The sequence below is a fragment of the Chryseobacterium luquanense genome, from assembly GCF_026460945.1.
Classification (GTDB): domain Bacteria; phylum Bacteroidota; class Bacteroidia; order Flavobacteriales; family Weeksellaceae; genus Chryseobacterium; species Chryseobacterium luquanense.
Window position 1 is genome coordinate 57672 of sequence record NZ_JAOVZV010000019.1, and the last position, 45952, is coordinate 103623.

The 45952-nt window shown below is 34.3% G+C and carries 43 protein-coding genes (1 of these 43 running past the window's edge); 25 read left to right on the plus strand and 18 right to left on the minus strand.

Annotated features, from left to right (window positions below; genetic code table 11):
- Positions 1 to 645 carry the end of a serine hydrolase domain-containing protein gene (locus tag OEA66_RS16465; RefSeq protein WP_267282405.1) on the plus strand. 705 nt of this gene lie to the left of the window's left edge, so only the last 645 of its 1350 coding nucleotides appear in the window; its start codon lies off the left edge, out of view; the stop codon is at positions 643 to 645.
- A gap of 112 nt (positions 646 to 757) precedes the next feature.
- Here OEA66_RS16465 and OEA66_RS16470 read toward each other — a convergent pair whose 3' ends face one another.
- Positions 758 to 1342, minus strand: coding sequence for a hypothetical protein (locus OEA66_RS16470; protein ID WP_267282406.1), 585 nt, complete (start codon positions 1340 to 1342; stop codon positions 758 to 760).
- 441 nt (positions 1343 to 1783) lie between these two features.
- Here OEA66_RS16470 and OEA66_RS16475 point away from each other — a divergent pair, with 441 nt between their 5' ends.
- Positions 1784 to 3598 carry an Ig-like domain-containing protein gene (locus tag OEA66_RS16475; RefSeq protein WP_267282407.1) on the plus strand — a complete coding sequence of 605 codons (1815 nt, stop codon included), beginning with the start codon at positions 1784 to 1786 and terminating at the stop codon, positions 3596 to 3598.
- A gap of 11 nt (positions 3599 to 3609) precedes the next feature.
- Positions 3610 to 4167 (plus strand): hypothetical protein, encoded by a 558-nt coding sequence (locus OEA66_RS16480; protein ID WP_267282408.1) that lies wholly within the window; start codon positions 3610 to 3612, stop codon positions 4165 to 4167.
- A gap of 67 nt (positions 4168 to 4234) precedes the next feature.
- On the opposite strand, the gene OEA66_RS16485 is transcribed toward OEA66_RS16480, so the two are convergent.
- Positions 4235 to 4606 (minus strand): SpoIIAA family protein, encoded by a 372-nt coding sequence (locus OEA66_RS16485; protein ID WP_267282409.1) that lies wholly within the window; start codon positions 4604 to 4606, stop codon positions 4235 to 4237.
- A gap of 235 nt (positions 4607 to 4841) precedes the next feature.
- Between OEA66_RS16485 and OEA66_RS16490 the strand changes: the two genes are divergently transcribed.
- Positions 4842 to 5726, plus strand: a complete 885-nt coding sequence (locus OEA66_RS16490) for a CPBP family intramembrane glutamic endopeptidase (protein WP_267282410.1) — start codon at positions 4842 to 4844, stop codon at positions 5724 to 5726.
- A 332-nt stretch (positions 5727 to 6058) separates the two neighbouring features.
- On the opposite strand, the gene OEA66_RS16495 is transcribed toward OEA66_RS16490, so the two are convergent.
- A complete protein-coding gene (locus OEA66_RS16495) occupies positions 6059 to 6364 on the minus strand; it encodes a hypothetical protein (protein WP_267282411.1) in 306 nt (101 codons plus the stop codon).
- Between the two features lie 300 nt (positions 6365 to 6664).
- The gene (locus tag OEA66_RS16500; RefSeq protein WP_267282412.1) at positions 6665 to 7021 is read right to left on the minus strand and encodes a hypothetical protein; all 357 of its coding nucleotides are present in this window, start codon (positions 7019 to 7021) and stop codon (positions 6665 to 6667) included.
- A 101-nt stretch (positions 7022 to 7122) separates the two neighbouring features.
- On the opposite strand from OEA66_RS16500, the gene OEA66_RS16505 reads away from it, so the two are divergent.
- From OEA66_RS16505 to OEA66_RS16515, 3 genes are all read left to right on the plus strand, one after another.
- The gene (locus tag OEA66_RS16505) at positions 7123 to 7395 is read left to right on the plus strand and encodes a DUF1294 domain-containing protein (RefSeq protein ID WP_267282413.1); all 273 of its coding nucleotides are present in this window, start codon (positions 7123 to 7125) and stop codon (positions 7393 to 7395) included.
- Positions 7396 to 7507: 112 nt separating this feature from the next.
- Complete coding sequence (locus OEA66_RS16510; protein WP_267282414.1) at positions 7508 to 8056, plus strand: type 1 glutamine amidotransferase domain-containing protein; 549 nt, start codon at positions 7508 to 7510, stop codon at positions 8054 to 8056.
- 249 nt (positions 8057 to 8305) lie between these two features.
- Positions 8306 to 8689, plus strand: coding sequence for a hypothetical protein (locus OEA66_RS16515; protein ID WP_267282415.1), 384 nt, complete (start codon positions 8306 to 8308; stop codon positions 8687 to 8689).
- A gap of 80 nt (positions 8690 to 8769) precedes the next feature.
- Here OEA66_RS16515 and OEA66_RS16520 read toward each other — a convergent pair whose 3' ends face one another.
- The 5 genes from OEA66_RS16520 to OEA66_RS16540 all read right to left on the minus strand — a co-directional run bounded on the left by OEA66_RS16520 (position 8770) and on the right by OEA66_RS16540 (position 14959).
- Positions 8770 to 11031: a glycoside hydrolase family 3 C-terminal domain-containing protein gene (locus tag OEA66_RS16520; RefSeq protein WP_267282416.1), complete on the minus strand. Its 2262-nt coding sequence runs from the start codon at positions 11029 to 11031 to the stop codon at positions 8770 to 8772.
- Positions 11032 to 11411: 380 nt separating this feature from the next.
- Positions 11412 to 12221 (minus strand): methionine ABC transporter substrate-binding lipoprotein MetQ, encoded by an 810-nt coding sequence (gene metQ, locus OEA66_RS16525; protein ID WP_267282417.1) that lies wholly within the window; start codon positions 12219 to 12221, stop codon positions 11412 to 11414.
- Between the two features lie 47 nt (positions 12222 to 12268).
- Positions 12269 to 12925 (minus strand): methionine ABC transporter permease MetI, encoded by a 657-nt coding sequence (gene metI, locus OEA66_RS16530; protein WP_129534458.1) that lies wholly within the window; start codon positions 12923 to 12925, stop codon positions 12269 to 12271.
- Positions 12918 to 13946 (minus strand): methionine ABC transporter ATP-binding protein, encoded by a 1029-nt coding sequence (locus OEA66_RS16535; RefSeq protein ID WP_267282418.1) that lies wholly within the window; start codon positions 13944 to 13946, stop codon positions 12918 to 12920. The genes metI and OEA66_RS16535 overlap by 8 nt, the downstream gene beginning before the upstream one ends.
- Positions 13947 to 13960: 14 nt before the next feature.
- Positions 13961 to 14959 carry an EamA family transporter gene (locus OEA66_RS16540; protein WP_267282419.1) on the minus strand — a complete coding sequence of 333 codons (999 nt, stop codon included), beginning with the start codon at positions 14957 to 14959 and terminating at the stop codon, positions 13961 to 13963.
- A gap of 356 nt (positions 14960 to 15315) precedes the next feature.
- On the opposite strand from OEA66_RS16540, the gene OEA66_RS16545 reads away from it, so the two are divergent.
- The 3 genes from OEA66_RS16545 to OEA66_RS16555 all read left to right on the plus strand — a co-directional run bounded on the left by OEA66_RS16545 (position 15316) and on the right by OEA66_RS16555 (position 19092).
- Complete coding sequence (locus tag OEA66_RS16545; protein WP_267282420.1) at positions 15316 to 16062, plus strand: metallophosphoesterase; 747 nt, start codon at positions 15316 to 15318, stop codon at positions 16060 to 16062.
- A 121-nt stretch (positions 16063 to 16183) separates the two neighbouring features.
- Positions 16184 to 16738 (plus strand): DUF2652 domain-containing protein, encoded by a 555-nt coding sequence (locus OEA66_RS16550; RefSeq protein ID WP_267282421.1) that lies wholly within the window; start codon positions 16184 to 16186, stop codon positions 16736 to 16738.
- A gap of 227 nt (positions 16739 to 16965) precedes the next feature.
- Positions 16966 to 19092, plus strand: coding sequence for a type IA DNA topoisomerase (locus tag OEA66_RS16555; protein WP_267282422.1), 2127 nt, complete (start codon positions 16966 to 16968; stop codon positions 19090 to 19092).
- A 121-nt stretch (positions 19093 to 19213) separates the two neighbouring features.
- Here OEA66_RS16555 and OEA66_RS16560 read toward each other — a convergent pair whose 3' ends face one another.
- The 3 genes from OEA66_RS16560 to OEA66_RS16570 all read right to left on the minus strand — a co-directional run bounded on the left by OEA66_RS16560 (position 19214) and on the right by OEA66_RS16570 (position 21297).
- Positions 19214 to 20521, minus strand: a complete 1308-nt coding sequence (locus OEA66_RS16560) for a ComEA family DNA-binding protein (protein ID WP_267282423.1) — start codon at positions 20519 to 20521, stop codon at positions 19214 to 19216.
- A gap of 247 nt (positions 20522 to 20768) precedes the next feature.
- Entirely contained in the window at positions 20769 to 20921 is a 153-nt protein-coding gene (locus OEA66_RS16565) for a hypothetical protein (protein WP_267282424.1), read from the minus strand.
- A gap of 31 nt (positions 20922 to 20952) precedes the next feature.
- Positions 20953 to 21297, minus strand: a complete 345-nt coding sequence (locus OEA66_RS16570) for a MerR family transcriptional regulator (protein ID WP_047445952.1) — start codon at positions 21295 to 21297, stop codon at positions 20953 to 20955.
- An 81-nt stretch (positions 21298 to 21378) separates the two neighbouring features.
- Here OEA66_RS16570 and OEA66_RS16575 point away from each other — a divergent pair, with 81 nt between their 5' ends.
- Positions 21379 to 22272, plus strand: coding sequence for an SMP-30/gluconolactonase/LRE family protein (locus OEA66_RS16575; protein WP_267282425.1), 894 nt, complete (start codon positions 21379 to 21381; stop codon positions 22270 to 22272).
- A 59-nt stretch (positions 22273 to 22331) separates the two neighbouring features.
- Here OEA66_RS16575 and OEA66_RS16580 read toward each other — a convergent pair whose 3' ends face one another.
- Positions 22332 to 23636 carry a DEAD/DEAH box helicase gene (locus OEA66_RS16580; RefSeq protein ID WP_267282426.1) on the minus strand — a complete coding sequence of 435 codons (1305 nt, stop codon included), beginning with the start codon at positions 23634 to 23636 and terminating at the stop codon, positions 22332 to 22334.
- A 148-nt stretch (positions 23637 to 23784) separates the two neighbouring features.
- On the opposite strand from OEA66_RS16580, the gene OEA66_RS16585 reads away from it, so the two are divergent.
- The 4 genes from OEA66_RS16585 to hutU all read left to right on the plus strand — a co-directional run bounded on the left by OEA66_RS16585 (position 23785) and on the right by hutU (position 31455).
- A complete protein-coding gene (locus OEA66_RS16585) occupies positions 23785 to 24207 on the plus strand; it encodes a PaaI family thioesterase (RefSeq protein WP_267282427.1) in 423 nt (140 codons plus the stop codon).
- Between the two features lie 56 nt (positions 24208 to 24263).
- Complete coding sequence (locus OEA66_RS16590) at positions 24264 to 24608, plus strand: phage holin family protein (RefSeq protein ID WP_267282428.1); 345 nt, start codon at positions 24264 to 24266, stop codon at positions 24606 to 24608.
- Positions 24609 to 24912: 304 nt separating this feature from the next.
- Positions 24913 to 29118, plus strand: coding sequence for an FIDD domain-containing protein (locus OEA66_RS16595; protein WP_267282429.1), 4206 nt, complete (start codon positions 24913 to 24915; stop codon positions 29116 to 29118).
- A gap of 351 nt (positions 29119 to 29469) precedes the next feature.
- Positions 29470 to 31455 (plus strand): urocanate hydratase, encoded by a 1986-nt coding sequence (hutU, locus tag OEA66_RS16600; protein WP_267282430.1) that lies wholly within the window; start codon positions 29470 to 29472, stop codon positions 31453 to 31455.
- Positions 31456 to 31526: 71 nt separating this feature from the next.
- Here hutU and OEA66_RS16605 read toward each other — a convergent pair whose 3' ends face one another.
- On the minus strand, positions 31527 to 33338 hold the full coding sequence (locus OEA66_RS16605; RefSeq protein WP_267282431.1) for a hypothetical protein: 1812 nt from the start codon (positions 33336 to 33338) through the stop codon (positions 31527 to 31529).
- A gap of 356 nt (positions 33339 to 33694) precedes the next feature.
- Here OEA66_RS16605 and OEA66_RS16610 point away from each other — a divergent pair, with 356 nt between their 5' ends.
- Positions 33695 to 34393 carry a DUF6261 family protein gene (locus tag OEA66_RS16610; protein WP_267282432.1) on the plus strand — a complete coding sequence of 233 codons (699 nt, stop codon included), beginning with the start codon at positions 33695 to 33697 and terminating at the stop codon, positions 34391 to 34393.
- 426 nt (positions 34394 to 34819) lie between these two features.
- Complete coding sequence (locus OEA66_RS16615; RefSeq protein ID WP_267282433.1) at positions 34820 to 35113, plus strand: GIY-YIG nuclease family protein; 294 nt, start codon at positions 34820 to 34822, stop codon at positions 35111 to 35113.
- A 271-nt stretch (positions 35114 to 35384) separates the two neighbouring features.
- Here OEA66_RS16615 and OEA66_RS16620 read toward each other — a convergent pair whose 3' ends face one another.
- Positions 35385 to 36020, minus strand: coding sequence for a hypothetical protein (locus OEA66_RS16620; protein ID WP_267282434.1), 636 nt, complete (start codon positions 36018 to 36020; stop codon positions 35385 to 35387).
- A 485-nt stretch (positions 36021 to 36505) separates the two neighbouring features.
- Here OEA66_RS16620 and OEA66_RS16625 point away from each other — a divergent pair, with 485 nt between their 5' ends.
- The 3 genes from OEA66_RS16625 to OEA66_RS16635 are packed head-to-tail and all read left to right on the plus strand — an operon-like array spanning position 36506 to position 38764.
- Positions 36506 to 36964, plus strand: a complete 459-nt coding sequence (locus OEA66_RS16625; protein WP_267282435.1) for a hypothetical protein — start codon at positions 36506 to 36508, stop codon at positions 36962 to 36964.
- A gap of 18 nt (positions 36965 to 36982) precedes the next feature.
- Positions 36983 to 37741 carry an NAD(P)-binding domain-containing protein gene (locus OEA66_RS16630; RefSeq protein ID WP_267282436.1) on the plus strand — a complete coding sequence of 253 codons (759 nt, stop codon included), beginning with the start codon at positions 36983 to 36985 and terminating at the stop codon, positions 37739 to 37741.
- Positions 37742 to 37750: 9 nt separating this feature from the next.
- On the plus strand, positions 37751 to 38764 hold the full coding sequence (locus OEA66_RS16635) for a cytochrome-c peroxidase (protein WP_267282437.1): 1014 nt from the start codon (positions 37751 to 37753) through the stop codon (positions 38762 to 38764).
- Positions 38765 to 38881: 117 nt separating this feature from the next.
- On the opposite strand, the gene OEA66_RS16640 is transcribed toward OEA66_RS16635, so the two are convergent.
- Together OEA66_RS16640 and OEA66_RS16645 are read right to left on the minus strand one after the other, a co-directional pair.
- Positions 38882 to 39382 carry a hypothetical protein gene (locus tag OEA66_RS16640; RefSeq protein ID WP_267282438.1) on the minus strand — a complete coding sequence of 167 codons (501 nt, stop codon included), beginning with the start codon at positions 39380 to 39382 and terminating at the stop codon, positions 38882 to 38884.
- 187 nt (positions 39383 to 39569) lie between these two features.
- On the minus strand, positions 39570 to 40244 hold the full coding sequence (locus OEA66_RS16645) for an RDD family protein (RefSeq protein ID WP_267282439.1): 675 nt from the start codon (positions 40242 to 40244) through the stop codon (positions 39570 to 39572).
- A gap of 323 nt (positions 40245 to 40567) precedes the next feature.
- On the opposite strand from OEA66_RS16645, the gene OEA66_RS16650 reads away from it, so the two are divergent.
- From OEA66_RS16650 to OEA66_RS16660, 3 genes are all read left to right on the plus strand, one after another.
- The gene (locus tag OEA66_RS16650; RefSeq protein WP_267282440.1) at positions 40568 to 40954 is read left to right on the plus strand and encodes a DoxX family protein; all 387 of its coding nucleotides are present in this window, start codon (positions 40568 to 40570) and stop codon (positions 40952 to 40954) included.
- 91 nt (positions 40955 to 41045) lie between these two features.
- A complete protein-coding gene (locus OEA66_RS16655; RefSeq protein ID WP_267282441.1) occupies positions 41046 to 41651 on the plus strand; it encodes a TonB-dependent receptor plug domain-containing protein in 606 nt (201 codons plus the stop codon).
- Between the two features lie 153 nt (positions 41652 to 41804).
- On the plus strand, positions 41805 to 43433 hold the full coding sequence (locus OEA66_RS16660) for an NADP-dependent glyceraldehyde-3-phosphate dehydrogenase (protein ID WP_267282442.1): 1629 nt from the start codon (positions 41805 to 41807) through the stop codon (positions 43431 to 43433).
- 88 nt (positions 43434 to 43521) lie between these two features.
- Here the strand turns inward: OEA66_RS16660 and OEA66_RS16665 are convergent, their stop codons facing one another.
- Positions 43522 to 44352 carry an alpha/beta fold hydrolase gene (locus tag OEA66_RS16665; protein WP_267282443.1) on the minus strand — a complete coding sequence of 277 codons (831 nt, stop codon included), beginning with the start codon at positions 44350 to 44352 and terminating at the stop codon, positions 43522 to 43524.
- Between the two features lie 387 nt (positions 44353 to 44739).
- On the opposite strand from OEA66_RS16665, the gene OEA66_RS16670 reads away from it, so the two are divergent.
- Together OEA66_RS16670 and OEA66_RS16675 are read left to right on the plus strand one after the other, a co-directional pair.
- On the plus strand, positions 44740 to 45234 hold the full coding sequence (locus tag OEA66_RS16670; RefSeq protein WP_267282444.1) for an RNA polymerase sigma factor: 495 nt from the start codon (positions 44740 to 44742) through the stop codon (positions 45232 to 45234).
- 79 nt (positions 45235 to 45313) lie between these two features.
- Complete coding sequence (locus OEA66_RS16675; protein WP_267282445.1) at positions 45314 to 45913, plus strand: hypothetical protein; 600 nt, start codon at positions 45314 to 45316, stop codon at positions 45911 to 45913.
- Positions 45914 to 45952 lie beyond the last annotated feature (39 nt).

A 45952-nucleotide genomic window follows, 5' to 3' on the forward strand; every position in this document is an offset into this window, starting at 1 on the left:
CGTTACGTGAGAAATGCAGTAACCAATTTTTCCAATCATCCTGCAAGTGGAGGGATTGCTTCTACACCTACAGATTTAAATAAATTTCTTTATGCCTTATTTAATAATAAACTGATGAGTGCCGAAAGTCTTAAAATAATGCTTCCTATGGAGGAAGGTGAGTACGGGATGGGAATTTTCAGATTTCCTATGGGGAAAAATTTAGTTTATGAACATGGAGGAAGAGTAGAGAATTATTTTTCGGATTATTGGTATTTTCCTAAAGAAGAACTTGGCGTGGTACAGTTTACCAACGCTGTTAATATTGATATGGATAAAATCATGTTTGTATTGACAAAGTATGCTTACCAAATTCAACCTGAACTTCCGGACTTCAATAAAACACCGGAGCTTTCCGTGAAAGAATTTGCTGATATTAAGGGAACTTATTTTACTGAAGATAAAAAAGAGTCGGCTACTGTTTCTTCTGATGGTAATAATCTTGTTTTTCAAGGCGCAGAATCGAGACAGACCTATATTCCCTTAACATTTAAAAATAAAACAACTTTTGAATATGATAAGATAAAAATAATCTTTGATCCTAAAAAACATCAATTAACGATTTATCAGGATAATATAGTAAAAGTATTTAGACAAAAAGTTTAGTTCCAAAATCCTCTATATAAAAAATCTTAATCTTTTAATTGGAAACCCTCAAAGTTTTTATATTTTAAACTTTGAGGGTTTTTTATTTTGGGTAAATATTACAAACGATGGATCAATTAAATTCATCATGATAAGACTTTATATTGTCAAGAGTCGGTAAAGTATTAACGGTAATTTTCTTCAGGTTTTTCTTTGCTTTTTTAGAGCCTAAAATCTGGGTAATCTCGGTGAAAGTTCCGGCAAGAAGATCAATTTTTGTGTCAACCGTAGTCTCTTTACCATCCCAATATATTTTTGAAACAGCAATCAGTTCAAATTTCCCTTTATTAAAACGGAAAGTTTGCTCATTTTTTACATCACCAATTTCTTTATAAATGATCAGATTATTGTTTTCAATGCGTATATCGGGAACCTGATTTCCACCATATTTTCCTTCGGGATATTGCGGGTCGAAAACTTCTGTAGAACTGAATGCAGATTTAAATTTTCTATCCGGTCCTAAAAAGAAGATCTGTAGTTTTAAAGGTTGTGTAGCGTCTTTGGTATTCATAGAAAGAAGAACTTTATCCTGCAGCCCGTCTTTATTAAGATCACCAACTGCATCTCTTATCATTTTAAAATGATTTGTATTTTCATTGGCTTGAGAGAATAAAGGCAGAGTTGCGAAAATAGCTGATAAGAATAATATTTTCTTCATGGTTTTTACAAATTGTAATTTAGTTTGAATATCTAAACTACGAAAAAAACTTTGATTATAACATGAAGAGGAAAGAAATCAAAAGTTATAAATCCATAGAATTTTTTTACAAATAGATTTAAAAATCTTTTAGAATCATTTATCTGGATACATAGTAAAGCAAGATTATTTTTCTTCTTGAATATTTATGAGTATAATAAATAATTCACAATAACAACTAATTATTTTATCTAAAATAATTTTATTTAAAAGATGTGGTATAAGGCTTTGAGGGCTTTTTATAAAGTTGATGATTTTAATATTTTTATCATAATTTAATGAATTATATATTAAAATTGACGAAGTATGACAATAGTCATGTATTTATAAATTTAACATAATTTAATTTCAAAAAAAAATCTGGATCCCTATTTTAGCAATCCTTAGAAAACTGAAAATTTGATGATAAAGTACTTCTTAATTCTGACAGGATTGAGCATTTCCTGTGGTGTTTTTGCTCAGCATCATGTCTCGAGAATTTATTCCGATTTCTCCGGCTTTTGGGATAGCAGCACAACAGTTCAACCCAACAACAATCATAATCTTTTGGCTTTCACATGGGATGCTGATGGTGCAGGAAATATTTATCAGCCCAAAACATACAGTACGGGGGTAAATAATGCTGTGTTAACATCGCATGGAGTATCCTATACTGCAGGAACATTTATATCATTACCGATTTATAACGTTCCCGCTCCAAATGGTAGTACATACGTAGGAGTTGGGCAAATGTATGGTGGTAATGGGAATGTGTCTCCGGTTCCTGTACACAACAACTTTGTGGAGTATTTGTCTGATGGTATTCAGGGATTGGGGTTAGGAACGGCAATGTTTAATATTCCTCCAGGCTCAAGTATAAGCCTTAATACCATGGGAATTGTACCTTCTTCAATTGGTGACGGTATTCCGGATCTTATCTTTACTCAGATGGGTGAGCCTTCGGGTAACCCTGATGTTTTTTACTTCGTTAATGAACTGGGGAATACGATAGGAACTACTTATTCAGTTACTTTTAACAGCGTACCGGTAATCGGGAATGCCTGTTGGAAATTTTATAATGCTAATACTAATCCGCCTACCTATAATGCAGGAGTTTCAGGTACTTCCGGAACTGGAAGCTGCGTGCGTGCTGTACGAGTTTTGGCGGCTGACTGGTCTGAATTTGGAATCACCAGTAGCAACTATATGCAGGCTGTGAAATTAATTCAGACATTCTCAGGTTCTTCAGATCTTGCATTTATCGGTGCTTATAATGAGGAATCAATCACTTTTGCGGCAAGTGTATCAGGAAGTGTTTATAATGACAATGATGCAGGAGTTCCAAATGGTAATTTTTATTCAGGCGCTACGGTAAGACTGCTTAATAATGGAGTATCCTTCCGAACTGCAACGACAAATTCCAGTGGGTTTTATTTCTTTGATAATATTAATACCAATACATATCCGGGACCTTTCACGGTTGAATTGGTGGTACCTCAGGGGTTTTCTGTAGTTGGAAACAGTTTGGGAAATACAAGCAACAGTATTCCTGCTGTGCTCACCAATGGCTCTTCACAAGGAAATAACTTTGGAATCAACCGACCACCTGTAGTAGGAAACGATACCTTTTCGGTTCCTAAAAATGTATCTAAAATAGTTAATCTCATAGCAAACGATAGCGACTCCGATGGCGGAGTTCTTATTCCTTCAAGCATAAATTTGATTATACCCGCAGGAGCATCTAATATTTCGACTTCAGGAAGCAACACCAAAGGATTTACCGTAAATAATCAGGGAACCTGGAATGTCGATAATGCCGGAATCTTAACGTTTACTCCTGCACAGAATTTCTTCGGTACAGCATCTGTGGCGCAATATACCATTAAGGATAATGCAGGATTATCAAGCAATATTGCATCGATCAATATATCGGTAGATTATTGTTATAAACCGGGAGCAACAGGCACAACCACTTCTTACACCAATCTGGGAATTTCTACGTTGTCGGAAAGATTTAAAAACTGGCCTGTAGGACCTACTACACCAGAAGGTGGAATTCCCAACGGTTTTTTAGCACTCAACTCTTCAGATAAGGGAATGGTGATCACAAGGGTTTCCAGCTCTTCAGCAGTTCCTCAGCCGAAAAAAGGAATGATAATCTATGATATAGCATCTCAGTGTGTTAAACTATACAATGGTTCTGTCTGGAACTGTATCAAAAGAAGCTGTAACGATTAAATTTATACAATATGAAGAAGAGTTTAATACTGATGGCTGCAATGTTCATCATAAGTTTGAATGCTCAGATAGGAATTGGCAAAACAGTGATTTCAGGAACGGGTTCCATCATGGAATTTGATGGTAATACTTCAAATCAGTTAAGTGATAATACAACAGCTAATACAAAAGGTCTGATTTTGCCTGCAGTTCTTGAAATCCCTAATTTCGGAACTTCAGGTTCTGCTACGAGTATTCCTCAGAATGGAACATTTCTATTTGACAGGCAGACCAAAAAAAACAGATTCTATGAAAATGGAGTATGGAAAGATTTGTCTGATGAAGGTAATAATGCCAATTTAATTCCCTTTGCAGGAACTGAAAAAGGAAACGGAGTGATCGTAGGGGCATCATCAAGTGCTGCAAAAGGAGTTTTGGTTTTCGAATCAGCTGATAAAGCATTGGTTCTTCCCCATATCTTTAATCCGCATCTCACGGTGATTAATCCTTATCCGGGAATGATGTGCTACGACACGCAAAGCAATTCAATAGCTGTTTATGATGGCACCAATTGGAATTATTGGAAATAAATTTCAATGAATCGCAGAAAACCATTAGCAAAAAAGAACGCCTTAAGCGTTCTTTTTGATATTCTGTTTATTTTTCAGGCTCATTGCCGTTGTTGCACCAATAGAGAGCATGATAAACATTGTCTTTCGAGAAAAATTTAAAATTACTAAAACCTTCTACATCGCTGAACGTTTTTGCATTTTCATTATTACTTACAATCGCAGCCCGATTGTAATGAGTGATTGTATTTAATTCTGAAAGAGAATTTTTGAGCCAGGTTTTGACATCTGCATTCTCCAAGTCGGTATCCAGATACAGCATATAATTCAGTTCATCGAATTTTGCCACTTTGTTTTTAACATGTGGAATGACAAGATTTTCAAAATCTTCTCTGTTGATTTCTCCTGTAGCATTAAATGCCGCTACGTTGTCTGGTGCATCATTAAGTATGGTAATCATATTGTATATTTTTGGTGGTGAGAAGAGTTTGGCAATAATTAAGCCATTAAACAATGGTGTGGTATTAAAAATTATAAAACTTAGATTGTGCTTTTTATCAGAATTTTATAAATCAATTATGATATCATTATTTTAACATTCCCAAAAGTTGTTTAATATTTAGAAATTTAGGCAGGGATGCTGTAACAAAACGATACATTAATACACTCATCATAAGTAATAAAAACGAATAACAATGCCCACTTTAAGCACAAAATATGTCTTTCTTGACTTCTTTAATTTTCTGAAAAAACCGAACGATCAACAGATTGAATCCTCAACAAAAGAAAAGATACTTATTCTTTTTAAATTTCTTTTTTTTGAATTGTTAATTACGTGTATCATTGTTTTTCCGCTGGATTATATCATCGATAAGTTTATTACACTGAAAAGCGAAAGTTTAGATTATCAACAAAATACAATCTACATGGTTTTTATTCTTGTTGTTATTTTGGTTCCTTTTTTTGAAGAAGTTATATTCAGATCAGTTTTACGATATAACTCAATATATAAGGGAAGGATCAGCTGTGAAAAGTGGAACAGAGTTTTCCCTTATCTTGTTTATACACTCTGCATCGCTTTTGGTTTGGTTCATGCGGGAAATTATTTCAACGAAAGTATTACGTTTTTTCTTTTATCACCCCTTATCGTTTTAAGCCAGCTTTCAGGAGCATTTGTTATCAGCTATATCAGAGTACGGTTAAATTTTTATTACGGATTTTTCTATCATGCGCTTTGGAATTTTGTCGCTGCGATTTTGATTCCTTCCGTCATGATTTTATTTGCCAGTCCGTACGTGGATAAAATCACAAATTATACTTTGAGCATTGAGGAAAAAGTATTTTTCCATTTGAATGAAACCCAGACGACCAGTTTGGATATAAGAGATCATAAAATATATAAAATCGAAGCAACGCAATTGTATCTTCAGGATATTCTTGATCTAATTTATGGGAAAGGCAAATTTTATGTTGATGAATATATTGTTAATATGAAATTTTCCTCAAAAAGAGGACTTACAAAGGAGGAGTTTAAAAAGGTATTGGAGAAGGAATATGAGATTCAAAATTCTTCTGAATAATTATAAAAATCATTTATAATATTTCTTTTTTGATTCCTAATTTTGTCGGGCTTCAAACAGAAAATTTTTCTCTGTATCACATTATTTCAATTTGCTTGACGCTAAAAGTTTAATAATTGTTTAAGTATTTAAGGTTATAATCGTTATTACTTCTATTTTTCGAAGAAAAATAGTTTCGACAAGTCTGTAGCGAATTTCATTGTTAAAATATAGACTTAAATCAGCGTAATTCGTGGAATCTTATAAAAATCTATCACACAGTTCTAAGGTGATGGATGGATCTCGATGATATTTTAATATCTGTTTTAAGGAGTCATCTGAGTTTTATATGTTTAGATAAAGGTTTCCGTTACAATACCATTTCCGATAACTCCTGATTGATCTTTAATCTCAAAATCCATTCCGCTGTACAATTGATTGATAAACAACTCGGCATCAATCAAAGTAACATTAATGGACACTGAATCCCCGGGAAATACGAGCTCTTCTTCCTCAAAGTTGAGTGCCCCAAGATAGGATTGCAGTCCATAGGGAAATTGAAATAAAACCCGAAATCCTGTGGATACAGGACTCACCAATCCATTATTATCTGTAGGGTAAAAATTAATCAGTGCTGTAAAATGCGAAGTTTTTTTCATATTGATATGCATTATTAGATGCTTTTTGCGGGTTTATTGAGAAAGTTCAGATTCTATGAAATTATTTATATTTTTAAAATCTGAGCAGTTCTAAATCTTAGAACGATTTTTTTATAAATATAATAAAACTTCATAAATTCACTTCGTTACGAAAATCACTCGAAGGGGCGAATATTTTATTTTAATCACTTAAATAAAATGGCATTAAACTTTTAGCGTTAAGCAAATTGAAAAATGTTAGACAAAAAGAAACCATGTATGATTCGGAGAAATCAGTAAAATTTAATTAAAAAGATTAAATCAGTTCAAAAATTCAGAAACCTGAATTCTGGTACAATATTCACTCCCAAGATATAATGGATCACCATGCTTCTCAGACCAGAAACCTTCCAATACATTCTCATTGATACAGCGATACACAGCAACACCTTTGTAAAGATGTTGATCTTCACCTTCATAATGAAAGTTAATGACTAAAATCTGATCTTTATAAAAACCTGTACCGTTTTGTTCATGGTCACCAATCATCCATTGTGCAATAATGCGGTTGTTTTCATCAAGAGAAAGAGTAAGGATTCCATGATAGGAAATGTGATCTGATTCTTCCTGATTACTTCCCTGAATAGAGTAACTTCCCGCCAAATCCTGTACTGTCATTGATTTATTTTTATGAAAAACAAATGTAGAAACTTTTTATATTGTTGAAATGAGAATGTTGATTGTTTTCTGATATTTATTTTTGTTTTAGATTTGCCATAATGTTGTACCTACTTTTAATAATCAATCTTCTCACTTTTATAATCTTTACCTTAGATAAATGGAAAGCGACCCAACATAAAAGAAGAATTTCAGAGTTTTCTTTGTTAACCTTAACATTTATTGGAGGGACCGTGGGAGCCGTTTTGGCAATGCTGATTTTCAGACATAAGGTTTCTAAGAAAAGTTTTTTGCTTAAACTTTGCGGGATTATTATAATACAGATTATCATTTTTGTTGGATATTGGAATTGGAGTATTGGAAGTTTTGAGTAGATTGAAAACCGGAAAGCTAGCAAATACTTTAACACTTTTTAAGTACCACACAGGGCTACCACGGCATTATATTTTCTTTGTTGTTAGCATATAACACCAAAAATAAAATATAATGTCAAAGAAAATTGCAATTTTAGCAACACACGGATTTGAAGAAAGTGAATTAAAATCTCCAAAGGAACATTTAGAACAACAAGGTTGGACGGCTCATATCGTCAGTCCAAAATCAGGAACCATCAAAGCATGGGCTGAAAAAGACTGGGGACAGGAATATAATGTAGATAAAACCTTAGATGAGGTTTCTGCATCAGAATATGATGCCTTGGTACTACCGGGAGGCGTTATCAATCCCGATCAGTTAAGAACGAATGATAAAGCTTTGTCTTTTGTTCAGGATTTTTTCAAACAGCATAAACCAGTCGCTGCCATCTGTCACGGTCCACAAATTCTGATCAATGCAGGTGCTGTTGAAGGTAGAAATCTGACTTCTGTAAACTCGATCAGCATCGACCTGAAAAATGCAGGCGCAAAATGGGAAGACAGCGAAGTAGTAGTGGATAACGGTTTGGTTACGAGCCGTACTCCCGAAGATCTTCCTGCCTTTAACGCGAAAATGGTGGAGGAAATTAATGAAGGGCAGCATGAAGATCAGAATTTGTAATATTTTCTAGGTTCTTTTGCCTTGATGCAAAAAGAATAAGACGTAAAATAATCTCAGCAAAATATAATCAAGACGGAAAGCTTCTGATAAAATTTAAAGTTTTTATTAGGAGCTTTTCCCGCTTTCCACTATATCTTTTGTTCCGCTTTGCTGCACAAAAGGATGCCGTTTCAATCGGGGCTAGGATGTTCGTTGTTCCTTAAAATATTTTAGAATATATTTACAACTGTTTAAGTTTTAAATAGAACCATGAAAAAAGTAACAGTTAATTTAATCGTTGGAGCCGGATTAGTTTTAGGAACGGCTGCCTTATTTGGACAAAAATCTTTAAACACAATTACTCCAATTCATTTAATTGAAAAAAATGTAGGAACTGGTCTGGAAGGCACATGGAAAATCTATAAAATAGATGGAAAAGTTGTTAAGAATGAACTAACAAAAACATTTGCAGCCAACGGAGTATTAACTACTAAAATGTACAACGGTACTAAAAAGACAAAATGGAAGCTCGAAGATGGAAAACTTTGTGTAAATGAAGTTGGTGATGAGTTCCAATGTTGCGAATATAAAGTAACAAAAACTACCCTTACTTACACCATTGAAGGGATGGAGTTAAGTTTTATTCGTAAATAATATATTCTGCTAAACAAATTTTAAAATAAAAATCCCCGACACTTACTAAGTAACGGGGATTTGCTGTTAATATGATTAAATTATTGTAGGGTAAATTTAACTTTAGTTTTAATAGCATCAGAAGAATTTCCGATTTGCGCTTCAAAATCTCCAGGTTCTGCAACCCAGTCGTGCTTTTGAGCGTCAAAATAACTTAACGCCGATTTGTCGATAGTAAAGGTTACTTCTTTTTGTTCACCCGGATTTAAAAATACTTTTTCAAAACCTTTCAACTCCTTTGCAGGGCGTTCAACAGATGATTTTACATCGGTAATATACAACTGTGCTACTTCAGCACCTGCTTTTTTACCGGTGTTTTTTACGGTTACTGTGAAAGTAATTTTATCATCCTGGTTCATCGTTGATTTATCTGCTTTTGCTTTTCCGAACTCAAAAGTGGTGTAGCTTAAACCATGACCAAAGCTGAATAATGGTTTGATCTTTTTGGTATCATGCCAACGGTAACCCACGAAGATACCTTCGTTGTATTTTATGTTGATCGGATTTTTCTGATCTTTTCCTTTTCCGGCAGCTAGCTCTTCTTTATTTCCGGGATATTCACCCATCGTATGAGCTGAATTATCTTCCAGTTTTACAGGAAATGTAAACGGAAGCTTTCCTGAAGGATTGGCATCACCAGACAAAACAGAAGCGATAGAATTCCCTGCTTCAGAACCCAAATACCAACCTTGAACAACAGACGGAACATCTTTAATCCACGGCATTGCTACTGCATTTCCGCTTATTAAAACTACGGTGAAATTCTTATTTGCTTTTGCTAAAGCTGAAATTACGTTGTCTTGATTATACGGAAGTCCGTAGCTTTTTCTGTCATTTCCTTCGCTATCCTGAAAGTCGGACTTATTTAAACCACCTACAAAAATTACGTAGTCTGATTTCTTTGCCAATTCAACAGCTTCGTCCAATAATTCTTCAGGCGAACGGCTGTCTTTCAAATCCTGTCCGGATTTTACACCGTTGTATTCTCCACCGACATCCCCTACATAACCTCTTGCAAACTGCACATCAGAACTTTTCCCAAACTTCGCTTTAATTCCGTCTAAAGGTAAAGTTTCGTATTTTACTTTTAATGAGGATGAACCTCCACCTACAGTCATTACTTTGATGGCATTCTCACCAATAACGGCAATTTTTTTAGCTTTATTGATGTCGATAGGAAGCACGTTGCCTTGGTTTTTCAACAAAACAATTCCTTCTTCACCGATTTCTTTTGCGACTGCTTTATGTTCTTCAGACGCGATGTTTCCAAATGGTTTTTTGGTGTTCATCGTCGTTTTATAGGCTAAACGTAAAAGTCTAGTCACTTTGTCGTCAAGCTCTGCAGTTCCTACTTTTCCTGATTTAATTAAATCTAAATAGGGTTTTGCTAAATAATAGTTGTCATACGCATTTCTTGTTCCGGCAGAAAGTCCGTTGGTCCAGCTTCCGAATTCTACATCTAATCCGTTGTGAATCGCTTGCTCAGTATTGTTTACTGCACCCCAGTCTGAAACCACCACGCCTTTGTATTTCCATTCTCCTTTCAGAATGTCATTTAAAAGATATTTGTTCTGGCTTGCGTACTGATTTTTGTACATATCATAAGCGCCCATAATCGTCCAAGAATCTCCCTCAGTTACAGCCGCTTTGAAAGGCGGAAGGTAAATTTCATACAACGTTCTGTCATCCACAATCACATTGCTCGTGTGACGGAACATTTCCTGATTGTTTAAGGCAAAATGTTTCACAGAAGTGGCCACTCCGTTGGATTGCACTCCCTGAATGTACGGGACGACCATTTTAGAAGTCAGGTACGGATCTTCACCCATGTATTCGAAGTTTCTTCCGTTCAAAGGTGTTCTGTAGATGTTGACTCCGGGTCCTAAAAGGATATCTTTCTTTCTGTATCTTGCTTCTTCACCTAATGCCTTACCGTAGTTCCAGGACATTTTCTTATTCCATGTTGCGGATAGAGCAGTCAGGGCAGGGTAGGCGATAATAGAGTCATTCGTCCATCCGGCCTGATCCCATTCATCCCACATTACTTCAGGGCGAACTCCATGCGGGCCGTCGGTTGTCCAGAATTCAGGGATTCCTAATCTTGGAACACCGGGCGAACTGAACTTTGACTGTGCGTGAAGCATGGCAACTTTTTCTTCCAGTGTCATTCTGGAAATCGCATCCTGAATTCGCTGTTCGACAGGTTTAGATTCGTCTAAATAAACAGGAGTGGTATTGGTTTGAGCCATTGCAGAGGCAGATATTAGCGTAAACAAACTTAAGAGTACAGTTTTCTTCAACATAAAAAACCTTTTATTGATTGCTTACAAAAATAGGTAAAATAATTATTATCTCAAATTGAGAAAATGAGTTTTCAGGGAAATGTTATTTTTAACCATGATGATGGTCAAGATTTTATGTTAGAAATCTGAGGTTTATAGATTTTTGCTTGAAAAGTTTATTTTAAATTAAAATAATTCCTCGTCCAAAGGATTGTGTGATAATTAAAATTTGAAACCGACTTTAAATCAAAAAACACCGTTTTGAGACAGATATTTTCTCGAAACGGTTTTATATACTCATAAATTCTTTTACCTGCCTGTCTTTTTATGCGCAAAATCTACCTCTTCAGCGGAGAAGATTTTAAGTTCACTATCAGCTATCAACTATCAACCAAAAACTATCAATTCCAGCCTTTTACAGCACCACCTTTGAAAATTTCTTTGGCTTTGTCTTCTACTTCTTTAGACTGATACGCTTTTAAAAAGTTCTTCACTTTTTCATCATTCTTATTGTCTTCTCGTGAAACTACAACATTCATGTAGGGAGAATCTTTATCTTCTTTAAAAATTCCGTTTTTGTTGGCGTCTAATCCGGCTTGTGCTGCGAAATTATTGTTGATAATGGCAATTACTACTTCTTTATCATCTAAAACTCTCGGAAGTTGAGGAGCTTCAATTTCAAGAATTTTCAGCTGTTTTGGGTTTTCAGCGATGTCGGTTACTTTAGGCAATAATCCGATGCCGTCTTTTAATTTTAACAGCCTGTTTTTCTGTAAAAGAAGAAGAGAACGACCGCCGTTGGTTGGATCATTGGGAATTACAATCGTGCTTCCATTTTGAAGTTCACCAATGTTTTTTATCTTTTTTGAATAAGCGACAATCGGATAGACGAAAGTGTTTCCGATTACAGCTAATTTATACCCACGCTGTTTCGATTGTTCATTAAGATACGGTACGTGCTGAAATGCGTTGGCATCAATATCACCATTGTTCAAAGCCTCATTCGGAACTACATAATCGTTAAATGAAACGAGTTCAACTTCAAGATTATATTTCTCTTTGGCTACTTTTTTTGCAGTTTCGGCAATCTCCTGTTCAGGCCCGGAAGTTATCCCGACTTTAATGAAATTAGGATCATTTTTTTTAGGTGAACTACACGCTCCGAATAACAAAAATCCAGCTGCAAGACCTAAAATTTTTATTTTTTTCATTGTAAATTATTTTTTTATTAACTGTATAACTATAAAACTGTTTAAACTCAACGATGATCAAACCTCTTCGCCAATCGGTCACCCGAAAACTGGATGATAAACACCAAAGCTACCAACAAGCCAAGCACAAGATTCATAATCAAAGCATCATAACCGATATATCCGTATTGATACCCGATTTGTCCCAATCCACCTGCTCCGACCGCTCCACCCATGGCAGAATATCCGACCAAAGTGATTAAAGTAATCGTCGCATTATTGATCAATGAAGGCAAAGCTTCAGGCAGTAGAACTTTTTTAATAATCTGAAACGGTGTTGCTCCTAAAGCTCTTGCTGTTTCGATCAAACCATTTGGAATTTCCAAAAGACTGTTTTCAACTAATCTTGCGATAAATGGTGCTGCACCAATACTTAAAGGAACCAATGCTGCATTCATTCCGATGGAAGTTCCTACCAGAGATCTTGTAAAGGGAATCATCCAGACAATCAGAATAATAAAAGGAATCGATCTGAAAATATTAACCAAAACCGACAGAATTCTATTGTAAATAGTATTCTCTAAAAGCTGTCCTTTTCTTGTAATAAAAAGTAGAATTCCAATAGGAAGACCAAGCACGAAACCGAAAAATCCTGATACAAAAGTCATGTAAACGGTTTCCCAGACTCCTTTTGAAAGAAGTGAAAGTACAGTATCACTAAGCATATCCTTTTAAAGTATTTTGAATGTTATTCTGATTAAAGTAATAGATGGCTTTCTGATTTTCTTCACGTTCACCTTTCAAGTGTAGAAGAAGTTTTCCAAAATTGGAATCTCCCAAATATTCCACATCAGCTTTCAGAAGTTTGTATGGAATTTTATATTGATCGTAAATGATTGAAAGCAGTTCTTCAACGCTTATTTTTTCGTTTAATTCGATTTCAACCAGCGGAAAAAGTCCGGCTTGCGGCTCTTTCTGTAGTTTTTTGTTGAGTTCTTGCGGTATAGTCATAACACCTGAATTTAAAAATTGTTTGATGATAGGATTGTCTTTGTTCGAAATAATTTCGCTCAAAGTTCCTTTTGTTACTAATTGTCCTTTGTCGATGACGGCAACGTGGTTGCAGATCGCTTTGATGACTTCCATTTCGTGGGTGATCAGTAAAATCGTGATTCCCAAACGATGGTTGATGTCTCTCAGCAACTGCAAAATAGACTGCGTGGTTGCCGGATCCAACGCACTTGTCGCTTCGTCGCAGAGCAAGAGATAAGGATCGTTGGCTAAAGCTCTGGCAATGGCAACCCTTTGTTTTTGTCCGCCTGATAAGCTTTTCGGATAATCGCTTGCTTTATCTTCCAGTCCTACGATTTTCAAAAGTTCATTTACTTTATCACGGATTTTTTCTTTACTTAAATTATCCAGTTCCAGTGGAAGTGCAATGTTTTCAAAAACCGTTCTCGACGATAGCAAATTGAAATGCTGGAAAATCATCCCGATTTTTTTACGCTCTTTCGCCAATTGTTTTGATTTTAATTTTGTGAAATCGGTTCCGTTGATAATGATTTGTCCGTTATCCGGTCTTTCCAGAAGATTAACGGTTCTTATCAAAGTACTTTTTCCGGCTCCCGAAAATCCGATGATTCCTACGATATTACCTTTTTCAATACTGAGATTTATATTATCTAAAGCTTTAAAAGACTGTTTTTTCTGATGAAAAGTCTTTGATATATTTTTAATTTCTATCATTATATTTTTTAAAATTACATGGGTTGATAAGGTCTGCTGATTCTTCCGAAATGTCTTGCAACTCTTCTTATTTTTGCTTTTGAACGTTTTGAAAGTTTAAAATATTTGGTTACATTGGTTAATAAAACTCCGATTAAGATGATGGCTAATCCGTACAGTTGATTTCCGTTAATTGTTTGATTGGCAATGATAAATCCTGCAATAACGGTTACGATTGGGTTGATATAAGTATGCGTACTTACGATGGCTGCAGGTTTTACCGATAAAAGCCAGATGTAAGAAATATAGGCGATAATTGATCCGAAGAAAATCAGAAATAATAAACCCAACCACGCCGAAATTGGAATTGTCGCCACTGAAAATCCTGTCCATTCACTTCTGAAGAAGGCTACAGCAAATGAAGCTAAACCTGCCACAATCAACTGCTGCGAAATATTCATAAAGGTCGAATGATCCGCAGGATTTTTCTTTGAATACAAAGATCCCAAAACCCAGGCAACCGAACTTAATGCTAAAACGATAAATGCAGTAATCCGAAGCGAAGAGCTTACATTTTCGGTGTGCGAGTTGACGCTTCCGTTTAAGAATAAAATCAGTCCGGCAAATCCCAACAATAAGCCAATCGGAATAAATTTATCTGAAAAATAATAGCTCCAGTTTTTTTTATCGATTGCAATGAACCAGAAAGGACCTGTTGCAATCGTGATGGCAGCTTCAGAAGCCGTAACATATTGTTCGCCCCAGGCGACAAGCCCTGTTCCGCCCGTCAGAATCAGAATTCCGGTGACTGCATTTTTCCACCAGTTTTTTAATGAATTGGCTTTTTCGCCTTTTGCTAATAAATAGCCGATCAATAAAATTCCTGCAGCGAAAAATCTTAATCCTGAAAGAATAAAAGGCGGAAATCCGGTCAATCCGAATGATATGGCGAGGAAAGTGATTCCCCAAATGATATAAATATTGGCAAATGCTACAGGAACGAGCCATTTGTTTTTTAAATTAAAAGTACTCATGTTATTTTTTGTTTATCGGTTTTTGCAAATAAAAAAGGCTCTACAACGTGGTAAAGCCTTTAAAAATATGTCATAATAAAAAGTAAGGTCATCCACTAAAATTCACATATAAAGGCATACAGCATTGCATCATCATATCATTGATGTTGATCATTTTCATTGTATTGTATCTGAAATTTGTTTTCATTTTCATTTCCAAACTGATTACGAGTGCAAATATAAAACATATATTTTTATTAGTCTACTTTTTTAGTAGACTTTTTAATGATTCATATTTAAGCTTTTGATTTTTAGAGTTTTATTTTTTAAATTAAATTAATATTCATTTTTTATTTAAATTAAACTATTTTTAAAACATGAAAATTCAAATCATCAGCGATTTGCATCAGGAATTCGGCTCCACTGAATTATCTTTTGATAATGCAGATGTTGTGGTTTTAGCAGGTGACGTTAATTTAGGAACGAAAGGAATTGAGTGGATCAAAACTCAAATTCCAGGCAAGCCCATCATTTACGTTCTTGGAAATCATGAATATTACAAAGGTTCTTATCCGAAAACTTTAAATAAAATAAAAGAAGCTGCAAAAAATTCCAATGTATTTGTTCTGGAAGATTCTTTTGTAGATATTGAAGATGTAAGATTTCACGGAGCAACTTTGTGGACAGATTTTTCGATTTTTGGAAGTCCGATGGCTTATGGAAGTCTTTGCCAGACTCAGATGAATGACTATAAATTAATCAGAAGAGATCCTTCTTATTCTAAAATGAGATCTATTGATACCTTTAAAATTAATCAATTTTCAAGACATTGGCTGAAAGAAAGTCTGGAAAAGTCAAAAGGAATGAAAAATATTGTGGTTACACATCATGCACCAAGTCTGCAATCTGTTCCTGAAGATTTTAAAAATGATCCGGTCACTTCGGCATATGCTTCCAATCTTGAAGATTTTATTGAAGAACATCAACCATTGTATTGGGTTCACGGACACATTCACACGCCAGCAAGATATAAAATTGGTGAAACAGAAATTATCTGCAATCCGCATGGCTATATTACAGAAAAGTATAATGGCTATGAGAAAGAGTTGATGATTGAAATTTAATGCTACAACAATTTCATATGATGTTCCGGTTTAAAAAAATGTATATGATTTTTCAAAGTCCCGTAAAGTAAAAGCCTCCCATCTTCGTCTCTTTCAGCAAAGGTTTTAAGCCATGGAAATTATGAAGAATACAAGCATTCAAAACGGGATTATTCTGATTCCCGATTTCAGTGGATTCACTGAATTTGTGTTCAATACAAAACTTTATACCGGAGAATATATTGTAAGACAACTACTTTCTATTTTGATTGACGTAAACAATCAGTATTTTGATATTTCTGAAATTGAGGGCGATGCGATTTTGTTCTATAAATACGACCAAAAGCCTTCCTACCAAAAAGTTTCTAAGATGCTTCGAAATATGAGAAATGCTTTCAATATGAAAATTCTGGAACTGAGCGAAATGTTGAATACCACCATCGAATTATCATTAAAATTTATCGTCCACTACGGAAAATTTACGCAATACAACATCGGAAGTTTCAAAAAACTATACGGGAAACCCATTGTAGAAGCTCATCAAATGCTGAAAAATGATTTGGCTGAGCAACCTTCTTATGCTTTGTACAGTCATTCTTTTTTGGAGAATTCTCAGAAGGATGAAGCTGATTCAAATAAAGAACCGATGCAGGTATCAGAAGTAGGGGCGATTCAATATTTTGGAAATATAGAGTAGTAAATTTATTTATTGTTATTTGCTTTAATACATTAGGCAAATTACAAAAACCGTTTTTATTACCAAGTGTCTTAATCTATAGTTTGATGATAATATGATGAAATGAAATAATCAGTCATTAGTATTATTTTTAAAACTAAATAGCAGAGGTTTTAATATGAACTAAATTTGGATGATTCCAAAAAAAATCCCGACTTTTGCACCCCTCTCAATAATTCCGAATATTCATGAAACTTTGTATTGCCGAAAAACCCAGCGTTGCCAGAGATATTGCCAAAGTATTGGGCGCAACCATGCCTAAACAGGGCTATATGGAAGGAAACGGCTACTGCGTGACATGGACTTTCGGACATCTTTGCACCCTTAAAGAACCTCATGATTACGGTCCTCAATACAAATCTTGGAATTTGTTTTTGCTGCCGATTATTCCCACTAATTTCGGAATAAAATTAATTCCGAATCAAGGGGTTGAAAATCAGTTTAAAGTTATAGAAAGATTGGTCGCCGAATGTGATGAGGTCATCAATTGCGGGGATGCCGGGCAGGAGGGAGAACTCATTCAGCGATGGGTTTTGCAGAAAGCAAAATGCGACAAACCCGTACAGCGTTTGTGGATTTCATCATTGACGGAAGAAGCCATTAAAGAAGGTTTTCAGAAATTGAAACCTGCTGAAGATTACAAAAATCTTTACCTCGCAGGAAATGCAAGAGCGATAGGAGATTGGTTGTTGGGAATCAATGCCACAAGGCTTTTTACAAAAAGATTTGGCGGAAACAAAGCCGTTTTGTCCATTGGAAGAGTGCAGACTCCTACTTTGGCGATGCTGGTTCAGCGTCAGAAAGAAATTGATGCATTCTCCACCGAAGAATATTGGGAACTGAAAACTAAATACCGTGACGTTATTTTCAATGCTGCAATCGACCGTTTAAAAACTTTAGACCGAGCCGAAAAAGGTTTGGAATATCTGAAAGTGAATCCTTTTGAGATTATTTCATTTGAAATTAAAGAAGGAAAAGAAAAAAATCCGAGACTGTTTGATTTGACCGGACTTCAGGTTGAAGCCAACAAAAAATTCGGGTATTCTGCAGACAGCACTTTAAAATATATTCAGAGTCTTTACGAGAAAAAGCACGTGACCTATCCGCGTGTCGATACGACGTATCTATCCGAAAGTTTATATCCTAAAATCGGCGGAATTCTTCAAAGCATGGTCATTTATAAAGATTTAATTTCGCCTTTGCTGGAACAGCCAATTCCAAAATCGAAAGCAGTTTTTGATGATGCAAAAGTGACGGATCACCACGCAATTATTCCGACCGAAATTCCGCCGACACAAAATTTAAGCAGAGAAGAAAAACTGATTTATGATTTAATTGCGAAGCGTTTTATCGCTGTTTTTTATCCTGAATGTAAAATTTCTAACACTTTGGTGGAAGCTCAGGTGGGAACAATTCCGTTTAAAACAAGTGGAAGACAGATTCTCGAGCCGGGCTGGAGAGCTGTTTATGCAAAAGATGCCAAAGAAGAACCGACCGATAAAGAAAAAGATAAGGAAGAAGAACAGACTATTCCTGAATTTAAAGTTGGAGAAACCGGACCGCACGAACCAATGATTCATCAGGGAAAAACTTCTCCACCAAAAGCTTATACCGAAGCAACTTTACTTCGAGCTATGGAAACTGCCGGAAAGCAGGTCGACGATGAAGAACTTCGTGAAATGTTGAAGAACAACGGAATTGGTAGACCTTCAACCCGTGCTAATATTATTGAAACGCTTTTCAAAAGAAAATATATTGAAAGGAAAAAGAAAAACTTAGTTGCGACTTCAACAGGAATTCAGCTAATCGATACGATTGAAGATGAATTATTGAAAAGCCCTGAATTGACAGGGGAGTGGGAATTGAAGCTTCGTAAAATAGAGAGTGGTGAATATGAAGCCAATCAGTTCAAAGATGAATTGATTCAAATGATCAGAGAACTCACCAAAAAAGTCGTCGACGGAAAAGCGAAAGTCTTCACCTTGCATGAAGAAAAAGAAGAGGTTAAAGAAAAGAAAAAACGTGAACCTGCCGTAAAAAAAGAGCTGCAGTCCTGGGAAGAAACAAAATGTCCGAAATGCAAAGCATACCATCTGATGAAAGGAAAAACCGCAGTCGGATGTTCCGATTTTAAAAACTGCGGATTTAAAGTTTCATTTGATATTTTTGGCAAAAAGCTTTCCGATAAACAATTAATGGATTTAGTTTTAAAAGGAAAAACTTCAAAGTTAAAAGGCTTCACCACACATCCGGAAAGTTTAAGCGAAGGAATAATCTCATTATCTCCTGAATTTATAATTCATTTGAATTCATAATCAATTGATTAATATACCATTTGTCATTTCGAAGGAATTTAGTTTATTTATTGGATTTTTACAGTTGGGATTCCGTCGGAATGACAAAAAATATGATAATTTAATCATTAAATTTTAATCATTACTTCAAATAAAGTCTCATTCTCGCTTCATACTCGGGCTTGGTTTTCAAAAATTTCCAAATTTTCTTATCATCGGGATTACTGATTCTGTAATAAATAATTTTATCAGCAGAATATTTAAAATAAGGATGATTTTTCAGCCATTCTTCGGGAGCGTCTACCAAAGTGTGTCGTTCAACGTTCGAATTGTCGAGTGGAGCAATACTTAATAATTTCTGAACCAATTCTTTGTCAATATTGTAGGTTTCGAGAATCTGATTTTTCGTCATAAATCCGCCCAGTTTTTTTCTGAAACCAATCATTGAACCTGCACTTTTTTCGTCCAAGCCAAATTCTAATAGCTGTTTGAATGTAACAGAATTCATATCTGTTTTTGAGAAATCTGTTTTTTCCTGTTTAAACTCGGGCTTCTTATCATTAGAATTTTTTGCCATTGTGGAAGCATTGAGTTTGATGTAAGGTTTTAATTCTTCAAACTTTTCTGCTGAAATGACAAAGCAATTTTTAATATCATCTAAAGTTTTAAAGCTTCCTTTCAAATTTCTATCACGGTAATTTACAATCACAGTCGCCTGTTTTTCAGAAAATCCCAAAGCCATCCAACCGTTCACATCCAGGGTATTCGGATCAAAAGAAGTTTGTGGAGTTTTAAATTTAAAAGATTTTGATTTTCCTGCATAAGCATCAAAATTGGCAGGAGTTTTTGCAGGTAAAATAAGATAGGGTTCAAGTTTCGCATAGTTTTCTTCATTGATAATAAAGCACTCTTTAAACTTTTCTTTGCTCACAAAACTTCCACCGAGATAACTTTTGTATTTCAAAATGGCGGCAGATTGTTTCTCAGAAAATCCCATATTTTCCCAATCAGATTGTGAAAGCTTATCCGGATTAAATTTTCTTGTGATGTTTAAAGTTTTCTTTTCATAATTTTTAAATCCAGAATTTCCTTTTGCTTCAGAATTGGTTTCAGGAAGTAAGATTAATGTTTGAAGTTGAGCGAATTTTTCCTCAGAAACCGCATAACATTTTTTGAATTGCTCTTTGGAAAGAAATTTTCCACCGACAATTTTCTTATATTTTAAAATCGTTACCGTTTGCTTTTCAGAAAAGCCGAGCTTTTGCCATTGGTTTTCGTCTAAATCATTCGGATCGAACTCAGACAGGGATTCAGTTGGTAAATCTTCGGAGATAAAAGTAAGTTCGGGAAATTTTTCGTCGCCTTTTTCTGTATAATTTTGAAAGATACTGAGTGCAAGAAACAGTATTCCCAAAACTGCTATCTTTTGATAGTAATTTTTTTTCATCATTTGTATTTTATGTTTTTGAAATAATTTTAATTTCTCAAAATCATCATACAATAAAGATATGAATTAATTTAATTCACTACTTAATAAAATGAAAAAAAAATAACAATTAAATATCTGTTTATTAGATTGTTGCAGTCTCAGCTTGGTATTGGGATAAATGGTGATCTAAATGATTTTCAGATAAAAGAACTTAATCGTCAATTACATAACGGCTCAGAAATTAATTTAATAGAAAAAATAAAAAAAATTAAGATGTACTTTTTCTGTTAGTGAAAATTTGTACAATTGAACCTAAAAAGATTCCGATTACTGCACTCAATAAGAATGTATTAATCTTAAAAACTACGCCCAAAATAATCATGATCAATGCGATTCCGGCCATAATCATGCTTTGTTTCATGCTTTTAAATTTAAACATTTTAAAATGTATTTTATTCAGAATCCTTTTCTACTAAAGATTCTTTCAGTTTTAATAATTCAGCTTTTACAAATTCTAATCGGTCGATTAAAGTAACAGTTTCCGAAATTTTTGAGTTGGTGGTCAACGCAATTCTCGCTCCGTCAAGGGTATACCCTTTTTCTTTTACCAAATGATAAATGATTTTCAGGTTCTTAATATCTTCAGGAGTAAAATAGCGGTTTCCTTTTTTGTTTTTTTTAGGCTTGATAATCGGGAATTCTTGTTCCCAATATCGTATCAATGAAGCGTTTACGTCGAAAGCTTTTGCAACTTCGCCAATTGAATAATACAGTTTGTCGGGTAAATTTGTCTTCATTTTAAATCCTGAAAATTCAAAGATAAATATTTTTTAAACTACACAGCAAATCGTAAATTGTAAACTTTAAATTTTAGAAGAATGAAAAATATATGGAGTCTGGGTTTAGTTGGTTTGGTTTTAGCATTACAGAGTTGCAAATCAACAAATTATACTACTATGTTTTATGAAAATACAGAACCGAAATTAGTTTCAGATAAATTTAAATTTACAGAAGGTCCTGCAACAGATCAATCAGGAAATGTTTATTTTACCGATCAGCCGAACGATAAAATTTATGTTTGGGACTGGAAAACAGACAAAATTTCAGTTTTTTTAGATAAAACAGGTCGTGCAAACGGAACTTATTTTGACAAACAAGACAATTTAATTACCTGTTCGGATAATAAAGGAGAAATTTGGAAAATCTCAAAAGATAAATCAATCGAAGTTTTGTCTAAAGGTTTTGAAGGAAAAAGACTAAATGGACCAAACGATTTATGGTTAGACAAAAATGGGGGAATTTATTTTACTGATCCTTTATATAAAAGAGATTACTGGGAAGATTTTAAAGTAGAAATTCCTGAAAAAAATCTGTATTATCGAAATAAAAACGGAAAAATCTCAAAGCTTGAAACTTTTGTTCAACCGAATGGAATTATCGGAAGTACAAAGTATAAAAAATTATATGTTTCAGATATTGATGCCGGAAAAACCTATGTTTATGATATTTTAGGCGAAGGAAAATTGTCTGAGAAAAAATTATTCTGTGAAATGGGTTCAGACGGAATGACTTTGGACCAAGAAGAAAATCTCTATTTAACAGGAGATGGAGTAACGGTTTTCAATTCTAAAGGTGAAAAAATTCATCACATCAAAATCCCGGAAGATTGGACTGGAAATGTGACTTTTGGTGGCGAAAAAAATAACATTCTTTTTATTACTGCCTCAAAATCTGTCTACACTTTGCCAACAAAAACATCGGCTTTAAAATAGATTTAGGATAAGGATGAGGTTTAGCGAAACATTCTGTCAAACTAAACCTCAGTCTTAATCTAATAAGCTACCTCCATTTTTACCTTTTTACCTTTTAGTTTTTCAGTGCTTAATTTTTTAAGTAATTCTCTTACTTTAGATCTTGAAACGGCAACATAAGACGTCGTATCTTTTACTTCAATAAGACCTAAATCTTCTTTTTGCAGTTCACCTTTCTTGATTAAATATCCAACGATATCTACTTTATTCACTTTATCTTTTTTTCCGGCACTGATGTAAATCGTTTGAAATGGCGGATTGGCAGGAACTTTTGAAAATTCTTTAACAGATTCTTCAGGTGTATCTTTTTTAATGAAAGGAAATTTTTCATCTTCTGTCATCACAATATAGGCGAAACCTTTCGCATTCATTCTTGCAGTACGACCGTTTCTGTGAATGAAAGCATCTTCTGTTGTCGGCAACTGATAATGCACAATAGATTCTACTTCCGGAACGTCTAAACCTCTTGCCGCTAAATCTGTAGTAATTAAAACTCTCGCTGTATCATTTCTGAATTTCAGCAAAGCACGTTCTCGTTCATCCTGTTCCATCCCGCCGTGGAAAGTTTCTCTGGCAATTCCTTTATCTAAAAGCAAATCAGCAATACGGTCAACAGTTTCTCTGTGATTACAGAAAATCAGCGTTCTTTTATTCCCGATTTTACAAATAAGATGAAATAAAGTATCAAGTTTTTCCTCAGAAAGCGTCATTACTTTTCTCAGCTGAATATCAGGCTTGTGTTCTAGTTTTAAGAAATCAACGAGTTTTTCGTTTTTTAATCCAGTAAACTTTGGAATTTCGTTCATGGAAGTTGCGGAAGTAAGAATTCTTTGATAAAGATTGTACATATTTTCGATAATGTATTCCATATCATCATGAAAACCAAATTCTAATGCTTTATCAAATTCATCAAGTACAAGATTTTTAATTGTTTTAACGTCGAGATTTTTATTTCTCATGTGATAAGCAACTCTTCCCGGTGTTCCGATCAGTACAGCAGGAGCTTCCTTGAGATTATTCATTTCAATCTTTTTATCGTGACCACCGTAGCAAACCGTCACCTTAAAATCTGTTCCCATCGATTTGAAAACCTGTTCAATCTGCAATGCCAATTCTCTCGCCGGAACCAAAATTAAGGCCTGAATTCCTGTAGATTCTTTCTTTAAATTTCTTAGAACCGGAAAAAGAAAAGCAAGTGTCTTCCCAGATCCTGTAGGTGAAAGCAATACAACATCTGTATTGTTTTCAGTAGTTTTGTATGTAGATTTCTGCATTTGATTCATATCCTGAATCTGCAGTTTTTGATAGATAGCTTCTAATTCCATTTTGCAAAGGTAAGTGAAAAGAATTTTTGTAGAAATTTTTAAATTAATTTAAAGAACTTTACATCAAAATATTTAAAGAACTAAAATAAAGTAAAAGTAAAAAGAGCAAAGTAAAAGTAATTTCAACTCTAAAACCCTAAAACCCAATATGACTCACGAGAAAAGAAAACTCATGACCGACAGTTTCAAACGCTCTGAAACTTTAAAATTTTATAAAGCCGAACTTTTAGAAGTAGAAACAGATTTCGTCTCCATTAAAATTCCAAAAATGGAAATGATGACTAGAACTGCCGGAATGTTTAATGGAGCAATGATTGCCTCTTTGGTAGATATTTCTTCAGGCTATGCTGCAGTAAGTCATTATGAACAAGATTGTTATGTCGTAACGGTTGAATTGAAAGTTAATTATCTCCGACCTGCTATTGGCGATGCTTTAGTTTCAAAAGCGTATGTTGTAAAAGGAGGAAGTAAAATTAGTGTGATCAGAACAGAAATTTATACAGTAAATGAAGATCGTAGTTCAGAAAGTCATGTCGCAACTTCTCTCGTCACCATGATGAAAATTAAATAATCTCAATAATTATTGGAACAGCTTTTGTTAAAATCAATGCATTAAAATTAAAAACTATGAATATACTTATCCGACTTTTTATCACGGCAATTGTCGCTTTTTTACTTACAAAAATTCTTCCGGGTGTTCATTTTGACGGCTTCGGTGGAGCGGTTATTTTTGCCATCGTTCTAGGAGTTTTAAACCTTATCTTGAAACCAATTTTGAGTCTTTTTGGTCTTCCGTTGACGATTATTACTTTAGGATTTTTTGCTTTGGTCATCAATGCAATAATTATTTTAGTTGCAGATTATTTTATAGATTCTATGAAAGTTGATGGCTTTTGGTGGGCATTTATTTTCAGTATTGCTTTATCAATAATTACTTCATTGGCGAATTCAATGTTTGCAGATAAAGATTAGTTTTAAAAATATTATCATATTCATTATTATAAAAGTGGAAACAAAAAGTTTTCACTTTTTTGTTCTTTAAGGTTAAAAAATTTCAAAAATATTATATATTTTGTGTAAATTTATTACGAAAATGATGGTGTGTTTTAGTTATTGATAAAGAATGAGATAATGTTTTATTTTTGTGTTAAATAATTTTTAATAAATTATAAATAAATATTTATGATTATTTATTTTGTAATAAAAAAGTATTATTTTTGCAAAAAAAATATTTGTATTTGATTTTAATTGATTTTTAACTTTTTTCACCAAATTAATGACAAAATATTTACACATTTTCCTGCTATTGGTAGGCGTTTACTCCTATTCTCAGGTTATTACTGATATTAAAGTAAAAGATGCTGCAGGTAACGAAAATTTTCATGTTACTTGTACCAATGATCTTGACGCAAACGGATGCATTCCTCTTCATGTGGAATTTCCTGTTTTAAAACAAACAAATACTTATCAAGTTACACAGGGAACGTATGATCCTGCAATTCCTTTGAATCAGGGAACTTCTTTGAATGCCAACTTTGATGATGTTTTTACTTCTAAAATAGATTTGCCTTTTAAATTTTGTTTTTTTAATCAATATTTCGAATCTGTTGTTATTGGTTCAAACGGAATGGTAACTTTTGATCTGAATCAACAAGGAAATATCAATTATCCCAATATTATTTGGCAAAATCCTGATCCTGGTCTTCCGAAAAATTCGATTTTTGGGGTGTATCACGATATGGTTTTTTCTGCAGGAGATAGTTCGGAAATTTACTATTCAACGGTAGGAACAGCTCCGAATAGAAAATTCGTAATCAATTTCTATGATGGAAGAGTTGCAGGTTGTACCGATCGCTCTTCATCACAGATTGTTTTGCACGAAACTACAAATATTGTGGAGGTTTTTGTAGATAAAAAACTGACGCCGTGTGCAACCAGAAAATTTGAAAATTCATTAATCGGAATTATTAATGATGATGGAACTGTAGGGTATTCTCCAGCTTCAAGAAATACCGGAAATTGGCAGGCTTTGCAGGAATCCTGGAAATTTACTCCAAATGGGAATATTATTCAGCCAACAGTTACTTGGACAAATTCTGCAGGGCAAACGGTAGGAACAGGAATTCAGACAACGGTTTGTCCTACTCAAAACGAAGTTTATACAGCAAATGTAAATTTTAATATTTGTGGAAATAGTAATTTGGCTCTAACTGATGATTTTATCCTTGATTTTGATTCTACATATCCGATTTCAAGAAATTATACTCAGGATTTTTGCGGAAATGCTCCGGTTCAGCTTAACTTAAATGATTTTAAACCTAATGTAACCTCACAGAATCCTGCGAATTTTAATTTTACATTTCATAATTCTTTAGCCGATGCACAGAATAATCAAAACAGTATTTCTACGAATTATTCGTTAAATGCAAATACGGTTTTATATGTGAGAATTCAGAATCCTAATGTTCCTGGATGTTTCAGAGTGGCGGTTCTTACTTTGAATTTTTTAACTAAAAATCTTTTGATAGACACCGTTTCGGTTTGTGATACGAATAATGATGGTGTAGAACCTGCCTATGATCTTACACTTTTAAATAATCAGTTTTTTCCTGCAGGAGGTACCAATATTGCCTATTTTCTTTCGCAATCAAATGCTCAGAACAATACCAATGCGGTCACAGCACCTAATATTACTCCTACAACGAAAGTTTGGGCGAGAGTTCAGTACGGAAGTTGTACGTATGTTTTGGGGCCAATAAGTTTTGCCTTCAAACCGGGCGTAAATGTCAATTCTCCTATTTCTTTTCCTTACACGATGTGTGATATCAATGCAGACAATAAGGAGCCTTTTGATTTTGCTTTAAATTTAGGACCTTTGATTTCTCCTCAAGGCGGGGTAAGTTTCTCGGCTTACGAATCTTATGCAGCAGCTTACAATCAATCAGGACCAGTTTTAGAACAAATAAAAAAAGGAATATATACTATTTTTATCAGGGTGCAGATTCCAGGAGGGTGCTTTACGGTTGTTCCTGTGAATATGAATATCACTTTTACTGAAATTTTAGCCAACGATAAAAATGAATATATCTGTTTTAACGGTACAGAAGATGTTACTGTGAATCTCAGCGCTTTGTCAGCTAATATGCTTACTTCACCATTGACGGTTCCTTTCACGAAGTTTTATGAAATTTTTGACGATGCGATGGAAGATCAAAATCCTATTTCTCCAACGCAAATCATTACAGAAAACGGAAGCTTGGTAACAAAAACTTTCTATGTTCGTTTTGAAGAAAGTGAAGATTGTTATACCGTTCGGGCGATTAATGTTTATTTGGTACATCCGGTTATTGTAAGTTCAAATTTTAATATTTGTGATTTTAATAATGATAATACAGAAAATATTGATTTAACACAATTTTCAGGAGCGATTATCGGAAATCAAAATGCTACAACTACTTTTTACCTCACTCAAGCTGAAGCACAAAGCGGAAATAACGCAGTGACGACCGTAAATCTTGTAGGAACTAAGCAATATTTCGTAAAAATCAACTCGTATAATTGTACGCAAATCTATCCTATTACGGTAAGTTTGGTTTTAACTCCGGCCGTGAATTCTGTTGTAAATATTTCTCTTACCAATATCTGTGATAATAATAATGATGGAGTAGAACTGTATAATCTTTTATTGGCTCAACCTCAAATTTACAATGGTTCTGCAGGTGTTATGTTTACTTATTATACTTCATACAATCCTACAACACACGCTTTTTCAGGACAAATTACGAATCCGGGTGAATTTCCGGTTCAGGGAAATGCAACAGTTTATGTGAAAATTAAATTTAATAATAGTGAATGTTTTTCTGCTTCACAGGTCAATATTCAGATGACCTTTTTGCCGACTGTTGTTTTAATAAATAATGCAGTTTTAAATGCTTGTGATGAAGAATTTAATTTAAATGAAACTTTTGTTTTAAGTGATGCGGTTTCGCAAATGTTTGTTGCTTCTCAAAACACATATCAACTTTCTGATATGAATATTTCTTACTACAATACTTTAGCAGAAGCAAATGCAGGAAATCCTTCCAATCAGATAGGAAGCAGTATTGTCACTACGGTTTCATCGGTGCAGGTGTGGGCGAGATTTCAGTCTAAAACAACGGGCTGTTTTTCTGTAGCGCCGATTCAGTTGAATACCTATTTCCCTCCAAAAGCAATCAATTCAAGCATAATAATTTGTGATGATAATTTGGATGGAATTTATGAAGTAAATCTGATGAATTACACCAATTTGTACGTTGATATTCCGAATGCAATCAATACTTTTACTTTTTATCTGACTCAAAATGATGCGCAAAATGGTACAAACCCAATTGCAAATCCTCAAAACTTTACGGCAAATCCTTTTCCACAGCAAATTTGGGTAAAAGTGATGAATATTCCGGGGTGTGATGATATTGCAACAATTAATTTCATTATCGGAAATAAAATTGTGCTTCAAAATTCTGGACCATTTTTATTAAATAATGTTTGTGATACTTTAAATGACGGAATAGAAATCGTAAATCTTACCCAATTTCAACCTCAGATTTATTCAGGAAACAATGTCGCTTTTACATATTATCCGTCTTTAGCTGATTTAAATTCAGGAACTAATGCTATTACAAACCCAGCAAACTACTCTTTTAACCAAAATGGAGGATCAGATACAATTTACGTTAAAGTGATTGTTCCCGGATTGTGTCCTGAAGTGGCGACCATTAAAATTTCTCTTAAACAAGTTCCGTTTTTTGAAATTCCGACACAATTTTTCTGCCCGGATGCAACATTCAGCTACACTTTAAAAGTTGAAGGTCATACTATTGTCAGTTATGTCTGGACAAATCCTGCAGGACAAATAGTATCTAATACTGATACTTTGGTTAATGCAGGAGTAGTGGGAACTTATACAGTAACAGTAACTTCTGATAACGGATGTTCTTACACGGCAACTTTTGAGGCAAAGCATTATGATGTTCCTGTAATTCAGAATATGGTGGCAAACGGAAGTACTTATACCATAACTGCGACAGGTTCACAACCAATCATTTATTCAATAGACGGAATTACCTGGCAGTCAAGTAATGTTTTCTACAATTTACCGACAGGAATTACCACATTCTACGTGAAATATGTCGAAGGAAAATGTATTGTAAAACAGGATGGAGTAATTTTAGATATTAAAAATACAATTACGCCAAACGGAGACGGCTTCAATGATAAATGGATCATCAGAAACCTTCATGTTTTCGGAACTAAAATGACCAACGTAAAAGTATTTGACCGTTATCAATACTTGATTTTTGAGCAAAATACAAATACTCAAATTGTATGGAATGGAACAATTGCCGGAAGACCAATTCCTACGTCAAGCTATTGGTACGTTATTACACTTCCTGACGGCAGAACCTTTACAGGGTGGATTTTAGTAAAAAACAATAATTAAAATTTTTAAGTAATTAATAGACAAAACCTCATTGATTTTTAGTGAGGTTTTGTTGTGTAAAATGTTTATCACAAGGCTCAACAACATGGAAAATTTCCCTCCTCTGGAGGGGTGGATTAATTTTCTTAGAAAATTAAGATGGGGTGGTTAAATAAGATAACAAGTAACCCGCAAATTTCTTAAAAAGTATGCTCTTAAAAACCACCCCGTCAAAAATTCTTTCGAATTTTCGCCACCCCTCCAGAGGAGGGGAATTTCATCACATTGCATATTTTATTTCTTTATTTGCAGGGATTTTCTAATTTGAATATCTTTAAAACCACAAAAAATCCAACAACAATCAATTATATAATGACTTTCCAACAACAAATACAGCAGGGAATTCCCACCGAATTACCTCAGCCAAAACCATACGAAACCCACATCAACCACGCTCCGAAACGTAAAGAAATCCTTTCAGACGAAGAAAAAAAACTCGCTCTGAAAAATGCTTTACGCTATTTCGAACCCAAATTCCACGCAGAATTGTTGTCGGAATTTAAAGAAGAACTGGAAAAATACGGCAGAATTTATATGTACCGCTTCCGTCCGGATTATGAGATGAAAGCAAGAGATATTGCCGAATATCCAGGAAAATCTGAGCAGGCAAAAGCCATTATGCTGATGATTCAGAACAATCTGGATTATGCAGTGGCGCAACATCCGCACGAACTGATTACGTACGGAGGAAATGGTGCGGTGTTCAGCAACTGGGCGCAGTATCTTCTAACGATGAAATACCTGTCGGAAATGACAGACGAACAGACGTTGACAATGTATTCCGGTCATCCGATGGGATTGTTTCCGTCGCACAAAGATGCACCGAGAGTGGTCGTAACGAACGGAATGATGATTCCAAACTATTCCAAGCCGGATGATTGGGAAAAATTCAATGCGCTGGGTGTTTCGCAGTACGGACAAATGACGGCCGGATCTTATATGTACATCGGTCCGCAGGGAATTGTGCACGGAACGACGATTACCGTTTTAAATGCTTTCAGAAAAATCAATAAAGAACCAAAAGGCGGATTATTTGTCACTTCAGGTCTGGGCGGAATGTCCGGCGCTCAGCCAAAAGCCGGAAATATTGCAGGTTGTATTACGGTCATTGCAGAAGTGAATCCGAAGATTACCAAAATCCGTCACGAACAGAAATGGGTGAATGAAATCCACGAAAATCTGGATGAACTGGTGGCGAGAGTTAGAAAAGCGCAGGAAAATCAGGAAACAGTTTCTTTGGCTTACCTTGGAAACATCGTCGATATCTGGGAGAAATTGGATGAAGAAAATTTAAGAATCGATATCGGTTCAGACCAGACTTCGCTTCACAATCCTTGGGCGGGCGGTTATTATCCGGTCGGGCAGACCTTTGAAGAATCCAATAAAATGATGGCAGAAAACCCTGAATTATTCAAAGAAAAAGTTCAGGAAACCTTGAGAAGACACGCTTCCGCCATCAACAAACATACAGCAAAAGGAACCTATTTCTTCGATTACGGAAATGCCTTTTTACTCGAAGCTTCCAGAGCCGGAGCCGACGTGATGTCAGACAATCCAACAATTGGAAGAGAGTTCAAATATCCATCATACGTTCAGGATATTATGGGACCGATGTGTTTTGATTATGGTTTCGGGCCGTTCCGTTGGGTTTGTACCAGCGGAAAACCTGAAGATTTGCAGAAAACCGATGATATTGCGTGTGCTGTTTTAGAGGAAATGATTAAAACATCGCCGGAAGAAATTCAACAGCAAATGAAAGACAATATCACGTGGATTAAAGGTGCTCAGGAAAACAATCTGGTCGTTGGTTCGCAGGCGAGAATTCTGTACGCCGATGCAGAAGGCAGAATGAAAATCGCTGAAGCCTTCAACAAAGCCATTGCCAACGGAGAAATCGGAGCGGTGGTTTTGGGAAGAGACCATCATGATGTTTCGGGGACGGATTCGCCGTACAGAGAGACTTCCAACATTTATGACGGCTCGAGATTTACGGCAGATATGGCGATTCACAATGTGATTGGCGACAGTTTCCGTGGCGCAACCTGGGTGAGCATTCACAACGGTGGAGGCGTTGGCTGGGGCGAAGTGATCAACGGTGGTTTCGGGATGTTGCTCGATGGAAGCGATGATGCTGACAGAAGATTAAAATCAATGCTTTTCTGGGACGTGAACAATGGAATTTCCCGAAGAAGCTGGGCAAGAAATGAGGGTGCTGTTTTCGCGATTAAAAGAGCAATGGAAGCTGAACCGAATTTGAAAGTGACGTTGCCGAATTTTGTGGATGATAGTTTGTTTTAAAACTTTTTAGATATGGAAAAACCTGCTGTGAGGCAGGTTTTTTTGTTTTAGAATGGTAAACAATTATAATATTAATTATTATTTTTTAATTGTTTAATCATCTCTTTAATTGTTATATTATTTAGCTTTAAATATATTGGACTTGAATTGTCATTATTTTTTCGAATATGTAGTAATTCATTATACAGTGTTCCGAGGAAATAATATATTTCAGGAATTATTATGTCTGTATTTTCTCTTGCAAAATCAAGCTTAGCTACTGTAGTATGAGTTTCAAGAAAATCATTTTGTAGCTCCGCTGGAAGTTGATTATAAATATTTTGTTCTACAAGAATTCTACAAGCTATACAAACAGAGATTGGATCATAGTTCTTTTTGCCACTAACATAATTATCAAAATATTTAAGAACGCTTTTCTTAAACTCTCCCGAATTACAAAGCTGTTCATTAACATTTCCCAATTTTTGAATCGTAAACTCGGACTTTGCATCGTTTTCAATATTAAAATCTGCTGGGTTAAAATGAAGAAAATAACTGCTTATAGTGTCTTCATACGTCTTAGTTTTTGTATTATTTCTTGATATTACAATATTTTCAATTCCTCTATCAACAGCTCCTTTCCAACTTAGCAAATAATGAACTTTTTGTTTAGAAAAGAAGTAATTCTTAAAATAATATGGATTTAGATGTGTTAGAATCATAGGAAAAAACTGAATCTCTCTCTTCTGAAAAAATTCAATAAATTTTGTAATATAAAATTGTACTGCTAACAAATTAGCATCGTCAAGATAGTCAAATACTTCATCAATAATTAGTATGGTTGGTTTTCCTCGGAAATTTGATTGAGTTTTAAGAAGACATCCAATAAATGAAATTACATCTCGTTCCCCGTTTGAAATGTCTGTAGCTTTAGGAAATTCAATTCCAAGGTTTTTTTGAACTATTACGGTTTTCTTTTTTATTTTCCTAGTTATATTGATTTCTTTAGGTTGAATATTTTTCCATGTTGCTTTAAAAGAGTTGAAAAGAGTTAATATCCTTTCTTTCTGAATGCGATATTGATTATAATTAAATAATTTATAAAAATCATTTTTGTTACTTTTATATAGCTCGATTAGTTGTATAGCTTCAAGAATATTTTCTGCTTTTGATTTGTTTTGGAATCTCTCAAGCAACGTAACTATCTGATTAACGAATTCATTATTCAAAATATCTAAATGATGTAAATTTAATTCGTTAATGATTTCATCTTTTTTTCCAGATAGGTTTTTAACAATTATTTTGTAATCATTTATAAACTTTTGATGTTTAACTAAATCAAACTTATCTAATATGTTCAAATTTGAAAGTCTTGTAAGAAATTGTGGATTTATTAAAAGTCCTGATAAATCAACCCATATTTGTCGATTATCTGAAATAGAATTTCGAAATTTTGTAATTTGATAAGGTAATTCAAACTTCTCTGGTATGTTTTCAACGATATATATATTTTCAACTTCTATAGTAGGACTAGTTATGTGGTTACCCTGAATTTTTCTATAATTAGCTTCTGGCTTTAATAAGCTTTTGATAACTTCAATATCAAATATTTTTGAAATTTCATTTTTATCTTTATTTGCAGTTAATGTTGTTTTAGAGTTATCATCATTAGTAATTTCAATTTCTAAAAGGTATTCTAATTCCGGATTTCCCTTATGATAATTTTTTTCTTCTACTTTTAATCTATCTCTATTCAAAGATTTAAAAGTGGTTGCCAATGAACTTTTACCAAAACCATTTGGTGCTACTAAAAAATTTGGCATATATGGGTTAATAGTTGCAGAGAATGTTAGTTTTTCTATACCTTTTATATTTTCGATATTAATACTGTTGATACTTTTCATTTGATGTATTAGTTTAATGTTTTTAATGACAATTCAAATATAAATATTATCAGCTGTTTACAAATACGGTTTTCCATAATCTCAATCACAAAATTTTTAATTTTTCAACTTTAATCAAAACTACCCGCATCCGCAGAAACTCACAAACATGCTTAAGACAAACCTCCTGCAACTGCATTTTGTTTAAAACAACCTTGTTTGTAAGCTCCTGCAATTGCATGAAGTCTCCCACAAGTTGCGGGGGAACTTCATGCAACTGCATTTTATTCCCCACAAAATGTTTTAAACTAAATGCAGAATTATTTATATTTGTTTTGAGTAATTAATACATTTTTAACAAACAAACACATTAAACGATGAAAATTTCATTAGTGAGACTGAGCACTAAAGATCTTGCGACTTTGGCTCAAAGAATTATTACCAACATTCAGTCAGGAAAATATCCTGTGATTTCCAATCATCCCCTTACCGCAACTCTGCAGAATTCCTACATCGAATACGACGCAGTCTACACCAAGCAAATCTACAGCGGAAAAGGAAAAGATGTTGCCACGGCAGACCATGAGAGGGACGTCGCCTACACCAATCTTAAAGCTTTTCTGGACGGTTACCGAAAGCTGCAGACTGCACCCAATTATCAGTCGGCGGAGGATTTGTACGGAGTTTTCAAAACTTTAGGGCTTGATCTCGACCGCTTAAGCTATTCCTCACAAACCGCACAGATGAAAAAGCTGATTGAAGCTTTGGAAAGTCCGGAAAACCAACAGAAGATTGCGTTTCTATCTCTGAACACGGCTTTCGCAGATATGAAAACAAAACACGAAGCTTTTGAAACCATCTTTGGCGAACAGGCAGAAGCCAATGCCGACCTCAGACAGATGACCAGCGCAAGCGCCATCCGCCGCGATCTGGAGAAAAACCTCAAAACCTATCTGAATCTGCTGACCGCCATGAAAGACGTCCCCGATTGGAAACTCCTCTACAGCGATACCAACGAACTGGTAAAAGCAGCGAAAAATTCAGAAGTAAAAAGGAAGGAAGAAAAACCGGAATAAACAAAAAGACTCAGCGGAATGCTGAGTTTTGTGTTTGATAAAATAAGCGTAATGTTTGTCATCCTGAATGGATCTCGAGACGAATCACTCCGTGCTACCTTTCTAATACTATGCTGAGATCCCTACGGGATGACAAACTGTGCGTGAAAGCAGAACTACAAACTGTGCTCTGCTATGACCGAACAATCAGAAAGAATAACCACAACGCTTGTCATCCTGAAAGGATCTAAACCCGAATTGCTCCATGCAACTTTTCTAATACTAAGTTGACCCTACGGGATGACAAAGTGTGTGAAAGCTTTTGGGGTAAGCAGATTTCATAACCACAACGTTTGTCATCCTGAAAGGATCTAAACCCAAATAGTAAAAATCACACATGATGTGGTATGAATTATATATATTGCCTAAATTAAAAAACAACACATAATGATTGAATTTACTGAAGGAATATATACATTTTACATTTATATTCTCACCAATAAAAACAAAACTGTTCTATATACAGGTGTAACAAATAATCTAAATAAAAGATTATACCAACATAAGACGAAGGTAAATCCTAACTCATTTACCGCAAAATATAATGTAGAATTCTTGGTTTACTATGAAAAATTTGGATGGATTCAACAAGCAATTGAACGGGAAAAAGAAATAAAAAATTTATCTCGGATTAAGAAATTAGAGCTGATAAGAATTCAAAATCCAAATATGGATTTTTGAATGATTGGTTTCAATAAGAGTTTTAATTATCATTGTGGAAGTTTTAAGCTAAAACATCTCTAATAAAACGTTTAGATCCCTACGGGATGACAAACTGTGAGTAGGAGTATGTTTACAGGTTTTGTTCCACAAAAAAAGATGAGCGCAACGTTTGTCATCCTGAAAGGATCTAAACCCGAATCACTCCATACAACTTCTCTAATACTACGCCGAAATCCCTGCGGGATGCCAAACTGTGTGGAATATGATATGTAAAAGTTAGTTAAGAAACCTATTTATTCCCTTTAAATGTTACACCTAAAGAAAATACAGGTTTGGTAAACTGATTTCCATTGATAAAATCGCCTTTCCCGAATACAAACTGATAAGCTGCCCGTGACGTAAGATAAATTCCAATTTCATCTTCTGTAATTGTCGCTAATTTAAAGGAAAAATCCAGTCCGCCCTGAACATTGTAGAAAATATCACGACTGAGTTTTTTAGGAACTTCATATTCATTTACCAGCCAAATTCCTTCAACTTCATTATAAGAGGTTGCGGTTGTTCTTTCATCAGGATTGACAAGGCTAAGAAAGTACACACCTGTAGAAAGGTAAGTACTCAAAACAATTTTTTCGGTATTGATGAAATCATTCTGCGCCAAAACGTTCAGAATAATGTGATTGGATCGTGTTCTGTCTGCTGGATAACCGAAATTTTCACTGTATTTTTTGCTGGTAAAACTTACTGCTCCACCCAATGATATTCGGTCGTTGAGGTATGAGCGTACATGGATATGCGCTGCCGGTTGATATTTATAAATGGTAGGCTGCAGTTCGGCTCCGGCAAAGACAGCTATCTTTTCTTTTTGTGCAAAAAATAACTGACAGCTTAATAAAAGTCCTAAAATATAATGTGTTTTTTTCATGACTCAGAGTTTTTGGGTTTAACAGAGATGAATAGAAAATTACTTAAAAAATATTTATTATTCCTCTTTATTAATAAGACTCTGAAATTCTGGAAAGGTTGCCTTAGAAGCCAGATATTTTGTAAATGTCCGTCAGTTCGAGTAGGTTTTGAAGAAAACCGTATCGAGAACTTTTTGATGAGCCGATAAATTCTGTTATTAGGCTTGCGGGTTCTCGATACATTTTTCTTCGTTTCACTACGAAAACACTCGAACTGACGGTACCAAACAAGTTTTCGAAGCGTTGCGTCAGTTTGGGTAGGTTTTTGAAGAAAACTGTATCGAGAACCTGTTGTTTGACACACGGGTTTTGTGCTTCGGTTCACTGGTTCTCGATACATTTTTCTCTGTTCCACTCCGAAAAACACTCAAACTGACGGTATTTTCGCTGCAGATTATAGCAAATATATCAATGAAAGTAAGTATTAAATTAATATTTTTGAAATATGAAATTACTAACCGTTAAACGAACAAAAAATTCATTGCAGTTAATTGATGAAAATGAATTTCTGATTGGAGAGCGTTTATCGGGATTTTTTGCAGGAGCAAATGAGCGATTAAAAATAAATGACAATATTTACAAAATAAAACATTCAGGCTTTTTGTATCGTAATACCAAATTTTTTGACAGCAGCGGAAAATTAGTTGTAATGATTGATTTCGAAAAAGACAGGTTATTTTATTACGGTCAACCCTATACTGAAATTTACATTTTAAAATCTAACGGCTGGTCGAATGGGTCACAATCATTACATAATTTTTATAACGACGAGTTCATAATGAGATTTGATTGCAAAAGGTCATTTTTCAAATCACGATATGAAATTCAGATAAAAGAAGATTTTACCAACTCAATCATAATTCTGGCTTTTTTACAGTTCAATATAAAAGACCTGGAAGACTAATTAAATAAAAAAAGAAAAATGAAAAAACTAGGAATCATCGGCTGCGGCTGGCTCGGAAACCACATCGCAGAACGTTTATCAAATCAATACGAAATTTTCGCAACAACAACTACTGAAGCTAAAGTTGAAGAATTTAAAAAGAAAGGATATCAGGCAACATTGGTTAGTTTTCCTAATGAATTGGATGCCGAAATGAAAGAATTGGAAGCCGCATCAGACTTAGATGCTATCATCGTCAGCGTTCCGTTTTCTGGAATCAGAGGTGTTCAAATTCCTATGAATGACAAAAGACAAAACCTGCTGAACTTCCTTGGAGATTTTAAAGGTCAGCTATTTTTAGCAAGTTCGACGGGCGTTTATCCGGAAACTGAAAAAGAATTTACAGAAGACGATCAGTCTGCAAAAGATGTGGAAAGTGAAAGTTTTATTTTAGATAAATTTCCACAAACCAATATTCTGAGATTGGCTGGATTAATGGGCGATCAAAGGCTTTTAAAGAATTATAATATTTCCAATCTGGATCAGTTGGTGAATCATATTCATTACGCAGATATTTGTTCGGTTGTTGAAAAGATGCTGGATAATAAGTCGGAATCTAAAGTTTATAATGTTGTTGCTCCGATTCATCCAAACAAAGAAGAGGTGATTAATGCTCAGAAAGGTTTGCCTTACGATGGCGAGAGAACAGATGTGGGAAGAACTATTTCTCCTGCAAAATTAATTGAAGAACTTGATTTTGAATTTCAATATCCTGATCCGAGATATTTTCATTTGTAGAATTGATTTATGATTAAATCCAGATTAAAAACTTTTACGGCTGTATTACTTTTACTGTTTCTGTTTTCCTACAGTCTTCAGGAGTTGTCATTGATTTACCCTTCTTATTTCCCTAAACCGGTTTATGACTTTAAGAAAAGTCCTTTAAAACCTTCAACAGTGGAGTTGGGCAGAAAACTGTTCTATGATCCTATATTATCAAGAAATAATACCATTTCCTGCTCAACTTGTCATTTGTCTAATCAGGCTTTTTCCCATGCCGGTAATCACTTAAGCAAAGGGATTGAAGATGGAATTGGGGACAGGAATTCTCCGGCGATTTTCAATCTGGCTTGGCAAAAAACATTTATGTGGGATGGTTCGGTCGTGAATATCGATGTTCAGGCTTTAGCACCAATCAATCATCCGAAAGAAATGGGAGAGGATATTAATATTGCTGTACGAAGAATCAATAAATCTAAAGAATATAAAACACTTTTTTACAGAAGTTTTGGCGATAGTTTGGCTACTTCTGAACGTCTGATGAAAGCACTTTCACAGTTTCAATTAACAATTGTTTCAGCTTATTCTAAATATGATAAAGTAAAGCAGGGAAAAGCAAAATTCAATCAATCTGAAAAAAAGGGTTATCAATTATTTAAGCAAAACTGTAGTTCATGTCATAAAGAACCATTGTTTTCAACGTATGAATTTGCCAATAACGGACTATCCTATAATTCAGAATTAAAAGACTATGGAAAATGGAACAAGACGTTTGAACCGGAAGATAAAATGATATTTAAAATTCCTAGTTTGCGAAATCTTGCTTATACTTATCCTTATATGCATGATGGCAGATTCAAAACATTGTATGAAGTTTTGGAACATTATGAAAAGGGTATTGAAAAAAGTCCGACTTTAGCTAAACAATTACAAAAGCCAATCATTTTTAATTTGAAAGAAAAGGAAGATTTATTGGCGTTTTTAGCTGCTTTGAATGATTCTGTTTTGGTTTCTAATGCAGAGTATCAAAAGATAAAATAATTTGTAAATAAATGTATTTTGAAAAATTATACCGCTCATTATTTTAAAAAAGAATTCAACAGTATTGGTGGTGACGATTAATTAAAACAAAACCTGCAAAAAATACAGGTTTTAAATTTATTTATTCATTAAAATATTTTCGATAGATTCAAGAATTTCCTTTTCTACATTATCTTCATTAAGTGTTTCAATAGTGTAAAACTTTTCTTTCATCGCTGCGCTTCCGGTTCCGTTTTGGAAAATCGTATCCTGATGAATACTGATTCTCTTTAAGTTTTTGTCGGCAACAAACATGATGTGGGGAAACTTATCATTCGCATAAAAATTAGAGTCTACATTTCTTGAAATCTGAAGCTTAATATTGGTTTGAGAATTGATTCCTAAACCGGTTTTATTTTCTTCGCTGAATGTAATTTTACATCCAAATCCGTTTTGTCTAAGCATTCTTCTGAATTCCTGCATTTTAGGATCTATGAAATTCTTGCACAGCGTTTTAAAACCTTCAATAAAAAGATCGTCTTCGCTTTTCTGTTTTTCCAAGCTTTCTTTGAGCTTTTGTTCTTCCGTTTTTAAGTTTGAAAACAGTCCGTTTAATTTATTTATACTTTCTTCTTTCATTAAATTGTATTTTTCTTCGGTATTTAACTCCGATTTCTTGTCTTTATTAAATATTTTCAAATATAAAAAAAATCATAAAAGATTATCTCTTGTTTTTATTAAAGAATTAGATTTTAGTGTAAATAGCAAAACCTGCTTTGAAACAGGTTTTTATATTTTGGAATTTAACTTTTTAATTTAATATCAGTTAATACTTATTAATTCTTCTTATTTCTGACACAACTATTGTACTCGCAAGACTATCATGTAAACATTGATTTCTTTTATTAAAAAAGAACATTAAAAAACCAATAAAAAAGGTAAGCGCATTAAGGATATTGCCGAAGAAACGTCCGGTAGATTGCCCGAAATTTATCTTTGCACCATCTGTACTCAGGAGTTTTATATTTAAAGCTTTTTGTCCGATTGTTTGTTGAGATTCGCTGCAGTGCATCAAAGAAAAATAGAGCCATCCCGGAAGTATAGGAATAATGGCAGCAGGAATAATGATAATGAAAATATCTAGTATCCTTGCCAATAATCTTTCTCCGAAATTTGCATAACGATATTGTATAATTACATTTTCATAGTGAATCTGTAATGTGTTGTCTTTAAGATATTCTATTCTTCCGGTTCTGTAATCTACGTTTGTAGTCTGAGGAAGGCTCGGTGGAACTTTTTGAATTTCTTTTCTGAGGTTGATAGGAGGTGGAGTTGCCTCAAAAAGACTTTTCAGTTCGTATAGCTTATCGGCTTCCGTCCAATTGTTCAGAGCTCCGTGCCAAATCAAAGTATATCTTTTAATTTCCAGTTTTCTCAGTTCTTCTAAGGTGTAAGGACCTTTTTTGCCGATCCCGTCATGTATAAAATATTTTTGTTCCATAATTTGTATTTAAATTTTATCAATGAGCGCGTAAATATATAAATTACAGATAATTTAACAATGCTTTTTTCACTATAAGAAGAAAATAATGTAAGAAATTCATTGATGATAAATAATCATGAAGCACTAAATTTTATTCTATTAATAAGAGTTGAGAGAATTATTTATTATTTTAAATATACCCTCACTCAGCTTCATATCACCGTATCTGCTTCGAGGATCACTGACTGAATGTTCAAAATCTAACAGTAATTTAATCTTTTAAATAATAAATTTATCCAGAATGGAACCATTCTTGACTTCATAACATCAAAATATACGTTATGAAAACAGACACCATCAAAACAATCGCAAAATACGGACTTGGAGCTATGCTTATTACTGCAGGAATCGGTCACCTTACTTTTGCAAGGAAAGAGTTTCAGGCACAGGTTCCCAATTGGGTTCCACTTGAAAAAGATGATACCGTTGTGTATTCTGGAATTGCAGAAATTGCTTTGGGAGCAACCATTATTGCCACTCCCAAAAAGTATGAATCTCTTGTAGGAAAAATGACAGGAGCATTTTTTACAGCAGTTTTCCCCGGAAATATTGCCCAATATAAAAATGACAGAAACAGTTTTGGGCTCAATACGGATGGAAAAAGGTTAGCCCGATTATTTATGCAGCCTTTACTTATTTTCTGGGCATTAAAATCAACAGAAAAATAGAATCAGACTCAGCGCAATGCTGAGTTTTTTGTTTAAATAGTAAATGACTCCAACCTTTTTATCAAAAAAAGCATCTCTATATAAAGATACTATGAAAATCACAATAGCAAAACCATGTCATGAGAATTGGGAAGAGATGACTCTGCAGGAAAAAGGAAGATTCTGTTCCGTTTGTTCAAAAACAGTCAGAGATTTCACCAATAATTCGGATGATGAAATATTGGAAGTTTTATCTAAACCATCATCAAAAAATATCTGCGGAAATTTTTACGAATCACAACTTAACCGAAATATTCAGTACTCGTTTATCAACTCACTTTTATCTAAGTTTGCCGTTGGTTTTATATTGACTGCAGTAGGAATTGTTTCTTTAAATGCTCAGGAGAAAGATTCTGTGAAAACTTCAGCTCTTACAAATCTTCAGGGGCAAATAATTGGTCTGTCAGCAAATTCTCAAAACGGAGTAGTGATACCATCAACACGAGGTATGCCTTCGTCAATTCAAGGAAATAATGAATCTTTGTGGGTTGTTGACGGAGAAATTACTGATGCCAAAAGTTTTAAAGATTTTGATGCTAAGAAAATTAAAAATATAGAAATACTTAAAGGAGTACAAGCCACTTCACTCTATGGAAGTAAAGGAAGAAATGGGGTGATTTTAGTAACATTGAAAAAAAGATTTAGAGATAAAAAGTAAGATTCTCTTTTTACTGATGATTTATTTATTTAATATTAATTCTCATTCAAATACCCTTTAAATAGAGCAAATCTATTAATTATCTCTTTTAAAAACGGATTTTTAGGTCTAAATTTATTCTTTCAAATTTCAAACTATTAAAACGAATAATTTATGAGTTTAGCTAATGAGGCGTCATTCCGTGACCTGTTCAAATCAGAAAATGAAATTCCAGAAGAATATAAAGTTCCCATAATCCACCAGCGAGAATATCTACTCAACGGAGAATTGGTAGAATGGAATGGAGATGTAACAGAAATCTATTCCCCGGTTTGTATTAAAACCGAAAACGGTTTAGAGCGAAAACTGTTGGGGAGCATTCCAAATATCAGCCCGAAAGAAGCAATGGATGTTTTAGAGGCATCGGTAAAAGCTTACAACAATGGTTTAGGAGAGTGGCCGACAATGTCGGTAGAAGGGAGAATCAAATGTATGCAGAAATTTGTGTACTTGATGATTAAAGAGCGTGATTTAATTGTCAAGCTTTTGATGTGGGAAATTGGAAAAACTTTGGCAGATTCTACGAAAGAATTTGACAGAACGGTAGATTATATCAACCAGACTATTGATGCTTTAAAAGATTTAGACAGAGAATCATCACGCTTTCAACAGACAGAAGGAACGATTGCACAAGTCAGAAGAGCTCCACTTGGTGTCGTTTTGAGTATGGGACCTTTTAATTATCCTTTAAACGAAATTTTCACAACGTTGATTCCTGCTTTAATTATGGGAAACACGATTTTGTTTAAACTTCCAAAACATGGTGTTTTAGCACATTATCCTTTATTAAAAGCTTTCAAAGAAGCTTTTCCGAGAGGAACAGTGAATACTTTATACGGAAAAGGTTCGGAAATCATCACCCCAATCATGGAAAGCGGAAAAGTAAATGTTTTAGCATTTATTGGTTCGAGTAAAGTGGCAAATGGACTGAAGAAATTACATCCGAAAGTAAATCGATTGAGAGCTATTTTAAGCTTAGACGCAAAAAATGCCGCCATTGTAACTAAAAATGCAAATCTCGACATTGCCGTGAGCGAAATTATTCTCGGAGCGCTTTCATTTAACGGACAAAGATGTACTGCTTTGAAATTGATTTTCGTACAAAAAGATGTTGCTGAAGAATTTACAAAGAAACTAACAGCTGCAGTTTCAGCCTTAAAACCTGGACTTCCATGGGAAAAAGATGTGAAAATTACTCCGCTTCCTGAAGTTAATAAACCTCCATATTTACAAGAATGTATTCATGATGCTATATCTAAAGGTGCAAAAGTTTTGAATGAAAATGGCGGATTTACAGAAGAATCTTTTGTTTTTCCAGCAGTTGTTTATCCTGTGAATAGTGAAATGAAACTGTATCATGAAGAGCAATTCGGACCTGTAATTCCTGTAGTTCCTTTTGACGATATTGAAGAACCAATCGATTACCAAGTGAATGCAGATCACGGAATGCAGGTGAGTATTTTCAGTGAAGATGCTCAAGAAGTTTCACAATTAATTGATCCTTTCGTGAACTTAGTCAGCCGTGTAAATATCAATTGTCAAGCTCAAAGAGGACCGGATGTTTTTCCTTTTACTGGAAGAAAAGATTCTGCAGAAGGAACGCTTTCAGTTTTTGATGCGCTTCGTTCGTTCTCAATCCGTTCGTTGGTTGCAGCGAAAATTACAGATTCCAACAAAGAGTTGCTGAATACCATTGTAAGAGATCACGATTCTAATTTCCTGAGTACGGATTATATTTTTTAAGTATTTAATCTAACTAAAAATAAACCCCGCAAAAAAATATTGCGGGGTTTTCTGATTAATGATTAATCAGATATATTGAAAAAAGACTTTAATTATTAGTCAAAAACTTTGTAAGAATCTGATTCAACTGTTCTGCGTGAGTTACATTTAATCCATGTGGAGCGCCTTCAATCGTAACAAAGTCATTATCTGCAATTCCTTGGGCGGCTTGCTTACCTGCAGTTTCTATAGGTACAATTTGGTCGTTGTCACCATGTACAATCAGCGTTTTTACATTTACATTTCCAATTTCCGGTCGGAAATCTGTATTTGCCCAGCTTTCAGCACATTTAATGGTGGCGATAGGAGAGGCGTTTGAGGCGATACTCCAATCGTAATTTAGTTGTGCCTGACTTACCGTTTGTGAAAGCAATCCGTAGTTGTAAAAGTTTTTGTGAAATGTTTCCAGGAAAGTTACTCTATCGGTTTTAAGATTTTCCATAATTCCATCTAAATCTTCCTGCGGAACTCCATGTGGATTATCATCTTTTTGTTTTACTAAAGGAATGATAGACGAAATCAGAGCAATTTTATCTACATTTTCAGAACCGTAATTGGTTAAATAACGAACAACTTCACCACCTCCCATTGAGAATCCGAAGAGAATGACGTTTTTTAAATCTAGCTGAGTAATAATTTCATGTAAATCTGCAGTTAATCCATCATAATCATATCCATCTAAAGTCGGTGCCGATTTTCCGAAACCTTTTCTGTCGTAAGTAATTACTCTGTATCCTAAATCTAAAAGAACCGGAACTTGCAGTTCCCAAGATTTTCCGCTCAAAGGCCATCCGTGAATTAAAATAATTGGTTGTCCCGAACCGAAATCTTCGTAATAAAGTTCAAAATTTTTGCTGTCTTGTTTTGTAATGTAAGGCATATTGATATTTTTTTGTGATGTGATTACGTAAACACAAATTTTACGCCACCACAGGTGTGAAATAAAGATGTGGTATGTGTTTTTTGTGATTTTAATTATTTTTGACAGATTATGTTTATTGCGTTTTATTGAGTTCTTGGTAAGTGTGTATGTTTGCATGCAAAACCTTGTCAAGGTTATTTGAATGATGAATATTAACCTTGACAAGGTTAAATATTTAATCGTTTTTGGTCATTCTGTAGGAATCTAAGCGTTTTTTTAGAGATGTTTAAAGTCCTACAGAATGACAAAACTATATTTAAAAATTGTAGACACTAAATCAAATAAAAAATAAAAAATGTGTAACATTTAATTCAAACAACTACTAACTCCATAGAGTTGAAAGCCATGACCTCATTAGAACAGGAATTTTTACATAAAATAGAAAAGCATAAAGGAATCATTTTTAAGATTTCTAAAATGTACATGGATGATAAAGATGACCGGGACGATCTTTTTCAGGAAATAACCTATCAGGTCTGGAAAGCGTATGCAGGTTTCAGAGGTGAAAGTGAATTTTCAACGTGGCTGTACAGAATTGCCTTGAATACGGCGATTGTCTTCTTGAAATCAGAAAAGAAAAGAAGCTTCATCAACAACGAAGATTTTACCGATTACAAAATTGTGCAGGATGAATATGACCTCGAAAAAGAAGAGAAACTCTCTGCAATGTATAAAGCAATTAATCAATTAAATCCGATCGATAAAGCATTTATCTTTTATTATCTGGAAGATTTCTCAGGCAAAGAAATTGCCGACCAAATGGGAATTTCCGAAGGAAATGTAAGAGTGAAAATGAACCGCGCTAAAAATAAACTGAAAGAAATTTTAAATAGTAAGTAATGAAAGATATGAGTTGCATTTTAATGTTTTATAATAGAATCCTTAATCTAATCTCAATCTCAACCTAAAATAAAGTATTATGAATATAGATGACCTTAAAAATACATGGAATGACGATGTTTCAGAAGAAACACCCGAAATCAGCATCGAGCATAGCAATAAAATCAATCTTCCGTTAGAAAAAATCAGAAGAAATATGAGAATGGAGTTTTGGTCAACAGTAGGAATTTTGATCTTCGGATTTCTTATAGTCTGGATTCCTGTTCCGGAAGCTCCATTCAAGTTCAAATTTTATTTGACGGTATTGTTGTTTTCAATGGTGATTGTGGTGTCGTTTTTCTTTAGTAAATTTTTCAAATTGTATAAAGATATCAGTAGCCCAATGATGAAAACTTATGAGAGTCTGAAGGATTTAAAGTATCAGTTTGATCTGAATAAACAGTACTACCTTTCATTTATGCTTTCGTTTGTACCGTTTTTGGTGTGTGAATTGATTATTGTGATTGAATTTATTCCTCATCCTAAACCATTGAATGATGTGCAGGTTGCCACAACCATTCTTTCTATGCTAGCAATTGGGCTTTTTGGACTTTTCTTACTTGGAAAATATTGGTATAGGATTTTTTACGGAAAGTATGTGAGTCAGATTGAAAGTCTATTGATTGATCTTAAAAAATAACGATTAGATTTTCGCTTATAGTTTCGGGGGGGGGAAAGG

Bases quoted from the DNA above. Each gene is read 5' to 3' on its own strand.
- OEA66_RS16470 (WP_267282406.1), bottom strand. From the start codon at position 1,342: ATGAAGAAAATATTATTCTTATCAGCTATTTTCGCAACTCTGCCTTTA.
- OEA66_RS16475 (WP_267282407.1), top strand. From the start codon at position 1,784: ATGATAAAGTACTTCTTAATTCTGACAGGATTGAGCATTTCCTGTGGT.
- OEA66_RS16480 (WP_267282408.1), top strand. From the start codon at position 3,610: ATGAAGAAGAGTTTAATACTGATGGCTGCAATGTTCATCATAAGTTTG.
- OEA66_RS16485 (WP_267282409.1), bottom strand. From the start codon at position 4,606: ATGATTACCATACTTAATGATGCACCAGACAACGTAGCGGCATTTAAT.
- OEA66_RS16490 (WP_267282410.1), top strand. From the start codon at position 4,842: ATGCCCACTTTAAGCACAAAATATGTCTTTCTTGACTTCTTTAATTTT.
- OEA66_RS16495 (WP_267282411.1), bottom strand. From the start codon at position 6,364: ATGAAAAAAACTTCGCATTTTACAGCACTGATTAATTTTTACCCTACA.
- OEA66_RS16500 (WP_267282412.1), bottom strand. From the start codon at position 7,021: ATGACAGTACAGGATTTGGCGGGAAGTTACTCTATTCAGGGAAGTAAT.
- OEA66_RS16505 (WP_267282413.1), top strand. From the start codon at position 7,123: ATGTTGTACCTACTTTTAATAATCAATCTTCTCACTTTTATAATCTTT.
- OEA66_RS16510 (WP_267282414.1), top strand. From the start codon at position 7,508: ATGTCAAAGAAAATTGCAATTTTAGCAACACACGGATTTGAAGAAAGT.
- OEA66_RS16515 (WP_267282415.1), top strand. From the start codon at position 8,306: ATGAAAAAAGTAACAGTTAATTTAATCGTTGGAGCCGGATTAGTTTTA.
- OEA66_RS16520 (WP_267282416.1), bottom strand. From the start codon at position 11,031: ATGTTGAAGAAAACTGTACTCTTAAGTTTGTTTACGCTAATATCTGCC.
- metQ (WP_267282417.1), bottom strand. From the start codon at position 12,221: ATGAAAAAAATAAAAATTTTAGGTCTTGCAGCTGGATTTTTGTTATTC.
- metI (WP_129534458.1), bottom strand. From the start codon at position 12,925: ATGCTTAGTGATACTGTACTTTCACTTCTTTCAAAAGGAGTCTGGGAA.
- OEA66_RS16535 (WP_267282418.1), bottom strand. From the start codon at position 13,946: ATGATAGAAATTAAAAATATATCAAAGACTTTTCATCAGAAAAAACAG.
- OEA66_RS16540 (WP_267282419.1), bottom strand. From the start codon at position 14,959: ATGAGTACTTTTAATTTAAAAAACAAATGGCTCGTTCCTGTAGCATTT.
- OEA66_RS16545 (WP_267282420.1), top strand. From the start codon at position 15,316: ATGAAAATTCAAATCATCAGCGATTTGCATCAGGAATTCGGCTCCACT.
- OEA66_RS16550 (WP_267282421.1), top strand. From the start codon at position 16,184: ATGAAGAATACAAGCATTCAAAACGGGATTATTCTGATTCCCGATTTC.
- OEA66_RS16555 (WP_267282422.1), top strand. From the start codon at position 16,966: ATGAAACTTTGTATTGCCGAAAAACCCAGCGTTGCCAGAGATATTGCC.
- OEA66_RS16560 (WP_267282423.1), bottom strand. From the start codon at position 20,521: ATGATGAAAAAAAATTACTATCAAAAGATAGCAGTTTTGGGAATACTG.
- OEA66_RS16565 (WP_267282424.1), bottom strand. From the start codon at position 20,921: ATGAAACAAAGCATGATTATGGCCGGAATCGCATTGATCATGATTATT.
- OEA66_RS16570 (WP_047445952.1), bottom strand. From the start codon at position 21,297: ATGAAGACAAATTTACCCGACAAACTGTATTATTCAATTGGCGAAGTT.
- OEA66_RS16575 (WP_267282425.1), top strand. From the start codon at position 21,379: ATGAAAAATATATGGAGTCTGGGTTTAGTTGGTTTGGTTTTAGCATTA.
- OEA66_RS16580 (WP_267282426.1), bottom strand. From the start codon at position 23,636: ATGGAATTAGAAGCTATCTATCAAAAACTGCAGATTCAGGATATGAAT.
- OEA66_RS16585 (WP_267282427.1), top strand. From the start codon at position 23,785: ATGACTCACGAGAAAAGAAAACTCATGACCGACAGTTTCAAACGCTCT.
- OEA66_RS16590 (WP_267282428.1), top strand. From the start codon at position 24,264: ATGAATATACTTATCCGACTTTTTATCACGGCAATTGTCGCTTTTTTA.
- OEA66_RS16595 (WP_267282429.1), top strand. From the start codon at position 24,913: ATGACAAAATATTTACACATTTTCCTGCTATTGGTAGGCGTTTACTCC.
- hutU (WP_267282430.1), top strand. From the start codon at position 29,470: ATGACTTTCCAACAACAAATACAGCAGGGAATTCCCACCGAATTACCT.
- OEA66_RS16605 (WP_267282431.1), bottom strand. From the start codon at position 33,338: ATGAAAAGTATCAACAGTATTAATATCGAAAATATAAAAGGTATAGAA.
- OEA66_RS16610 (WP_267282432.1), top strand. From the start codon at position 33,695: ATGAAAATTTCATTAGTGAGACTGAGCACTAAAGATCTTGCGACTTTG.
- OEA66_RS16615 (WP_267282433.1), top strand. From the start codon at position 34,820: ATGATTGAATTTACTGAAGGAATATATACATTTTACATTTATATTCTC.
- OEA66_RS16620 (WP_267282434.1), bottom strand. From the start codon at position 36,020: ATGAAAAAAACACATTATATTTTAGGACTTTTATTAAGCTGTCAGTTA.
- OEA66_RS16625 (WP_267282435.1), top strand. From the start codon at position 36,506: ATGAAATTACTAACCGTTAAACGAACAAAAAATTCATTGCAGTTAATT.
- OEA66_RS16630 (WP_267282436.1), top strand. From the start codon at position 36,983: ATGAAAAAACTAGGAATCATCGGCTGCGGCTGGCTCGGAAACCACATC.
- OEA66_RS16635 (WP_267282437.1), top strand. From the start codon at position 37,751: ATGATTAAATCCAGATTAAAAACTTTTACGGCTGTATTACTTTTACTG.
- OEA66_RS16640 (WP_267282438.1), bottom strand. From the start codon at position 39,382: ATGAAAGAAGAAAGTATAAATAAATTAAACGGACTGTTTTCAAACTTA.
- OEA66_RS16645 (WP_267282439.1), bottom strand. From the start codon at position 40,244: ATGGAACAAAAATATTTTATACATGACGGGATCGGCAAAAAAGGTCCT.
- OEA66_RS16650 (WP_267282440.1), top strand. From the start codon at position 40,568: ATGAAAACAGACACCATCAAAACAATCGCAAAATACGGACTTGGAGCT.
- OEA66_RS16655 (WP_267282441.1), top strand. From the start codon at position 41,046: ATGAAAATCACAATAGCAAAACCATGTCATGAGAATTGGGAAGAGATG.
- OEA66_RS16660 (WP_267282442.1), top strand. From the start codon at position 41,805: ATGAGTTTAGCTAATGAGGCGTCATTCCGTGACCTGTTCAAATCAGAA.
- OEA66_RS16665 (WP_267282443.1), bottom strand. From the start codon at position 44,352: ATGCCTTACATTACAAAACAAGACAGCAAAAATTTTGAACTTTATTAC.
- OEA66_RS16670 (WP_267282444.1), top strand. From the start codon at position 44,740: ATGACCTCATTAGAACAGGAATTTTTACATAAAATAGAAAAGCATAAA.
- OEA66_RS16675 (WP_267282445.1), top strand. From the start codon at position 45,314: ATGAATATAGATGACCTTAAAAATACATGGAATGACGATGTTTCAGAA.